Source organism: Gordonia insulae (genome assembly GCF_003855095.1).
Taxonomy (GTDB): domain Bacteria; phylum Actinomycetota; class Actinomycetes; order Mycobacteriales; family Mycobacteriaceae; genus Gordonia; species Gordonia insulae.
Window position 1 is genome coordinate 1,953,672 of sequence record NZ_CP033972.1, and the last position, 57,671, is coordinate 2,011,342.

The 57,671-nt window shown below is 67.3% G+C and carries 50 protein-coding genes and 1 pseudogene (2 of these 51 cut by a window edge); 14 read left to right on the forward strand and 37 right to left on the reverse strand.

The window, feature by feature from the left end; translation table 11 throughout:
• The 3 genes from D7316_RS08840 to D7316_RS08850 all read right to left on the reverse strand — a co-directional run.
• Nucleotides 1-264, reverse strand: partial view of a GNAT family N-acetyltransferase gene (locus tag D7316_RS08840; protein ID WP_124707955.1) — the start only. It extends 393 nt beyond the left edge of the window; 264 of the gene's 657 nt are visible here — the first part of the coding sequence; its start codon is at nucleotides 262-264; its stop codon lies off the left edge, out of view.
• A gap of 36 nt (nucleotides 265-300) precedes the next feature.
• Nucleotides 301-1,605, reverse strand: a complete 1,305-nt coding sequence (gene glp, locus D7316_RS08845; RefSeq protein WP_124707956.1) for a molybdotransferase-like divisome protein Glp — start codon at nucleotides 1,603-1,605, stop codon at nucleotides 301-303.
• 91 nt (nucleotides 1,606-1,696) lie between these two features.
• Nucleotides 1,697-2,653 carry a UTP--glucose-1-phosphate uridylyltransferase gene (locus D7316_RS08850; protein ID WP_124707957.1) on the reverse strand — a complete coding sequence of 319 codons (957 nt, stop codon included), beginning with the start codon at nucleotides 2,651-2,653 and terminating at the stop codon, nucleotides 1,697-1,699.
• A gap of 113 nt (nucleotides 2,654-2,766) precedes the next feature.
• Between D7316_RS08850 and D7316_RS08855 the strand changes: the two genes are divergently transcribed.
• Entirely contained in the window at nucleotides 2,767-3,336 is a 570-nt protein-coding gene (locus tag D7316_RS08855; RefSeq protein ID WP_197718204.1) for a 5-formyltetrahydrofolate cyclo-ligase, read from the forward strand.
• 48 nt (nucleotides 3,337-3,384) lie between these two features.
• Here the strand turns inward: D7316_RS08855 and D7316_RS08860 are convergent, their stop codons facing one another.
• Nucleotides 3,385-3,699 carry an FmdB family zinc ribbon protein gene (locus tag D7316_RS08860; RefSeq protein ID WP_197718205.1) on the reverse strand — a complete coding sequence of 105 codons (315 nt, stop codon included), beginning with the start codon at nucleotides 3,697-3,699 and terminating at the stop codon, nucleotides 3,385-3,387.
• A 185-nt stretch (nucleotides 3,700-3,884) separates the two neighbouring features.
• On the opposite strand from D7316_RS08860, the gene D7316_RS08865 reads away from it, so the two are divergent.
• Complete coding sequence (locus D7316_RS08865) at nucleotides 3,885-5,429, forward strand: alanine/glycine:cation symporter family protein (protein WP_124707959.1); 1,545 nt, start codon at nucleotides 3,885-3,887, stop codon at nucleotides 5,427-5,429.
• A 26-nt stretch (nucleotides 5,430-5,455) separates the two neighbouring features.
• On the opposite strand, the gene nhaA is transcribed toward D7316_RS08865, so the two are convergent.
• Nucleotides 5,456-6,715: a Na+/H+ antiporter NhaA gene (gene nhaA / locus D7316_RS08870; RefSeq protein WP_124707960.1), complete on the reverse strand. Its 1,260-nt coding sequence runs from the start codon at nucleotides 6,713-6,715 to the stop codon at nucleotides 5,456-5,458.
• Nucleotides 6,716-6,958: 243 nt separating this feature from the next.
• Here nhaA and D7316_RS08875 point away from each other — a divergent pair, with 243 nt between their 5' ends.
• From D7316_RS08875 to D7316_RS27630, 3 genes are all read left to right on the forward strand, one after another.
• Complete coding sequence (locus tag D7316_RS08875) at nucleotides 6,959-7,636, forward strand: SAF domain-containing protein (RefSeq protein ID WP_124707961.1); 678 nt, start codon at nucleotides 6,959-6,961, stop codon at nucleotides 7,634-7,636.
• Nucleotides 7,637-7,856: 220 nt separating this feature from the next.
• Nucleotides 7,857-8,582, forward strand: coding sequence for a large conductance mechanosensitive channel protein MscL (gene mscL / locus D7316_RS08880; RefSeq protein WP_124707962.1), 726 nt, complete (start codon nucleotides 7,857-7,859; stop codon nucleotides 8,580-8,582).
• A gap of 248 nt (nucleotides 8,583-8,830) precedes the next feature.
• On the forward strand, nucleotides 8,831-8,956 hold the full coding sequence (locus D7316_RS27630) for a hypothetical protein (RefSeq protein ID WP_269462494.1): 126 nt from the start codon (nucleotides 8,831-8,833) through the stop codon (nucleotides 8,954-8,956).
• A gap of 99 nt (nucleotides 8,957-9,055) precedes the next feature.
• Here the strand turns inward: D7316_RS27630 and D7316_RS08885 are convergent, their stop codons facing one another.
• From D7316_RS08885 to D7316_RS08910, 6 genes are all read right to left on the reverse strand, one after another.
• Nucleotides 9,056-9,724 carry an MspA family porin gene (locus tag D7316_RS08885; protein WP_124707963.1) on the reverse strand — a complete coding sequence of 223 codons (669 nt, stop codon included), beginning with the start codon at nucleotides 9,722-9,724 and terminating at the stop codon, nucleotides 9,056-9,058.
• 73 nt (nucleotides 9,725-9,797) lie between these two features.
• Nucleotides 9,798-10,442 (reverse strand): MspA family porin, encoded by a 645-nt coding sequence (locus D7316_RS08890; protein ID WP_124707964.1) that lies wholly within the window; start codon nucleotides 10,440-10,442, stop codon nucleotides 9,798-9,800.
• A 637-nt stretch (nucleotides 10,443-11,079) separates the two neighbouring features.
• Nucleotides 11,080-11,673, reverse strand: coding sequence for a MogA/MoaB family molybdenum cofactor biosynthesis protein (locus D7316_RS08895; protein WP_124707965.1), 594 nt, complete (start codon nucleotides 11,671-11,673; stop codon nucleotides 11,080-11,082).
• A gap of 39 nt (nucleotides 11,674-11,712) precedes the next feature.
• Nucleotides 11,713-13,140 (reverse strand): trypsin-like peptidase domain-containing protein, encoded by a 1,428-nt coding sequence (locus D7316_RS08900; RefSeq protein WP_124707966.1) that lies wholly within the window; start codon nucleotides 13,138-13,140, stop codon nucleotides 11,713-11,715.
• A 149-nt stretch (nucleotides 13,141-13,289) separates the two neighbouring features.
• Entirely contained in the window at nucleotides 13,290-14,708 is a 1,419-nt protein-coding gene (locus tag D7316_RS08905; RefSeq protein WP_124711214.1) for a HAMP domain-containing sensor histidine kinase, read from the reverse strand.
• Between the two features lie 80 nt (nucleotides 14,709-14,788).
• On the reverse strand, nucleotides 14,789-15,475 hold the full coding sequence (locus D7316_RS08910; protein ID WP_124707967.1) for a response regulator transcription factor: 687 nt from the start codon (nucleotides 15,473-15,475) through the stop codon (nucleotides 14,789-14,791).
• A 131-nt stretch (nucleotides 15,476-15,606) separates the two neighbouring features.
• On the opposite strand from D7316_RS08910, the gene D7316_RS08915 reads away from it, so the two are divergent.
• The 3 genes from D7316_RS08915 to D7316_RS08925 all read left to right on the forward strand — a co-directional run bounded on the left by D7316_RS08915 (nucleotide 15,607) and on the right by D7316_RS08925 (nucleotide 21,237).
• Nucleotides 15,607-16,098 (forward strand): hypothetical protein, encoded by a 492-nt coding sequence (locus D7316_RS08915; RefSeq protein WP_124707968.1) that lies wholly within the window; start codon nucleotides 15,607-15,609, stop codon nucleotides 16,096-16,098.
• A gap of 165 nt (nucleotides 16,099-16,263) precedes the next feature.
• Nucleotides 16,264-20,379 (forward strand): molybdopterin-dependent oxidoreductase, encoded by a 4,116-nt coding sequence (locus D7316_RS08920; protein WP_232017156.1) that lies wholly within the window; start codon nucleotides 16,264-16,266, stop codon nucleotides 20,377-20,379.
• 144 nt (nucleotides 20,380-20,523) lie between these two features.
• The gene (locus D7316_RS08925; RefSeq protein ID WP_197718206.1) at nucleotides 20,524-21,237 is read left to right on the forward strand and encodes a hypothetical protein; all 714 of its coding nucleotides are present in this window, start codon (nucleotides 20,524-20,526) and stop codon (nucleotides 21,235-21,237) included.
• A gap of 10 nt (nucleotides 21,238-21,247) precedes the next feature.
• Here D7316_RS08925 and D7316_RS08930 read toward each other — a convergent pair.
• The 5 genes and pseudogenes from D7316_RS08930 to D7316_RS08950 all read right to left on the reverse strand — a co-directional run bounded on the left by D7316_RS08930 (nucleotide 21,248) and on the right by D7316_RS08950 (nucleotide 27,326).
• Nucleotides 21,248-21,570: pseudogene (locus tag D7316_RS08930) on the reverse strand (Rieske (2Fe-2S) protein).
• On the reverse strand, nucleotides 21,567-24,053 hold the full coding sequence (gene nirB / locus D7316_RS08935; RefSeq protein WP_124707970.1) for a nitrite reductase large subunit NirB: 2,487 nt from the start codon (nucleotides 24,051-24,053) through the stop codon (nucleotides 21,567-21,569). The pseudogene D7316_RS08930 and the gene nirB overlap by 4 nt, the downstream one beginning before the upstream one ends.
• Nucleotides 24,053-24,400, reverse strand: a complete 348-nt coding sequence (locus D7316_RS08940; protein WP_124707971.1) for a molybdopterin oxidoreductase — start codon at nucleotides 24,398-24,400, stop codon at nucleotides 24,053-24,055. Before D7316_RS08940 ends, nirB begins: the two co-directional genes overlap by 1 nt.
• A gap of 383 nt (nucleotides 24,401-24,783) precedes the next feature.
• Nucleotides 24,784-26,367 (reverse strand): FAD-dependent oxidoreductase, encoded by a 1,584-nt coding sequence (locus tag D7316_RS08945; RefSeq protein WP_124707972.1) that lies wholly within the window; start codon nucleotides 26,365-26,367, stop codon nucleotides 24,784-24,786.
• Complete coding sequence (locus D7316_RS08950) at nucleotides 26,367-27,326, reverse strand: AurF N-oxygenase family protein (protein WP_124707973.1); 960 nt, start codon at nucleotides 27,324-27,326, stop codon at nucleotides 26,367-26,369. Before D7316_RS08950 ends, D7316_RS08945 begins: the two co-directional genes overlap by 1 nt.
• A gap of 182 nt (nucleotides 27,327-27,508) precedes the next feature.
• Here D7316_RS08950 and D7316_RS08955 point away from each other — a divergent pair, with 182 nt between their 5' ends.
• The gene (locus D7316_RS08955) at nucleotides 27,509-28,279 is read left to right on the forward strand and encodes an SDR family oxidoreductase (protein ID WP_124707974.1); all 771 of its coding nucleotides are present in this window, start codon (nucleotides 27,509-27,511) and stop codon (nucleotides 28,277-28,279) included.
• A gap of 64 nt (nucleotides 28,280-28,343) precedes the next feature.
• Here the strand turns inward: D7316_RS08955 and D7316_RS08960 are convergent, their stop codons facing one another.
• From D7316_RS08960 to D7316_RS08970, 3 genes are read right to left on the reverse strand one after another with little or no spacing between them, the layout of a single operon-like run.
• Nucleotides 28,344-29,675 (reverse strand): glycosyltransferase, encoded by a 1,332-nt coding sequence (locus D7316_RS08960; protein ID WP_232016834.1) that lies wholly within the window; start codon nucleotides 29,673-29,675, stop codon nucleotides 28,344-28,346.
• Nucleotides 29,676-29,679: 4 nt separating this feature from the next.
• Nucleotides 29,680-31,026: a hypothetical protein gene (locus tag D7316_RS08965; RefSeq protein ID WP_124707975.1), complete on the reverse strand. Its 1,347-nt coding sequence runs from the start codon at nucleotides 31,024-31,026 to the stop codon at nucleotides 29,680-29,682.
• A 7-nt stretch (nucleotides 31,027-31,033) separates the two neighbouring features.
• Entirely contained in the window at nucleotides 31,034-32,461 is a 1,428-nt protein-coding gene (locus D7316_RS08970; RefSeq protein WP_232016835.1) for a hypothetical protein, read from the reverse strand.
• 140 nt (nucleotides 32,462-32,601) lie between these two features.
• On the opposite strand from D7316_RS08970, the gene D7316_RS08975 reads away from it, so the two are divergent.
• Entirely contained in the window at nucleotides 32,602-33,879 is a 1,278-nt protein-coding gene (locus D7316_RS08975; RefSeq protein ID WP_124707976.1) for a glycosyltransferase, read from the forward strand.
• A gap of 4 nt (nucleotides 33,880-33,883) precedes the next feature.
• On the opposite strand, the gene D7316_RS08980 is transcribed toward D7316_RS08975, so the two are convergent.
• Genes D7316_RS08980 through D7316_RS08990 form a run of 3 tightly spaced genes read right to left on the reverse strand, consistent with a single transcriptional unit; the run spans nucleotide 33,884 to nucleotide 36,544 of the window.
• Nucleotides 33,884-34,786, reverse strand: coding sequence for a glycosyltransferase family 2 protein (locus D7316_RS08980; protein ID WP_232016836.1), 903 nt, complete (start codon nucleotides 34,784-34,786; stop codon nucleotides 33,884-33,886).
• A gap of 1 nt (nucleotide 34,787) precedes the next feature.
• Nucleotides 34,788-35,588: an ABC transporter permease gene (locus D7316_RS08985; protein ID WP_124707977.1), complete on the reverse strand. Its 801-nt coding sequence runs from the start codon at nucleotides 35,586-35,588 to the stop codon at nucleotides 34,788-34,790.
• Entirely contained in the window at nucleotides 35,585-36,544 is a 960-nt protein-coding gene (locus D7316_RS08990) for an ATP-binding cassette domain-containing protein (protein ID WP_124707978.1), read from the reverse strand. The genes D7316_RS08985 and D7316_RS08990 overlap by 4 nt, the downstream gene beginning before the upstream one ends.
• 679 nt (nucleotides 36,545-37,223) lie before the next feature.
• On the opposite strand from D7316_RS08990, the gene D7316_RS08995 reads away from it, so the two are divergent.
• The 3 genes from D7316_RS08995 (at nucleotide 37,224) to D7316_RS09005 (ending at nucleotide 41,652) form a co-directional block, all read left to right on the forward strand.
• Nucleotides 37,224-38,714 (forward strand): condensation domain-containing protein, encoded by a 1,491-nt coding sequence (locus tag D7316_RS08995; RefSeq protein ID WP_124707979.1) that lies wholly within the window; start codon nucleotides 37,224-37,226, stop codon nucleotides 38,712-38,714.
• Nucleotides 38,715-38,807: 93 nt separating this feature from the next.
• A complete protein-coding gene (locus tag D7316_RS09000) occupies nucleotides 38,808-40,256 on the forward strand; it encodes a condensation domain-containing protein (RefSeq protein WP_232016837.1) in 1,449 nt (482 codons plus the stop codon).
• Complete coding sequence (locus D7316_RS09005; RefSeq protein WP_124707981.1) at nucleotides 40,237-41,652, forward strand: condensation domain-containing protein; 1,416 nt, start codon at nucleotides 40,237-40,239, stop codon at nucleotides 41,650-41,652. The genes D7316_RS09000 and D7316_RS09005 overlap by 20 nt, the downstream gene beginning before the upstream one ends.
• On the opposite strand, the gene D7316_RS09010 is transcribed toward D7316_RS09005, so the two are convergent.
• The 5 genes from D7316_RS09010 to D7316_RS09030 all read right to left on the reverse strand — a co-directional run bounded on the left by D7316_RS09010 (nucleotide 41,625) and on the right by D7316_RS09030 (nucleotide 46,433).
• Nucleotides 41,625-43,898, reverse strand: coding sequence for a CocE/NonD family hydrolase (locus D7316_RS09010; RefSeq protein WP_124711219.1), 2,274 nt, complete (start codon nucleotides 43,896-43,898; stop codon nucleotides 41,625-41,627). The genes D7316_RS09005 and D7316_RS09010 overlap by 28 nt on opposite strands.
• Before the next feature lie 91 nt (nucleotides 43,899-43,989).
• On the reverse strand, nucleotides 43,990-44,625 hold the full coding sequence (locus D7316_RS09015; RefSeq protein WP_124711220.1) for a trimeric intracellular cation channel family protein: 636 nt from the start codon (nucleotides 44,623-44,625) through the stop codon (nucleotides 43,990-43,992).
• A 122-nt stretch (nucleotides 44,626-44,747) separates the two neighbouring features.
• Nucleotides 44,748-44,921: a 50S ribosomal protein L32 gene (gene rpmF / locus D7316_RS09020; protein ID WP_124707982.1), complete on the reverse strand. Its 174-nt coding sequence runs from the start codon at nucleotides 44,919-44,921 to the stop codon at nucleotides 44,748-44,750.
• A 177-nt stretch (nucleotides 44,922-45,098) separates the two neighbouring features.
• A complete protein-coding gene (locus tag D7316_RS27635) occupies nucleotides 45,099-45,773 on the reverse strand; it encodes a DUF4190 domain-containing protein (RefSeq protein ID WP_124707983.1) in 675 nt (224 codons plus the stop codon).
• 66 nt (nucleotides 45,774-45,839) lie between these two features.
• The gene (locus D7316_RS09030; protein ID WP_232016838.1) at nucleotides 45,840-46,433 is read right to left on the reverse strand and encodes a DUF4190 domain-containing protein; all 594 of its coding nucleotides are present in this window, start codon (nucleotides 46,431-46,433) and stop codon (nucleotides 45,840-45,842) included.
• Nucleotides 46,434-46,560: 127 nt separating this feature from the next.
• Between D7316_RS09030 and D7316_RS09035 the strand changes: the two genes are divergently transcribed.
• Nucleotides 46,561-47,508: an AEC family transporter gene (locus tag D7316_RS09035; protein ID WP_124707984.1), complete on the forward strand. Its 948-nt coding sequence runs from the start codon at nucleotides 46,561-46,563 to the stop codon at nucleotides 47,506-47,508.
• 48 nt (nucleotides 47,509-47,556) lie between these two features.
• Here D7316_RS09035 and D7316_RS09040 read toward each other — a convergent pair whose 3' ends face one another.
• The 10 genes from D7316_RS09040 to D7316_RS09085 all read right to left on the reverse strand — a co-directional run.
• Complete coding sequence (locus D7316_RS09040; protein ID WP_124707985.1) at nucleotides 47,557-48,198, reverse strand: DUF1707 SHOCT-like domain-containing protein; 642 nt, start codon at nucleotides 48,196-48,198, stop codon at nucleotides 47,557-47,559.
• Between the two features lie 106 nt (nucleotides 48,199-48,304).
• Nucleotides 48,305-50,302: a vWA domain-containing protein gene (locus D7316_RS09045; RefSeq protein ID WP_124707986.1), complete on the reverse strand. Its 1,998-nt coding sequence runs from the start codon at nucleotides 50,300-50,302 to the stop codon at nucleotides 48,305-48,307.
• Between the two features lie 36 nt (nucleotides 50,303-50,338).
• A complete protein-coding gene (locus tag D7316_RS09050) occupies nucleotides 50,339-51,784 on the reverse strand; it encodes a magnesium chelatase (RefSeq protein WP_124707987.1) in 1,446 nt (481 codons plus the stop codon).
• Between the two features lie 25 nt (nucleotides 51,785-51,809).
• Complete coding sequence (locus D7316_RS09055) at nucleotides 51,810-52,394, reverse strand: DinB family protein (RefSeq protein WP_124707988.1); 585 nt, start codon at nucleotides 52,392-52,394, stop codon at nucleotides 51,810-51,812.
• A 5-nt stretch (nucleotides 52,395-52,399) separates the two neighbouring features.
• Complete coding sequence (locus D7316_RS09060) at nucleotides 52,400-52,894, reverse strand: SRPBCC family protein (RefSeq protein WP_124707989.1); 495 nt, start codon at nucleotides 52,892-52,894, stop codon at nucleotides 52,400-52,402.
• Nucleotides 52,891-53,268 carry an ArsR/SmtB family transcription factor gene (locus D7316_RS09065; protein WP_124707990.1) on the reverse strand — a complete coding sequence of 126 codons (378 nt, stop codon included), beginning with the start codon at nucleotides 53,266-53,268 and terminating at the stop codon, nucleotides 52,891-52,893. Before D7316_RS09065 ends, D7316_RS09060 begins: the two co-directional genes overlap by 4 nt.
• 399 nt (nucleotides 53,269-53,667) lie before the next feature.
• Nucleotides 53,668-54,585, reverse strand: coding sequence for a TauD/TfdA dioxygenase family protein (locus D7316_RS09070; RefSeq protein WP_124707991.1), 918 nt, complete (start codon nucleotides 54,583-54,585; stop codon nucleotides 53,668-53,670).
• A gap of 372 nt (nucleotides 54,586-54,957) precedes the next feature.
• Nucleotides 54,958-55,791: an ABC transporter ATP-binding protein gene (locus D7316_RS09075; RefSeq protein WP_124707992.1), complete on the reverse strand. Its 834-nt coding sequence runs from the start codon at nucleotides 55,789-55,791 to the stop codon at nucleotides 54,958-54,960.
• Entirely contained in the window at nucleotides 55,772-56,827 is a 1,056-nt protein-coding gene (locus D7316_RS09080; protein WP_124707993.1) for a taurine ABC transporter substrate-binding protein, read from the reverse strand. The genes D7316_RS09075 and D7316_RS09080 overlap by 20 nt, the downstream gene beginning before the upstream one ends.
• A gap of 6 nt (nucleotides 56,828-56,833) precedes the next feature.
• On the reverse strand, nucleotides 56,834-57,671 hold the 3' portion of the coding sequence (locus D7316_RS09085) for an ABC transporter permease (protein ID WP_124707994.1). It continues 32 nt past the right edge of the window; the window shows 838 of its 870 coding nt (coding positions 33-870); its start codon lies off the right edge, out of view; it ends in the stop codon at nucleotides 56,834-56,836.

A 57,671-nucleotide genomic window follows, 5' to 3' on the forward strand; every position in this document is an offset into this window, starting at 1 on the left:
CACGGTCCCCCGCTTGGCCTCCGACCGCAGCACCGAATACAGGGGCGGCCATGCACTGGGATGGTGCCGCTCGGCCCACGACCCGATACCGGTCGGCTCCCACGGCAGCAGGGTGTTCTGATTCCGGATGCGCAGGTCGCTCCAGGACTTCGCATCGCGCAGCTTCACCGGCCGCAACGCCACCGCGCCGCCCTGGGTACGCAACGGACCCAGCGTCGCGGGCCAGCCGGGATTGATCTGCGCCCCGGTCAACCACCTCAACATCATTCAGAGTCTAGTGTCGGAGCCACCGTCGCTGCATCATCCTCGCTGGGCGAGGAAGGCCACCTCGACCTCGTCACCGGTGCCCAGTTCCTCGACGTCGGGCTCGACGATGATCAGACAGTTCGCCTCCGCGAGTTCGGCGAGCAGATGCGAGCTGCCGGTCGGTGACGCCCCGATGACCTGCACCAGGTACTCGCCGGATCGTTCGTCGCGCATCAACTGCCCACGCAGATAGCCCTTGCGGCCCTGCACCGAGGCGATCGGACCGATGGTGCGGGCCTTGATGACCCGGCGCATCGGCTGACGCTTTCCCAGTGCGATCCGGATGAGTGGCCGCACCATGACCTCGAAGGTCACCAGTGCGCTGACCGGGTTGGCCGGCAGCAGGAACGTCGGGACCTCGTCGCGGCCGAGGCGCCCGAACCCCTGCACCGACCCGGGGTGCATGGCGACCCGGACGATCTCGAGTTCACCGAGGTCACTGAGCGCATCGGCCACCGCCCGCGACGCGGTACCGCCGATGGCGCCGCAGATCACCACGATCTCCGACCGGATGAGTTGCGCCTCAACGACTTCCCGCATCCGAGAGGTTTCCCGTTCGGCGATGCCCACCCGATTGACGTCGGCGCCCGCATCGCGTGCCGCAGCGGCAAGCGCATAACTGTTGACGTCGTAGATCTGACCGGGGCCGGGCGACCGGTCGATGTCGACGAGTTCCGTGCCGACCGAGATGACCGACAGACGCGGCCGCGGGTGCACCATCACACGCGGCTGGCCGACCGCGGCCAGCAGTCCCACCTGTGCCGGTCCGATGATGGAGCCGGCCCGGACCGCCACATCGCCGGGTTGAACGTCGTCGCCGACCCGCCGCACGTAGGCTCCGCTGTCGACGGCGTGGCCGACCTTGACCTTCTGCTCACCGCCGTCGGTCCATCGCAGCGGGACGACCGCATCGGCGAGGGTCGGCATGGGCGCACCGGTCTCCACCCGGACCGCCTGGCGGGGCTGCAGACGGGTGGGTGTCCGCGCACCGGGGCCCACCTCGCCGACGACGGGCAGCTGCACGATCATCGCCTCACCGGGGGTGAGGTCGACGAGATCGGCACCAACGGAATCGAAGTCCTCGACGTCATCGGGCGCGATGACGCCGGCCAGGTCGACGTCGACGGCGCGGATCGCGTACCCGTCGATGGCGGCCTGGTCGAATCCGGGCATCGGCCGCTCGGTGACGACCTCCTCGGCGCACATCAGGCCCTGTGCCTCGGAGATCGCGACGCGGACCGGCCGCGGTGCGACCGCGGCAGCGGTCACCCGGGTCAGATGATCTTCGACCGAACGCATCTCACCTCTCGCCCCATCTCGGCTGACACACTTCCGCTAGACGTTAGCCGGAGGTCGTCGCCGGATGGTCAAGGCGCGCTGACGGCGGGCGTCAGCCTTCCGCGAGTCGCTTCTCGAGCCATTCCCGGAGATCGGGGCCGTAGTCGTCGCGGTCCAGGGCGAAGTCGACCGCGGCCTTGAGATATCCGCCGGGATTGCCCAGGTCGTGGCGCGTGCCGCGGTGCACGACGACGTGGACGGGCTCCCCCTCCTCGATGAGCAGCGCGATCGCGTCGGTCAGCTGCAGTTCGCCGCCGGCGCCGGGCTTGATCCGCCGGAGTGCGTCGAAGATCTTGCGGTCCAGGATGTATCGACCGGCTGCGGCGAAGTTCGACGGGGCGTCCTCCGGTTCGGGCTTCTCGACCATGCCCTTCAGTCGCATCACGTTGGGATTGTTCGCATCGGGCAGTTCCTCGACGTCGAAGACGCCGTAGGCGCTGATCCGGTCCTGCGGGACCTCGATGGCGCACAGCACCGACCCTCCGCGGCGCTGACGGGTGCGTGCCATCACCTCGAGGACACCACCGGGCAGTACCAGGTCGTCGGGAAGCAGGACGGCGATGGCGTCCTCGTCGTCGCCGAGGTACTGCTCGACGCAACCGACCGCGTGGCCCAGTCCGAGCGGCTTCTCCTGGACCACGGACGCCACCTCGAGCAGGGACGGCGCTTTGCGGACCTTGGCCAGCATCGCCGCCTTCCCACGCTTGGCGAGGGTGTTCTCCAGGACCAGATCCTCGACGAAGTGGGCGACGACTCCGTCCTTGCCGGGCGAGGTGATGATGAGGAGTCGTTCCGCCCCGGCGGCTTTCGCCTCCTCGGCGACGAGCTCGATGCCGGGGGTGTCGACGACGGGCAGGAGTTCCTTCGGCACGGTCTTGGTGGCCGGGAGGAAGCGGGTTCCGAGACCTGCGGCGGGGACGACGGCGGTGAGCGGGATCGGCGGTGTGTTGGGCACGGCCTCGTACTCGGTGAACGCGTCGGTAGTCTGGCTCACGTCACTGGGGGTCATGGGAACACCCTAGTGGCGATTGCTGCGAGGATCCTGTCGAGAACATCGCAGAATTCGTGGTGCGATGGCTCACAGAGCTGGCGTGACGATGAAAAGGCGGTCGGGTGCGGACCATGAAGAGACGGCTTCGGGCCGAGTTCGAGGAGCGCAGGATCTCACGTCCGATCGCGGTGCGTCAGCGCGCAGCCGCCGATCTGGCCGAGTGGGTGTACTCGGCACCGTTTCGCCTCGAATACGACGTGACGGTGGCCGCCTACGTCCCGTTCGGCTCCGAGCCCGGGTCGCCGGCCATGCTCGACGCGCTGACCGATCGGGGTGTCACTGTCCTCGTCCCGGTGGTGCCGGGCGGCGAACCGACCGCCCTGGACTGGGTGCGTTACGACGGCGCCGACTCATTGGCCCGGGGGCGGTGGGGGCTGTTGGAACCGATCGGCGATCACCTCGGACCCGACGCGGTGCGCGCAGCGTCGGTGGTCTTCGTGCCGGCCTACGCGGTCGACAAATCGGGTACCCGGCTGGGTCGAGGGGCTGGATACTACGACCGCACGCTGACCGGTCTCAGCGCAGATGTGGTGGCCGTGGTCTACGACGACGAGGTGGTGGATTCACTACCCGCCGCTGCGCACGATGTCCGGGTGGGGTGGGCGTTCACGCCCGACGGCGGTTTCCGCAGGCTCGGTTGAGCGTTCCCACGACGACAGGGGCCGATCACCGCCGGGATGGCGTCTGGCTCAGGCCGGAGTGGCCGCGGGTGCGGCGGGCTTGCTCTCGGTCTTGGCCGGAGTGCTGCTGGACGAGGAGTCCGACGACGAGCTGCTCGACGAGTTCTCGGACGACCCGGAGGATGCGGCCTCGCTCGATGTCGAGCCGGACCGGGAGTCGGTGCGGTAGAAGCCACTGCCCTTGAACACGATGCCCACCGTGTTGAACAGCTTGCGCAGACGACCGGTGCACTGCGGGCACTCCGTGAGTGAGTCCTCGGAGAACGACTGCACGATGTCGAACTTGTTGTCACACTCCGTGCACGCGTACGAGTAGGTGGGCACCGATAACCTCCGGGAAGAGTAGTGAATCGCTGCTGAGTGTAACCGATCCTGGCACTCCGTCATTCCGAGTGCCAGCCGGGCTGGGATTCTGTACATCTGGCGGCCGCCCTGCGAACTCGTGAGGGTCATGCAAAGGTAAAGCGCAGGCAATCTCCGTACATACCACGAGCCCCCCTGGAGCCCGCATGTCCGACTTCCTGAGCACCGTCAACAGCTATGTCTGGAGCAACGCTCTCGTCTATCTGTGTCTGGCCGCCGGCGTCTATTTCTCGATCCGTACTCGCTTCGTGCAGGTCCGTCAGATCCCGGAGATGATCCGCCTGATGTTCCAGGGCGAGAAGTCGCCCTCGGGGGTCTCGTCCTTCCAGGCCCTGACCATGTCGCTCGCCGGTCGCGTCGGCACCGGCAACATCGCCGGAGTGGCCACCGCGATCGCTTTCGGCGGGCCCGGAGCGTTGTTCTGGATGTGGGCGGTCGCGTTCCTGGGCGCCTCGACGTCGTTCGTCGAGTGCACGCTCGGACAGATCTACAAGACGCGCGACCCCCTCACCGGCGAGTACCGGGGTGGGCCTGCGTATTACCTGAGCCGGGCGCTGGCACACACCAAGGCATCGAAGGCCTTCAAGGTCTACGGCCTGGTCTTCGCCGCGGTGACCGTCCTCGCCTGCGGATTGCTGCTGCCGAGCGTGCAGTCGAACTCGATGGCCATCGCGATGAACGAGGCGTGGGGCGTGTCCACCTGGGTCGTCGCGGTCGCCACGGTGATCGTTCTCGCCTTCGTCATCATCGGCGGGGTCAAGCGCATCGCGGCCTTCGCCTCGATCGTGGTGCCGTTCATGGCAGTCGTGTACATCGTGCTCGCCCTGATCATCGTGTTGATGAATGCATCAGAGGTGCCGGGGATCATCGGGACGATCTTCGCCAGCGCGTTCGGTCTCGACTCCGCGTTCGGGGCCATCGTCGGCTCCGCGATCATGTGGGGCGTCAAGCGCGGCATCTACTCCAACGAGGCCGGACAGGGCACCGGACCGCACGCAGCGGCCGCGGCGGAGGTCTCCCATCCCGCCAAGCAGGGTCTGGTGCAGGCGTTCGCGGTCTATGTGGACACCTTGTTCGTCTGTACGGCCACGGGATTCCTCATCCTCTCGACGGGCGCCTACCGCGTCTTCGAAGGAGAATCCGAGGACGGCTCGGTGCTCGCCGAGGGCGGCAACCTGCCCGCCGACGTCGCGGTCGGTCCCACCTTTGTCCAGACCGGTTTCGACACCTTGTGGAGCGGGGCGGGCTCGACGTTCGTGGCGATCTCCCTGGCGTTCTTCTGCCTGACCACCATCATCGCCTACTACTACATGGCCGAGACCAACCTGCGGTTCCTGCTCGGCAAGGCATCCACGCTCTACATCCGTCCGTTGCGCAGCACCCTCGGATCGAACCTGACGCTTATCCTGCAGGCGCTGATCCTCGTGTCGGTGGTGATGGGTGCCGTCTCGACGGCCACCGAGGCATGGACGCTCGGCGACATCGGCGTCGGACTGATGGCCTGGCTCAACATCGTGGGGATCATCATCCTGCAGCAGCCGGCGTTCAAGGCGCTCCGCGACTTCGAACGTCAGAAGAAGGCCGGCGTCGATCCCACCTTCGACCCCCACGCCCTCGACATCACCGGCGCCACGTTCTGGGAGAACTACGATCCGCTCGAGGTGAAGCGTGAGGCGGCGGCCCGCACGTGAGAGTTCGCGCCGCTACTCGATGACTGCTACTCGATGACTGCGATGTCGCGATCATCGATGCCGTCGCGGTTCATGTCCGGCTCCCGCTGACGACGCGCATCCAAGCGCAGCAACGCCGCGGCACCCAGTGCGGCCACCAGGCTGGCCACCAGGATCGCCGCCTTGGCGGCGGACGCGTGATCGTCGGAGCCGTGTTCGAAGGAGAGCTCGGCGATCAGCAGGGCGACCGTGAATCCGACGCCCGTCAGCATCCCGATCGGTAGCAGGTCGCGGACGCCGATCGAATCCGGCAGACGCAGTGGCGTCAGCCTGGTCATGATCGCCGTCGCCCCCATGACACCGACGACCTTGCCCACCACGAGGCCCACGAAGATCCCGATCGACACGGGTTGCACGATGCCGGATTCTCCGACGATCGTGACCCCGGCCGAGAGAAATGCGAAGACGGGCAATGCCACCGCCGACGATGTCGGACGGACCGCCACATCGAATTGGTGTGTGCGTGAGCTCTTCTCGCCGAACACGGCCAGTGCGGGAACGGTGAAGCCCAGCAGCACACCGGCGACGGTGGCATGCACGCCCGACGCGTGCATCAGCGCCCAGGCCACCACGGCGACCGGGATGAGCACGATCGGGATCAGGCCCCGCCACCGCGGGCGCCGGCGACGCACCAGGAATCCGAAGACGGCGATCACCGCGAGCGCGGCACCGAACATGACGAAATCGATCGTCTCCGTGTAGAACGTGGCGATGACGGTGATGCCGAGCAGGTCGTCGACGACGGCGAGCGTCAGCAGAAAGGTCCGGAGGGCAAGCGGCAGACCGCGTCCGAAGATCGCCAGCACCGCCAACGCGAAGGCGATGTCGGTGGCCGTCGGAATCGCCCAGCCGCGCAGCGCTTCCGGGTCGCCGATGGCGACGACCGCCGCGTAAAACAGTGCGGGAACGACCATCCCGCCGATGGCCGCGACGATCGGCACACCGGCCAGTTTCAGGTCGCGCAGGCTCCCGGCGACGAACTCCTGCTTCAGCTCGACACCGACGATGAAGAAGAAGATGGCGAGCAGACCGTCCGCAGCCCATTCGGCCAGCGACAGATGCAGGTGCAGCGACTCCGGGCCGAACTCGGTGGAGATCAACGAATCATAGGCGTCGCGCCAGGGCGAGTTCGCCCACACGACCGCTGCCACCGCAGCGACCATCAGCAGGGCGCCGCTGGTGACGTCGAGCGACACCCATCGGCGGAATCGTTGGCGGGTGGACGGTTGGTCGGCAGAGGTCGACATCGAGGCTCCTGGTCATGAGGGGTGGGCACGCGATCCCTCGCGTGAACATCTCCACCCGAGGGGCAGAGGCCGACCAGACTTCCCGGCACACCGTCCCCCATTCTTCCCGATGACGTCGGCGGGATCCAATCGAGCGGCGCACACCGACCCGATCTGTGCACAAAGCGAGTACGCGTTCGGCGGTTGTCCCCAGATCAGCGATCCGCGGAATCGGACGCGCGGCACGCGGATACGGTCCCGACCATGCAGCCGTTCCCGCGCGACCGCCTCGCTCCTCGCACAGTCGACCGTGTCCGGCACGTGTTGCGGCCCGGATGGGCGAGATCGGTGCTGGTCCGGCGTACCGCGTCGGTGATGTTGGTGTTCGTGGCGGTCGCGGTCACCGTCGCCGGCCACCGCAGCGAACAGTCGCGGGCCATCGTCGTCGCCGCCCATGATCTGATGCCCGGTCGCGCGGTGGTGGCCACCGATCTGGCGATTCGCGAGATCCCGGGTGGTCTGATCCCCGCCGGTGCACTCCGGCTGACTGCCGACGGCGTGGGACGGACCGTGGCGGGCCGTGTTCGCGCCGGTGAGGTCATCACCGACACGCGCCTCCTGTCCGCCCGTCTGCCCGCACAGCTGACCGGGCGCCCGGACGCGCGGCTCGTCCCCGTTCGGTTGTCCGACGAGACGGTGACGTCGCTGCTGCGGGAAGGCGACGTGGTCGACGTACTGACCGCCGGCGACGAGCAGCCTGGGTCGACGTCGGTGCTGGCCCGCGGTGCGGTTGTGGCGTTGTCGTCGGTGTCGCCCGACAACGGGGTACTCGCGTCCGGGCGTTCGGGCGCTCGGCCGGTGCTGCTCGCGATGGCGGAGTCCGCGGCGCATCGAGTCGCCGCCGCGGGTCTCGACGCGTCGCTCGCGGTCGTCGTGCACTGAGCACTCGGGGCGTCAGACCGAGTGCTCAGTGCACGACGACCGGCAGTTCGGCGGGCCGACGATGGGCGCGGTTTCAGCGAAAGAGCACAACGGTCGTTTACGATCCTGGATAGGGTTTACGAGTCCGGTCGCGACCTGGCCGCACTCACGGGTGATGAACTGAGCCCACGTGAATACCTGGACAAGAGCGGTAAAACCGAAGAGGAGAGGACCGCACACCGTGCTCAAGGGATTCAAAGAATTCATACTCAAGGGCAATGTCGTAGAGCTGGCCACGGCGGTCATCATCGGTGCGGCGTTCACCGCGATCGTCACGGCCTTCACCGACCAGATCATCCAACCACTGATCAATGCGATCCCGATCGGCACCGATGCGGCCGAGGGACTCGGTTTCCAGATCACCGACAATCCGTCGACCTTCGTCGGCATCGGCGCCCTCATCACGGCCGTGATCAACTTCCTGATCGTCGCCGCGGTGGTCTACTTCCTGATCATCATGCCGTACAACAAGCTGGCCGAGCTCGGTGGTTATGGGAAGAAGTCGGAGGTGAGCGAGGTGTCGCTGCTCACCGAGATCCGCGATCTCCTCGACCCCGAGGGCACCTCAAAGGCCAAAGAGGCTGCCGAGGAAGAACTTCCGAATCACCTGACCGATCCGGGTGGTACGCCGCGGGTCGGCGCCGATGCCGGTGTCACGCAGCGCTTCGGCGCTCCGCCGCCCGCCGACTCCGGTCCGGCACCCCAGGCCCAACCGACGCAGCCCGCGCCCTCGGGCCCGCCGCCCGGAAACCCGCCGTACCCGACTCCGCAGCCCGCCCCGGGCTCCTATCCCCCGCCCGGCGCCTACCCGCCTGCGAACTATCCGCCGCCGGGACAGCAGTTCCCGCCGCCCGGGCAGTATCCCGGCGAATACCCGCCGGACGGTCCGGGACGTCATTCCCGCTGACCCTCAGCGTCATTCGGGCCGCGCCTTGTCAAGAGGCGCGGCCCGTTTCGTCGCATGCGTCCGGATTGCGCGGTGAAGTCGTTCGCACGGAGAAGATTTCAGGCCACAGGCGCGGGAAGGTGTGGACTCCCAGGTGGTTGCCAGGCGTCCTGGCAGGTAACCGCCAGGTTGCCTCCCTACCGTCGGTGACGTCGGCGGGGATTCGCCGCCGACGTGTAGTGAACCGACAACACGGAGGATGCAGCCGAATGCCGCAGAAGCCCGGCCCGCAGGGCCACAACAACCATCGTCAGGGCCCCGCCCCGCGTCCGCAGCGCCCGCAGGCGCGGCGTCCGCGACCCCGGCACTTCCCGTTCCCGTTCTTCGGGAGCTGACACCGCTCGAACCACGGACAACAACAGGGCGGGATCGGATATCCGATCCCGCCCTGTTGCGGTCGTGCTGGGTGTCCGCCCGAGGACGAACGGGCTCGATCAGCCCAGGCTGAACGGCTTGCCGTACAGCGTGATGACGCCCTTCACCGAATCGGTGCTGACGGTCACCTTGATCTTGGCCTTGGCCGAGGCGTAGCCGGCGCAACCGTCGAGACCGAACTTCTCCTGGCTGTAGGCCACGCCACCGTTCGACCCCTTGAAGGAGTAGTCGTTGACGGTGTAGTCCTTGTAGGCCGTGCTGTCACCGGAGGTGGTGTCGATGATCGGCACATACGACGCCTGGCCGGGGCCGAGGGTGAAGCCCGCACCGGCATTGCCCGACGGGGTGGCAGTAGCGCCGCCGCTGTCGCTCGGGGCCACGGTGACGCCCGCGCCGCCGTCGGCGCCTGCACCGAAGTTGACCTGGCAACCGACCAGGTAGCCACCGGCGATGGATCCGCCTTCGGCCTTGCCGCCGACGGTGACCTTGACCTTGCCCGACATCCAGACCTCACGGCTGGTCGCGACATTGGTGACGGCCTTCTGCACGTTCACGTACTCGTCGAACAGGCGGACGGTGACCGGGGTGCCGTCGACCAGCGTCTTGGTCACGTACCCGCCGGGCAGCGGACCGGCCACGGCGCCACCGGCACCCAGGCTGGTCAGGCCCATCACCGCGGCACCGGCGAGGCCGAAGCCTGCGGCCACGCGAGTGTTGATCTTCTTCATGATTCCCCTTCGTGGAATATCAATCTGCTCGGGGCAGATAAATCAGAGTTGTGCTGAATTGTCTGCTCGCCGCTCAGTTGAGGCTGAAGGGCTTGCCGTACAGGGTCGACTGGATGTAGGTGCCTTCACCGTTGACGGTGCCGTCATCGGTGTTGTAACCCTTGGCGCCGACGGTCTTGACGATGGTGCGCGCCGAGGCGTAGCCGCCGCAGCTCTCCACGTTGATCCCGAACTGATCGAGCTGGATCGCCGCGACACCGCCCTCGCTGATGTCCTTGTCGGTCACGTCGGCAACGACGACCTGGCCCGGGTTGAGCGGAATGGTCAGCGAACCCGACAGCGACGGGCTCAGGGCCTCGGTGATGCTGCCCGACAGGCCGCCCTCGAGGCCGGTGATGTCCACCTGGCAACCGATGAGCACCTTGACCGCGATGTTGCCGTTCACACCCGCACTGGCCTTGGCCCGGTAGGTACCCGAGACAACCGCGGCGCGACCCGCACCGTTGTTGGCCACCGACGGAGCCGGCAGCGCCGACTCACCGGTACGCCAGGTCTGAATGGACTCGCCATCGACACCCGCCGCGTTCTTGTAGCCGTTGGGCAACGGAGCTGCCGCTGCGCCTCCCGCCCCCATGCTGGCCATGCCGACCGCCGCGACGGCGGCGAGCGCGCCGGCACCGACAATGCGGCGCAGCCCGAGCTTGCTGAACTTGCTCATTCGTTCCCTCTCACAGGATTCGGTTGTTATCCCCCGTGCGCACAACCATGTGCCCACAGGAGTCGACCCTCGTGGGCTGCGGACCCCCGCCCCGCAACCGAACCCGGTTGGCTTCGGTTCCATGGAAGTCGCCTTCCGCACACCCCTGGTCACTGCTGCGTCGTCACTCGCGACAGATCGCAGGACTCCCCGTCGGTACCCGTCGCCGGGTATCGAGTTTCGTCGTTGCGAACGTTATCGGAGCGATATCGAGCCCGGCAACAGATGCGATCGGCCGTGTCCTACCGCCGACTCTCATGATCCTAAACATCACATTCACGATTCGTAGAAGTGCGAATGTTAACGGAAGGAAAACACGCTGCGTCAGCCATGTCAGAGCACTCCGAGCTACTCATAGTGCGGCGGCCGATTGGCCTCGTACCAATCCTTAGACGCACCTGTGTGACCTTGATCACACTCATCGGATGTTACCTCAGGGAGGTCGTCACCGAACACGTCATCGATTTTCCGCTTGACCCGCCAGCCCGCCGCCGGACCTGCTTCATCGCCGGAATCGCTGGTCATCGCAGATTCCGAGGAGTGGTCGGGATCACAGTGCGACCCGGTCGCGGGCTCGTCAGCGGGGGACGTCACGGGCTCAGAACTCGCTGATCGCCTCGATCACATGCTTGGCCAACGGCGCGACGGTCGCCATGCCGTCACGCACCGCCGCGCGCGAGTTCGCGAGGTTCACCACGAGGGTCTGGCCGGAGATCCCGGCCAGACCACGGGACAGGCCACCGTCGGTCGCGCCCGCGGCGAGGCCGGAGCTGCGGACCGCCTCCTCGATGCCACGCAGTCGCCGATCCAGGAGCGCCTCGGTCGCCTCCGGGGCGACATCACGTGCCCCCACGCCGACACCACCCACGGACACGACGAGGTCGACACCGCCGATCACCGCGGTGTTCAGCGCATTGCGGATCTCCACCTCGTCCCCGGACACGGCGACCGTGGCGTCGACATGGAAACCTGCCTCGCCGAGGAGTTCCCCCACGAGTGGGCCGAGCAGGCTCTGATCCTCACCGTGGGCGGCACGATCGTCGACGACGACGACCAGGGCCCGGCCGATCTCGTCGCCGGTTGCGGACACACGTCCGTCGTCGTCGCTGTGACGTGCGACGAACTCACGTGCGGCCGCATCTGCGGCCACCACGTCGTCGGGGTCGATGGCGGTGGATCCGGAGTCGCTCATTCTCAACCTCTCTGCTCCATGACGGAGATCGTGCGGGAACTAACCGGTGCGCAGGGTCTCCAATGTGACCTGCGCGGTTCGGGTCTGGCCGTTGACGACATAGGTGATGGTGACGTTGTCGCCCGGTGCGTGTGAGCGAACGGCAGCCACCAGGGCATCACCGCTCGCGATGTTGCGGTCGTCGACCTTGGTGACCACCGCACCCTGCGGGATACCCGCCTTGTCCGCCGGGCCGCCCGCCGTCACATCGGAGATGTAGGCGCCCGGTTGCTCGACCTCGGTGTTCGCCCGCACCGACACACCGAGCCCGGCCTGCGTGGCCTTACCGGTGTCACGCAGTTCGTAGGCCACCCGGATCGCCTGGTCGATCGGGATCGCGAAACCCAGACCGATGCTGCCGCCCTGCTGTTCCGCGGAGGCCCCCAGGGTCGCGATCGCGGTGTTGATCCCGATCAACGCCCCTTTGGCGTTCACCAGGGCGCCGCCGGAGTTACCGGGGTTGATCGCCGCGTCCGTCTGGATGGCGTCGATCACCGATGTCGTCCCGGATTCCCGGGAGGTCGACACCGGGCGGTTGAGCGCGCTGATGATGCCGGTCGTCACGGTGCCCTCGAGACCGAGTGGCGCACCGATCGCGATGACGTCCTGGCCCACCGCGAGATTGTTCGAGGTACCGATGTTGATCGGGGTGAGGCCGGACTTATCCACCTTGATGACCGCGATGTCGGAGATCGGGTCCGCGCCCAGCACCCGCGCAGGTGACCGCGAGCCGTCAGAGAAGATGACCAACACCTCGCTGGCGCGCGCGGCACCGGCCTCGGACACGACATGGTTGTTGGTCATGATGACGCCGTCCGCGGACAGGACGACCCCGGATCCACCGCCCTCGGCGTTGCCCGACCGCACGATGATCGAGACCACCGACGGCAGCACGCTGGCCGCGACCTCCTGGACCGACCCCGCTGGTGCCTCGACCTGACCGGCCGACCCGCTGTTGGGGTCGCCACCGAGGGGTCCGGTGTGCGCCGCCGACGAGGAATCGTCGGTCACGTTCGCACCGATCACACCGCCCGCGACACCGGCGACGAGTGCGAGCACCACGGCACCCACGGCCAGTGCGGCCTTCGCGCCACCCCCGGACTTCTTCTTCGGCGCCGGTTCGCCCTGGCCGTGGGCCGGGATCCCCGATGTCGGCGCACCGGGTCCGCTCTGGCCGGCGGCGTACTGAGGCTGGGTGGGGAACGGTGCCGACGGTGGTGACCCGTACGGATCGGCGTAGCGCTGGGTCGACGCGGCGTGGTGGCCGTAGGTATTCGCATCAGGTCCCTGCCCGGGCGCCTGGCCGGCCTGCGGATAGGGGTTGGACCCATAGCCGGGTGCACCGTACTGACCTGGCGAGCCATACGGATTCTGACCGGGCCCGTTGCCGGGGCCGTACGGATCGCCCTGCGAACCGCCACTCGTCATGTCGTCTTCCTTGCTCTCCGACAGCCGCCACACCCGGCGATTGTCCCGACTGCCTGCGGGCCGACTCGCGCCGATCCCGATCCCGATCCTCAACCCTAGGGGATCAGGTACGGCAGTCGGTGACCAACGGTCGTGGTCCGCCCACACAACTACTGACGAACGACCTGCGGTGAAGGTTCCTCGGGCGTCGGACTACCGGGCAGTGTCATTCGGATGAGCGCCCCGCCGAGATCGGACTGTTCGGCGCGAACCGTGCCGCCGTGCCGGGCGACGGCCTGTCGCACGATCGCCAGACCGAGTCCCGATCCCGGCATCGACCTCGACTGGGTGGACCGATAGAAGCGCTCGAACACCAACTCCCGGTCCTCCTCGGGTATGCCGGGTCCGGCATCGGCGACGGTCAGCTCCGCCGTCGCAGCGTCGATCTGACGCAACCGCACCTGTACCGGCCGACCGCGCGGACTCCATTTCGCCGCGTTGTCCAACACGTTCAGCACCGCCCGGTTGAGTCCGTGCTCCTCGCCGAAGACGAACCACGGTGTCAGATCTGTGTGGAAATCGACGTCGCTGCGCCGTCGTCGGATCCGTTCCAGAGTGCGGGTGATCACCTCCGTCAGATCGACCTCCTCGTGGACCACCTCGGGGGCGTCCTCACGCGCGAGATCCACCAGATCACCGACGAGCGTGGACAGTTCCTCGATCTGCGCCATGACGTCGGACCGCAACTCGACCATGTCCTGCGCGGGCATCAGCGGCGCGCCGGGCTCGCTCGCCGCGATGAGCAACTCGAGATTCGTCCGCAACGACGTCAACGGGGTGCGGAGCTCGTGACCGGCGTCGGCGACCAACCGCGACTGCCGGTCGCGCGACTCCGCGAGTGCGCGCAGCATCGTGTTGAAGCTCTCGGTCAACCGGGCCAGCTCGTCGTTGCCCGATACCGGCATCGGGGTCAGATCCTGTGTGCGCGCGACCCTTTCGGCGGCCCGGGTGAGGCGGCCGACGGGACGGAGGCCGGCACGGGCGACCGTGGTCCCGGCCAGCGCGGCCAGCGCGACCCCGCCCCCACCGACCACCAGCAGCACCCAGGCCAGGCGCTTGAGCACGCGGTCGGTGTGTAACAGACTCTGCGCCAACACGAGTGTGTTGCCGTCGTCGAGCTTGCGGGCCAGCACCCGCTGATTGCGGATCGTCCGCAGGCTCTGGATGTTGTTGCCCGGACTGTAATCCGACCGTGCGATCTTGCGTTCGACATCCTCGAACGGCACCTCGCCGATCAGGTAGCTCCGCCCGTCGGGCCGGACCAAGGCCAGGGAGATGTTGGTGGAGAACACCGTTCCGGTGACCAGCGATTCCGGCCGCTCGTTGAGCAACCCGGTCTTCGCGAGCGCCGTCATGCCGTCGGCGCGACTCTCCAGTTGTGAATCCACCTCGTTGTACATCGCGCGGTACACGACGAAGTAGGCAGCCGCCGCCATCAGACTGACCGAGACCAGTACGACGGTCGCCGACAGCAGCGTGACGCGCGTCTTCAGCGACACCGCACGTGTCAACGGCATCGGCGGCCGCATCTCCTTCAGCTCGTCGCGCCGGCGGCGCAAGAACCCGCGCCGCGTCGACGTCGGCGCGACGGCTGTGGTGTCGGCACGCACTAGGGTGGCGTCTCCCGCAGCACGTAGCCGACGCCCCGCACGGTGTGGATCAACCGTGATTCACCGTCGGCCTCGGTCTTGCGACGCAGATAGCCGACGTAGACCTCGAGCGCGTTGCCCGACGTCGGGAAGTCGTAGCCCCAGACCTCCTCGAGGATGCGGCTGCGCGACAGCACCCGACGCGGATTGGCCATCAACATCTCGAGCAGCGCGAACTCGGTGCGGGTCAGGCTGATGCTCCGCTCGCCGCGCGAGACGTCGCGGGTGACCGGGTCCAGCGTGAGGTCGGCGAACACGAGGGCCTCGGACTCGGCGTCGTCCTCGGGGGTCGCACGGCGCAGGAGCGCGCGCAGCCGTGCCAGCAACTCCTCGAGCGCGAAGGGTTTGGGCAGGTAGTCGTCGGCGCCCGCGTCGAGGCCCGACACCCGCTCGGACACCGAATCGCGGGCGGTCAGGACCAGGATCGGCAGGTCGTCGCCGGCCGAACGCAATCGCCGACAGACCTCGAGGCCGTCGAGGCGCGGCATCATCACGTCCAGGATCACCACGTCGGGGCGGTCGGCGACGATCTTCTCGAGGGCTTCGAGCCCGTCGGCCGCGGTTTCGACCGCATAGCCGTTGAAGGACAGCGACCGACGCAGCGATTCACGGACCGCCCGATCGTCGTCGACCACAAGGATGCGCATACCTACAGTCTTATCGTGAACTGCTGAGATGTGTCTGAGGACGGCACCTGTTGGTCGTCGTGTCGTTCGCGCAGGTGTGGCGGCGTGTCTGGCTGTTCTGCCGCCGCCACCGGTCGGCTAGCATTCGCGGCGTGAACCGATTCCGCCGTGGCGTCGTCGCCGGCCTCGTGAGTGTCTCCGCAGCCCTCGCCGCCGTGGCGGCGACCGGCGGCGCACCCGGCGCGGCGGGCGCGGCACCCGCGACCTGCACTCCGGACCGTCAACTCGCGGCGGCCGACGCCTACATCACCGCGCTCGGCGATCGCACCACGGCGGGCGCGGTGCCCTTCGCGCGCGACGCGGTCCGGTACGAGAACGGGCTGCAGACCGGGTTCTCCGGTGAGCAGATGCGGCGCGACCTCGACCTGCACATCCAATACTCCGTGATGACCGCGCCCCGGGTCCTCTCCCGGACGGTCGGCGCACACGGCGACCCCGACGTGCTCGCCTACCGGTTCGTCGTGCCGGTGGTGATCGGCGGCGCCCACATCGTCGACGCACCGACCGACGAGACCTTCCGCATCCCCCGCTCGACCTGCCTCATCCAGCGCATCGACGCGCGCATCACGCTCGCGCCGGTCTGACCTCCGACGCCTGCCGCACAGGTGCCCGCCCACCCTGTGAGGTCAAGTTGATAGGCGCGTAACTGGACGCTTTGAATCAGGAAACACGTCCGGACAACGCTGGTGAGCGTGAAGTCCGTCGACATCGTCCATTCGCTGTGCGCCTACTGCGGGGTGGGCTGTGGCATGGACCTTGCGGTCGACGAGAACGGCCAGGTGGCCAAGACCGTCGGACGCAAGGACCACCCGACCAATTTCGGCCGTCTCTGCACCAAGGGATCCACCACCGCCGACATGCTGGCGGCCGGCGGCCGGCTCGTCACGCCGATGGTCCGCCCGGAGCGGGGCGACTCCCCCACACCCGCGGACATGGACCAGGTGATCACCGACACCGCCCGCCGGCTGCGCGCCATCATCGACGAGGACGGCCCCGACGCCGTTGCCCTGTACGTCTCCGGCCAGATGTCGATGGAGGCACAGTATCTGTCCAACAAGCTGGCGAAGGGCTTCATCGGCACCAATCAGATCGAGTCGAACTCGCGGCTGTGCATGGCCAGCGCAGGTACCGGGTACAAGCAGTCACTGGGCTCCGACGGACCGCCCGGGTCGTATCAGGATTTCGATCACGCCGACGTCTTCTTCGTCATCGGATCGAATATGGCCGACTGCCACCCGATCCTGCACATGCGCATGATGGACCGCATCAAGGCCGGCGCGAAACTGATCGTCGTCGATCCCCGCCGCACCGCCACCGCCGACAAATGTGACCTGTTCCTGCAGGTGAAGCCGGGTACCGACCTCGCGCTGCTCAACGGCCTGCTCCACCTGTTGATCACCGGCGGACACGTCGACCAGGACTTCGTGGCGTCCTACACCGACGGTTTCGAGCAGATGCCGGACTTCGCCGGGCAGTACCCGCCGGACGTGGTCGCCGAGATCACCGGTATCCCCGTCGACGACCTGCACCGTGCCGCCGAGATGATCGGCACCGCCGACAACTGGATGAGTTGCTGGACGATGGGCCTCAATCAGTCGACGCACGGCACCTGGAACACCAACGCGCTGATCAACCTGCACCTGGCCACCGGCGCGATCTGCCGACTCGGCAGCGGCCCGTTCTCGCTGACCGGTCAGCCGAACGCGATGGGCGGACGCGAGATGGGCTACATGGGCCCGGGGCTGCCGGGCCAACGCGCGGTCATCTCCGCCGACGACCGCGAGTTCGTCGAGACCCGCTGGGGCGTGGAGCCGGGGACGCTGCGCACCGACGTCGGCGGCGGCACCATCGACATGTTCGAGCGGATGGCCGACGGGCAGATCCGGGCCTGCTGGATCATCTGCACCAACCCGGTGGCATCGGTGGCCAACCGGTCCACGGTCATCGCCGGGCTCGAGCGTGCCGAGTTGGTCATCACCCAGGACGCGTTCGCCGAGACCGAGACCAACGCATACGCCGATGTGGCACTGCCGGCAGCCCTGTGGTCGGAGTCGACCGGCACGATGGTCAACTCCGAGCGCAACATCACCCTCTTCGAACCTGCGCTGGGCGCACCCGGCCAGGCGCAGCCGGACTGGCAGATCATCGCGCGGATCGCCTGCGAGATGGGTTACGCCGACGCCTTCTCCTATTCGTGTGCCGAGGAGATCTTCGACGAGATCCGCGAGTTCGCCAATCCGCGTACCGGCTACGACCTGCGCGGCGTCACCTACGACGGGCTACGTCGCACCCCCATGCAGTGGCCGTCCCCGCCCGAGGACCTCATCGAGGGGTCCAACCCCGGAGGTCGCAACCCGATCCGCTATCTCAACGACGGTGTCAGCCAGACGCTGTACCGCGCCGCCGACGGCTCCACCCCGGCGCTGGCCTTCGCCACGCCGACGCGGCGCGCCCAGTTCTTCGCCCGCCCGCATGTGGATCCGGCCGAGATGCCCGACGACGACTTCCCGGTCCTGCTGAACACGGGCCGACTTCCCCACCAGTGGCACACGCTCACCAAGACCGGTCGGGTGGCCAAGCTGAACAAGTTGGCACCCGGCCCGTTCGTGGAGATCCATCCCGACGACGCCGCACGGCTCGGCATCGGCGCCAAGGACCAGGTGGAAGTGGCGTCCCGGCGCGGCCGCGCGGTCCTGCCGGCCTCGGTCTCCGACCGGGTACGACCGGGCAACTGCTTCGTGCCGTTCCACTGGAACGACATGTTCGGCGAGGATCTGGCCATCAACGCCGTCACCTCCGACGCGATCGACCCGCTCTCCCAGCAGCCCGAGTTCAAGGTCTGCGCGGTCACCCTGACCAGGGTCTCCGGACCACAGACCGAGGAGGACCCCGCGACCGATACACCGGGTGTCACCACGACCGGCGAGCACCGGGTCGTCGACAGCCCAGTCGATGCACTCGCATCTGCGTTGGGTCTCTCGGCGCTCGAGGTCATCCGGCCGTCGGATGCCGAACGCACCTATCTCGCGGGGATCATCGCCGGACTGCGGGCCCAGCCTCTCGTCGGCGAGCGCCCCTACCTGCCGGCGGGGGCGCCGTTGCGCGCCGAGGTCCACGCCTGGGCGGCCGGTCTGATCGACGGCATCTTCGCGCGGACCCCGCACCCCGGCGCAGCTGTGCCCGGCGACGTCGGGAACGACGCCGCGGCCCAGGCGGCACGCGACGTCATCACCGTGCTGTGGGCGTCCCAGATGGGCAACGCCGAGGAGTTCGCCACCGAGACCGCAGATCACATCCGTGCGAAGGGCTTCGACGTCACGGTCACCGAGATGGATGCGGCCGACGTCGAGGCGCTGACGGGCACGGCCCTGTTCGTCAGCTCGACGACCGGCGACGGCGAACCGCCGGACAACGGGTCGGCGTTCTGGGACGCGCTGAGCGGCGACTCGGCTCCGGACCTGTCCGGATTGCGTTACGCCGTACTGGCGTTCGGCGATTCGAGCTACGACAACTTCTGCGGGCACGGCCGCAATCTCGACGAGCGACTCGTCGAGCTCGGCGCCCAGCGGCTCCTCGAACGCGTCGACTGCGAACCCGACTTCGAGGAACCTGCGGGTCAGTGGCTGGACCGGGTGCACACCGTGATCGGCTCGGACAACGCGTCGGTTCCGACGTCGGCGGATCAGGTCACGGTGGTCAGTGAACCGGCCGACTCGCCGGCGCAGCCGTCGGTGCGGACCGCGCCCGCCTACTCGAAGAAGAGTCCGTTGGTGACCCATCTGTCGCGCAATGTGAAGTTGAGTGCCGACGGGTCGCAGAAGGACGTGCGCAACTTCGGTTTTCACCTGCCCGGCGACGCGATGAGTTACAAAGCCGGCGACGCTCTTGGTGTCTGGCCACTCAACAACGCGTCTCTCATCGACGAATGGCTCGACGTCACCGGACTCGACGGCGGCGAGATCGTCGATGCCCCCGGTGGTGACGAGATGCCGCTGCACCGTGCGCTGCGCGAGCGGCTGGAGTTCGCCAAGGTCACACCGGATTTCATGCGTTTCGTGGCCGACCGCAACGGGTCGGCACATCTGCATTCGTTGGCCGCCGCGGGCAACAAGAAGGACATGGAGTCGTGGACCTGGGGCCGCCAGACGGTCGACGTGCTGACCGAGTACCCGGTGAAGGCAGACGCGGATGAGTGGATCTCCGTACTGAAACCTCTTCAGCCACGGTCGTATTCGATCTCCTCGAGTCCGCTGCACAATCCGGAGGAGGTAGAACTCACGGTGTCGGCCGTGCGCTACAACCTGCACGGCAAACCGCGCGGCGGCGTGTGCTCGACGTTCCTGGCCGACCACTGCGACGCGCAGGAGATCGGTGTGTTCGTGACGTCGACGACCCATTTTCGGCCCCCGACCGATCCGGATACGCCGATGATCATGATCGGACCCGGCACCGGCGTCGCACCGTTCCGCGGCTTCCTGCGTGAGCGTCAGGCACAGGGCCACGAGGGCAAGAACTGGTTGTTCTTCGGCGAGCAGTACTCGGCCACCGACTTCTACTACCGTGACGAGCTCACGACGATGCTCTCCGACGGGTTGCTGACCCGGCTCGACGTCGCATTCTCGCGCGATCAGGAACGCAAGATCTATGTTCAGGATCGCATGCGCGAACACGGCGAGGAGATCTACCGCTGGCTGCACGACGGCGCGCACGTCTACGTCTGCGGGGACGCGACCCGGATGGCCAAGGACGTCGACGCGACCCTCAAGGAGATCGTCGCCCACCACGGCCGGCGCTCACCCGCCGGCGCGGAGTCGTACGTGAAGGCGCTGGCAGCGGACAAACGGTACGTGCGGGACGTGTACTGAGTTCCCGGAGCTCCCGAAAGCGGTCCACGCACCGGGGCGACTCGCCCACCAAAGACGGCGGACGACAGCAGTGACCGGCTAGTGCCAACTCGTCCGTGCGCCACAGGGTTCCCCCGGCGCACCCGAGTGCGCGAGGGTCCGATCATGAGAATCCGCTCCGCCTTCCTGCTCGTCGGGTTGACCGCCGCCGCCGTCTCCGGATGTGCCACCGACGACGGCCAATCGGCGTCGCCCGGTTCATCGAGCGTGTCGTCGTCGGTGGCGAGCAGCGTGGTCTCGAGCGCGGCGAGCACCACCGCCTCGACATCGGCGGGCGCAGCGTCCTCGGTTCCGGCATCGCTCACTTTCGGCGACCCCTATCCGAACGCCGAGTCACCCTGTCGGCGACTGGGCGAGAGCTCGACCACCTCCCAGTGGCTCGATGACAGCGCGATCCTGGTCGGCTGCCCGGCAGGCGTCGACCCCGCAGCCCTCGGGGGCAAGGTCGTCGGGCAGGTGGACGGGATCACCATCGTGTCGGTGCCGACCGGCGATGCGAATGCCGGCCTGCCATCGGCATCGGCACAGACGACCAAGGGCGTCGTCTGCTCGACGACCGGAACCCCTCCGACCGCTGACTGCGCAGCCAAGGTGACCCGCGACTGGGGCGACGACAAGAAGAGCACACTCGTCGAGGTCACCAAACCCGACGGATCATCTCGCGCGCTGTTCTTCCACGGCACCACGCCCTATGGCGCCGACAGTTCCCAGGCCGACGGGTCCGCCGCCTACGACTTCGTCGTCACGCGGCAGGGCGGCGCCAGCGTCATCACCTTCGGCCCCGAGCGTTACGTGGTGCCCGACTCCCTGGTCCGCTGACCGGGTCTGGTCACAGCCAGACCACGATCTCCCCGGCGCGATCCTCGATCCGATACACCCCGAGCGACCCGATCCCCTCGGCTGTGCAGCCACCGTCGGAGAAGCGAAAGGTGTACTGGTGCAGGGGGCACACGATGTGGCCCAGGTCGAACTGGCCGTCGGCGATCGGACCTCCCCGGTGCGGGCAGACGGCATCGGTGGCACGCAGCGTGCCATCGGTCATCCGGAACACGGCGAGCTGACGACCGTCGACCGCGTACGCGCGTCCCTCCCCGGCTGCAGGTCCTCCAGACGACCGATCGGGACGGCCGTCTCGTTGGACACCGCGGTCATCGGACCGGCACCTTCGGCAGCGGCAGCAGCGGCAACGACGAGGTGAACTGGGCAGGCGAGCGTGGCTGCGCACGATCGAGCCAGGGATCGACATAGTTGCCGACGGCCTCGTCGATCCGCTCCTGCAGTCCGTCGACGATCCCGTCGCGGTCGTCGACGAGGATCGCCCGCAGTTCCTCGATACCGATCCGCGGCACCCAGGCATAGGTGCGTTCGAGCCACTTCGCCTGTTCGCGGTAGTACTGGATGAAGATGCCGCACAACCGGATCACCTCCTCCGGGGAGTCAACCGTGGCGAGCACGTCGCCCTTGCGGATGTGGGCACCGGCGGCACCGCCGACGTAGATCTCCCATTTTCCGTCGCCGATGGCGACCACTCCGAAGTCCTTGCACAGGGCCTCGGCACAGTTGCGCGGACACCCGGTGACCGCCAACTTCAGCTTCGCCGGCGACTCCAGACCCTGGTAGCGACTCTCGATGTCGATACCCAGCTGTGTTGAGTCGCCCAGTCCGAAGCGGCAGTAATCGGTGCCCACACAGGTCTTCACCGTCCGGAACGATTTTCCGTACGCATACCCCGACGGCATGTCCAGGTCCTGCCAGACCTTCGGCAGGTCTTCCTTTTTCACACCGAGCAGGTCGATCCGCTGACCGCCGGTCGCCTTGATCATGGGGATGTCGTACTTCTCGGCGACGTCGGCGATCTTGCGCAGCTGCTCCGGCGACGTCACGCCGCCCTTCATCTGCGGTACCACCGAGAAGGTCCCGTCGCGCTGGATGTTCGCGTGCACCCGATCGTTGACGAACAGCGCGCCGGGCTCACGCTTCCAGTCCTGACCCCAGATCACCCGTAGCAGTGAGGACAGCGGCATCTTCGACGCCGCGTCCTCGCCGTCGGGGGCGAGCGCGGCGAACACCTCGGTGACCGACCGCAGATCCTGGCGCCGGATGGCGTCGATCAGTTCCGGTTTCGTCAGCGGGATCGCCGGCACGTACCACTCCGCCGACTTGTCGACGGTGAGCGTGTCACCGGCCGCGAACTCCACGATGTCGCCGACGAGCTGCTTGCACGAGCCGCAGCCCTTGCCGGCGCGCGTCTGGGCACACACCTCGCTCACGCTCGTGCACCCGCTCTGCACGCAGGAGACGATGTCGCCCTTGGTGACACCGTTGCAGTTGCAGACCTGTACGTCGTCGGCGAGCTCGGCCGCGCCGGTCGCCGCGGTGGGGGTACCCATGTCGAACAGCATCGAGATGCGTTCGTCGGGCAGCGGCACCTTGTCGTCGAATGCCTGCGTCAGGAAGTTCGCCTTGGAGATGTCGCCGAGCAGCATCGCGCCGATGAGCTTGTTGTCGCGCACGACGACGCTCTTGTAGGTCCCGCTGCGGGGTTCGTAGAACTGGACGAACTCGTCGTCCTCACGTTCGGGCCCTTTGACCCCCATCGCCGCGACGTCGACTCCGGCGACCTTGAGCTTGGTGGTGAGCCTCGACCCGTGGTACTCGGCGTCCGGGTTGTTACCGGTGAGGACGTCGGCGAGCACCACCGCCTGTTCCCACAATGGCGCGACCAAGCCGTACACCTCGCTGCGATGCTGCGCGCACTCACCGACGGCGTAGATGAAACCCTCATCCTCGCAACGCATCTGGTCGTCGACGACGATTCCTCGTTCGATCACCAGGCCGGCGCCACGGGCGAGTTCCACGTTCGGTCGGATACCGGCGGTCACGACGATCATGTCGGCGGGCAGCGAATCACCGTCGTTGAAGCCGACCCCCGACACCCGACCGGAGTCGTCGCGCAGCACCGCAGTGGTCCGTTTTCCGGTGTATACGCCCACACCCAGTTCCTCGATCTTGTTGCGCAGCACCTTTCCGCCGCGCTCGTCGAGTTGCTGGTTCATCAGATGCCCCGGTGAATGCACCACGTCGACGTCGAGGCCTTGGGTCTTGAGCCCGTAGGCCGCCTCCAGACCCAGCAACCCGCCGCCGATCACCACTGCGCGGATGTCGTCGCGTGAGGTCGCCATCTGCAGCATGCCGTTGGTGTCCTCGATGGTGCGGAAACCGAACACCCCACGCGCCAGGCGCCCGTCAGCTTCCCGGAGGCCGTCCATGTTGGGGAAGAACGTGTTCGAGCCGGTGGCGATGATCAGGGCGTCGAAGGGAATGACAGTGCCGCTGGCACACGTGACGGTCTTGGCGAAGCGGTCGATGGCCTCCGCGCTGTCGCCGGCGCGCAGCGTCACGCCGTTCTCCCGGTACCACGCCATCGGGTTGAGCATCAGATCGTCGTCGTCGATGGAGGTCTCGCCGGAGAGCACGTGGCTGAGCATGATGCGGTTGTAGTTGCCATAGGGTTCGTCGCCGATCATCGTGACGTCGAATTGGTCGCCACCGCCGCGGGCGAGGATCTCCTCGACGGTCCGGGCACCGGCCATGCCGTTGCCGACGACCACGAGCCTGCGCTTGGCGACCGGCATCAGAAGACGACCATGCCGAAGTCGATGACGACCTCGCCCGAGGTTCCCTCCGGTGCGGCCAACACCAGTTCCAGGGTGGAATCGGGATCCACGTCCTCCACCACGCGGAGCGGCACGTTGACCGACGAGCGCGCCCCCATCGGGAAGACGCGCATGGGCTGACCGTCGCGCATCAGGGTCACCGAGATCAGCTCGCCCGAACTGTTGCCGCCGCGGAAATACAGCGGTTGCGCGGTCATCCCCGATGGCACCACGAAGGACAGCGAAGGGTCGATCGGCGCGGGTTTGGTGAGCCCCGTCCCGGTGAACGCGTAGACGCCTTGCAGAAATCGCGGTGTACTGGACATACGAGTCACTATCGCCATCGCGCGTGAATCACTTCTTGCCTCGGTGTTACAAGGCGATTGTCAGGACCTCACTGCCCAGGTCGGCAGCTGTGATACCCGAGCCCCCACCGCCGGTTGAGTAGGCCAAGGCGCCAGCCGAACCCCCACCGCTGGTTGAGTAGGCCGAGGCGCCAGCCGAACCCCCACCGCTGGTTGAGTAGGCCGAGGCGCCAGCCGAGGCCGTATCGAAACCACGGAACCTGATCTCGATACGCTCCTCACTCCGTTCGTCGCACTCGATCAGCGGGGGCGGCGGGTTTCACTCCGTTCGACCACTCGATCAGTGTGCGGGGCGGCGGGTTCACTCCGTTCGCCGCACTCAGCGGCGGAGCGCACTTCGCAGATCAGCGCGACGCGCGGTTGAAACGCCCCGCCGCGCCGACCATCTCCGAGACCTCGGTGTACTTCACCCGGGGCCGCCCCTCGAGCAGCCCACGACGACGCTCACTGACGTCGATGGCACGCATCCCGCGGTAGCCGATGACATGCCTGCTCCGCTTGCGCAGCAGCGCGGTGAATGCCTTCGCATCGCGCGTCGAGCGATCGAGCCGGCCCTCGACGGCATCCCGGAGGAAATCCTCGACGGTCCCCTCGGCGCAGACCTTGTTGGCACCGATGCCGCCGCTCGGGCCACGCTTGGCCCAACCGAGGACATAGGAACCCGGGATGATCTCGCCGTTGTCGTCGACCATCCGGCCATCGAGGTTCGGGAAGACACCGCGCTCCTCGTCGAACGGGAGTCCGGCGATGGGAGTGGATCGGTAACCGATGGAGCGCACGACCAGGTCGGTGGCGATGTGGTGACGGTTCGATCCGGTCTGCACGGTCAGGCCGTCCACCCGATCGGCCCCGACGATCTCCTCGGGTGTGGTGTGGAAGACGAACACGATGCGGCGTCGGCTCGGATCCGGCGCCGAGGACAGATCCGGCAACTCGCTGTCCGGGTCGTCGTGCACGACGACCTCGACGCCCGGAATGGTCGACAGCGCACGGTATTCCGCCGACGTGTAGGCGGCCGACGCCTGGTCACGCCGGCCCAGCACGACGACCTCGTGGATGTTCTGCTGCTCGAGGATGCGCAGTGCGCGATCGGCGATGTCGGTGGTGGCCAGCAACTCCGGCGGCGACACCAGGATCCGGGCCACGTCCAGCGCGACGTTTCCGGTACCCACCACGACCGCGCGACCTGTGCCGTCGACCGGGATCGGCGGTGCCGACGAGCCCGGGACGGCGTTGTACCAGGCCACCAGATCGGTCGCCGACGTCGAGCCGGCCAGATCCTCGCCCGGGATACCCAGGCACCGCGACTCGCTCGCGCCGACCGCGTAGAACACCGCGTCGAAGTGCTCGGCGAGTTCGGCGGGCGTGACCTGACCGGGCTCGACACCCACCTCGACGTTGGTCGCCATCGTCACCCTCGGATCGCGATAGAGAAGGTCGAACCCGCGGAGCACGCCCTTGGTGCCGGGGTGGTCGGGCGCGACACCGGCTCGGACCAGGCCGCCCGGCGTCGGCAGTTTGTCGATCACCGTCACCTGCGCCTCGGTGCGGTCGAGGATGGTACGAAGCGCATAGCCCCCCGACGGACCCGTGCCGACCAACGCAACCCGCAGTCCCGCAGGGAGTTTCGGGATCTCCGGATACTCCACCTGCTTCCACCCGGAGGTGATGTCGCTGTTGGTCTTGTAGAAGTCCGCATTGATGTCGATGAAGACCTTGTCGCGCTCGCCGAGTTTGTCGGCCGGGTAGATGGCATCCACCGGGCACGCGTCCGCGCAGGCGCCGCAATCGATGCAGGCCTCCGGATCGATGTGCAGGATGTCGGAGCTACCGAAACCGCGCTCCTCCGGGGTCGGGTGGATGCAGTTGACCGGACACACGGACACGCACGCGGCGTCGCTGCAGCAGGATTGGGTGATGACGAACATCAGAGCATGTGCGCTTTCCGGTAGAACCGCATGGCCGGCTTGGTGAGCAGCCCGACGTCGTCGAGGAACTCCATGAGATGCGCGCAGCTGCTGCGGATCATCGACTGAAAGTGCGAGTTCGAGTTCATCTCCGCGACAGCGCGATCGGCGTCGAGACCGGCATCGGCGAAGGCCTTCTTCTGCACCAGGCTCGTGACGATGAAGTACGCGCCGAGAGCCACATAGAGCGCGCTGAACTGGCGGCGTGCCCAGCCGACACCCTCCATCGACTCGCGGACCTCCTCGCGCGCGAACTTCATGTGCCGCGATTCCTCGAGAACGTGGATCTCGTTGACGGTGCGGATGAACGGGAGCACGCGATCGTCACGCATGCAACCGCGCTGGAAGACGTCGAGCACCTCTTCGGCGACCAGGATTCCGGCGTAGGCGACCTCGTTCTTGGCGGTCCGCTTGAACAGTTTGCCCAGGCGACCGACCCTCTTGGTCGGCTTGTACGACGTGCCGACCATCTTCTGCGATGCCTTCGCGAACATGATCGAATGCCGGCATTCGTCGGCGACCTCGGTGAGGGCGAACTGGAACTCCGGATCGTGGTACGCGCCGAGATACTGGTCGCGGATGACCATCTCCTGCAGGATCATCTCGAACCAGATGCCGATGTTCATGATCGAGGCGAACTCGTGACGCGTCACCGAGATCCGCTGCTCCTCGGTCAGCTCGTTCCAATAGGCGGTGCCGTAGAGCGACGACCACTCGGGGCTACACCCGTACTTGGTCGGGTCCATCGGCTCCGACCACTCGATCTCGGTCATCGCGTTCCGGGACAGCCGGGCGGCCGAGGCGAGAAGACGCTCGGAGACCTCGCTCGGCCCCTGATCACGCATGCTGACGACGTTGTCCGGGCGAGCCGAGTCGGGTGTTGCCCCGTCGCTCTGCGTCCGTTCCATCGCTGCGGTCATCGGTTTCGACCTCCAGGTCCTCGGTGAACAACTGTTCTTTCATGACAATGAGCACTGTTATGACAATGCGTGTTGTCAAGATAGCATCGGGGTGTGAGGTAGTAAACAGGCGACGACCTATACTGGCCGGTAACTTACCGGCGAAACGGCCTCTCAGCTGGCCAAAGGCAGGAGAAACACACATGTCATCGATCTTCATCTCGGGCGGCGCCGCGGGTATCGGACTGGCGACCGCGGAGCGATTCTCCCGGGAAGGCTGGACGGTCGGCGTCTACGACGTATCGGCGGATGCGCTGTCGAAGGTGAAGGCGAATCACCCCGAGTGGATCGTCGGCGAACTCGACGTCCGCGACGACAAGCAGTGGGCCGATGCGCTCGCCGACTTCACCTCGCAGACCGGCGGTCACCTCGATGTGCTCGACAACAACGCCGGCATCCTCGTCGAGGGACCGTTGCACGAGATCTCGGCGGACGCCGTTCGACGACAGATCGAGATCGACGCCCTCGGCGTCGCGCTGGGCGCGCAGGCCGCCTACCCCTATCTGAAGGTGACCCCGGGCGCCCACCTCGTCAACATCGCGTCGGCGTCCGCGATCTACGGGCAACCCGGCATCGCGACCTACAGCGCGACCAAGTTCTTCGTCGGCGGCCTCACCGAAGCGCTCGAACTGGAGTGGGAGCACGACGACATCCGCGTCGTCGGCATCTGGCCGCTGTGGGCGAAGACGGCACTCGCCGACAACGACGCGAAGTCGACGAAGACGCTCGGCGTCCGCATCACCCCCGAGCAGGTCGCGGAGAAGGTGTGGGAGTCGGTCCATCCGACCCGGCAGGACAAATTGCTGCATCGCACGAGCTACTCGGTGGGCGCGCAGACCCTGTTCCTCGGGAATGCCGCGAAGTTCATCCCGAACTTCCTCAATCGGGCCGTCAACAAGTACATCGCCCAGTAGATCTCGGCCCAGTAGGTCTCGACGCAGTAGATCTCGACGCAATGGGTCTACTGCGCCGCAGGCCTCAGCGCGGCCGGGCGCGCGCCTCGACGATGTCGGCCGCCACGGCGACGGCCTTCTCCGGCTGCACCATTCGGGCGGCGAGTTGCTGAGCCGCGGCCCGGACCGGCGCCGCCAGAACCGCTTCCAGACCGGCCGTCGCGGACGCCGGGGTGAGGTTCGGCAAGCGTGTCGTGTCACCCACCCGTAGGGCGCGCACGGACTGCCCCCAGAACGGTTGGTCGGCGGTCACCGAGCAGACCAGAGTCGGCAGGCCCGCCCGCAGCGATGCGGCGGTGGTTCCCGCACCACCGTGGTGCACCGCAGCGGCACATCGGGGAAGTACCGTTGCGTGATCCACGGCGCCGACCGCGAAGACTCCGTCGTCATCGGGATCGACGCCGTGGGTGGTCTCGCCGGCGATCAGGCAACGCAGCCCCAACCCTCGGGCGACCTCACGGAACACGGCCACACCTCGGTCACGGGCGGCCGGTGACATGCTGCCGAAGGTGACGAACAGCGGGGGCTCACCTTCGACCAGCCAGTTCGCCAGATCTGTACTGTCGGTGGTCATCTCACCCAGTTTGGCACGATTCTCCGGCGGCAGGTCGAAGAATCCGGTGATCGGCTTGGTCTCGCCCCAGTCGTCGGCGAGCCCGGGAAACAGCTCGGCGTCGTACGCCTGGAGTTGCGGGACGCCGAGCGCTCCGAGCCGACGTGACAGCGGACCTCGTGCCCTCGGCACCCCGATGCTGCGCCGGAAGGCGTTGGCGTGCCATCCCGTGGCCACCCAGGTGAGCCGATCGGCGATCCGCCACGACCGCCGCTTCCACGCGACCGACCAATGAGCTGTCAGGCCCGGAATCGACCCCACCACTCCGTTTTCCGACATCGGACCATACCGCAGCACCACGAGTCCGACGTCGAGCCGCTCGGCGACGGCCAGCCCCCGCTCCTGGCAGAGGGGTGCCACGACGAGCAGATCGACGTCGGCGAGCGGTGCACGATCGGCGAGGAACTCGGCGATCAACGCATCGTCGAACGCCGCGAAACCGGCACGGACGGTGGACAGCGTGAAACGTAGACGTACCAGCGGGTTTCGATGTCGCTGTGCCGCGACGGCCGCATCCGACGACCACGCCTGGTGGGCGTCCAGTCCTACCGGACGCACCTGCCCGACCCCCGCCGATCGCGCCAGATCCACCAGTTCGGGCGGGGCGAGCACCGACACCCGGTGGCCACGGTGCTGGAGTTCGAGTGCCAGGCAGATACCGGGCTGGATGTCACCGCGGCTGCCGTACAACACGATTGCGATGTGCCTGCCCGCAGCGGCCTCGTCCGGTCTGTTCACGGTCACCCCGTCACCAGAGCCGGTGGTCGATGTCCCAGGAGGACAGTTCGTCGTCGATCAGTTTGCGCAGCAGATCGGTATCGCCGAAGTGGTCGGGGTGGACACCGAAGAAGGTGAGCGTGATGCGATCCCCGTACTCGACGGCCCAGGCGGCCGCGGCCGGTCCCTGCGATCGACGTCGATCCGCCGGCATGCCCTGCATGATTGCGCGGATGGCGAACGAGGCCGCGGTGGCTCCGCCGATCCGGAGCGACTCTGCCGGCGCCACACCGAGATTGGACACCGTGGTGTCGGGCCCGGGGATGGATGTCATCATCCGGGCGATCAATCGTCGCGGCAGGAGCCGGACCACCGGCGCCAGATTGTCGGCGATCTGCTCTGCCCCGGACTCCGCGTACTCGATGAACGCCCGCTTGCTGAGGGTTCGGATGCCGTCGAGTCCAGTGCCCGGCTCCACCGGATCGGCGAGGCGAATCCAGACACCGCCCGACGCGTTGGCACGGTCGTCCGGGTCGCCGGCACGGTTGTCCACCGCGACGCACACCCGCAGGTCACCCGGGATCGGATAACCCGATCGACGCACGATCCCGGCCAGCAGCGCCGTGAACAGGGTGTTCGCAGTTCCATTGCACTCCTTCGCGCGTGCATGCCACTCGTGACGGTCCACGTCGACGATGGCCAGCGTGGTGTCGGGACCACCGCTGGTCACCCGTTCCGGTGGACGAGGCGCAGGCACCGATCGCGCAGCGCCGTTGCCGCGGTTGCGGATCGCCGCCGTGAGCAGGATTCGCAGCGACCTCGCCGCCGCGGCCAGCTGACGGCCCCCGTCGAGTAGGTCCCCGGCGACGGCGTGAAGGCCGCGTGCAGTGTCGGGTTCGGGGAGTGGCATGCCGGTTCCCGCCTGCGCTGCGGCGAGGGCACGGTAGACGCCCTGCCCGTCGGCGATCATGTGCGACACGAGCAGGGCGACCACCCGACGCCCGTCACTCGTCGTGGCGGAATCCAGACGCCAGCCGTACCCGTCCGCCGGGCGCAGATCGGCCGATCGCAGGCAGTCGTCGGCCCACGCTCCGATGTCGTCGTCGATCTGGCCTGTCGCATCGATACGCGGCGGAACAGTGGATCGGACCCACCGGTGTCGTGCCATCGGGATCCGTGTCCTGCGCACGGCGCGCTGCAGTGACCCGCCGGCCAGAGCCGCGCGCAGGCCATCGACGGCATCCGCCCCCGGGTCCTCGTCGAACACCCAGAGGAACTGGATGGGCGCGCTCAGCCCGAGCAGATCCTCGGCCAGCAGATAGGACTCGTCGGCACCGGTCACCCGTGGCAGATCGTGGACACGGTCGAACATCGTCATGGTCTCCTCACCAGTACTCGTAGGGCAGGCCCCACGCGCTCAGTTCTGCGCCCAGGAGCTCTCGGATGTGCTCGTCGGATCGGAAGGCCGTCTCGTCGCAGCCGAATACGGAGAGAGTGATCGTCTCCTCGGTGCGGACACACCACGACTGCACGCCGTCACCGAATCGGTAGGGCAACGCGGGGTCCACACCTTGTGCCATGCCGCGGAACGCGAACCGCTGTGCATCGAATCCGTCCAGGCGCAATGCCTGCGACGGGACGTCGCCGATGTTCGAGACCATCGCATCAGGCATCCCCGTTCCCGCTGTCGCGGCGGTGATCAACCATGCCGGTGGCACCATCCAGACCATCGGTTGCAGGTGCGCGACCGCGGGGCGACGTCCGGCGGTGAGCCGCGCGTATGCGTCCTTGCATGCCCGGCGGATCATCGCGAGATCGCCGCCCGGCGTGGGATCGTCGGTCATCATCACCGCGACGCCCGCGGTGGCATTGGCCCGAGGATCATCGTCGCCCGATCGCTGATCCACCGGGATGCCCACCTTGATCGTCTCGCCGAGCGGCGCGTAGCCACTCGAGCGCAACAGTCCGGCGACGACTCCGACGAACAGGCTGTTGGACGTGCCCTCCGCAGCGGACGCCACCCGGTCCCAGACGTCGGACGGTACGGCCGCCGTCGCCCGTACCCACTCCGCTCTCGGCGCCCGCTCCGCCATCGGGGCGCGAAGCGGACGCGCCGGCGCCGCGTCGACCGCCGCCAGGTCACGAGACGTCACCGAACGCACGGCGCGCACCGCGCCGCGCCCCGTCGCAAAGACCTGGCCACCGGCGTCGACCAGGTCGGCCATCAGCCCACGGTGGCCGGTGCGCCACCGGCGCATGCCTTCCCCGGCCGGTTGCCGCACCGGGTTGGCGGGTTGTGCCGGCAGCGGACCCATCGCCGCGGCGGCCGCCTGGACGAGCGTTCGGCCGTCGACGACGAGGTGCAGAGCACAGAGTGACACGGCCGTCTTCCCGGATCCGCTGCGGACCGCACGCAATCGCCAGCACCGACCGGACTCGGGATCGAGTGCGACGGTGGCCATGTCGTCAGCCGCCCACGCGTCGATGCTGTCGTCGTCGATTACCTCGTCGTCGTAGCGCAGTTCGGGACACCCGGTGGCATCCACCCATCGCGGTCGCGCCGCGGGTACCCGCGATGCGATCAGCCTCCGGTGCAGACGTCCGTGCGTGAGGCCGCGGTTCATCTCGGCCAGGGCCTCCCGCGAGACCGGACCGTCGAAGGTCCAGACCAGTTGCAGTACGACGCTCCAGCCCAACGCGCGATGAAGGAACCAGTAGGTCGCGTCCGCATCGCCGAGCCGCACCGACTCACGCGCCGGATCGCCCACCGCCGATGCCCTCGATCCGATCGTGGCGGACGTGGTCGACGTCACGCGATCACCTTCCTCTCATCCGAATTCCGTTCACTGCGAGCATGATCCCGAGAGACTGTAGCGGGCGCCCCACTTATGCACAGCGAGACCGTCTGCGTGCCAACGCATATACTGGCCCGCAACCGAACAAGGGGGAAGTCATGAAGTTCGTGGTGGCCGCCAACGGCAGTCGTGGCGACGTGCAGCCCGCCGTCGCCCTCGCGACCGAACTGACCGAGCGAGGTCATGAGATCACCATGCTGGTTCGACCGAATCTGACGGAATTCAGTGCGGGCGCGGGGCTTCCGACGCAAGCATACGGAGACAGCACCCGTGCCGTACTGGACTCCGAGCTGGTGCGGGAACGGATGAAGTCGCGCAACCCGGTCACCCGCCTGCGCGCCGTCACCGAGCTCACGCTCCGCGGCGGTCGTGCGATGCAGCACCAACTGCTCGATGCGACCGACGGCGCCGACGCGATCATCTCGGGCAGCGCCGGCCAGGAGCGGGCGCACAACGTGTCGAGAGCGCGCGGGATCCCGCACGTCCCGGTACATCTGTGCCCCATGCGGCGCAACCGGTCGACGTCCCTTCTGGCACATGTCGGGATCGATGCTTCGCCCGCGGTGGCGCATCTCAGTTGGCGCCTCGTCGAATGGACCCTCTGGTGGGCCGGCCGGTCCGCCGAGGACACCTTGTGTGCCGACCTGGGGCTGGAACCCGTACGCGCGCCATTCGCGACGCAGATCGAGGCCACCGGCATTCCGGAGATCCAGGCCTACGATCCGGCGCTGTTCCCCGCATTGACCGCGGAGTGGGGATCTCGCCGGCCATTGGTCGGGTTCTTCGCACTGCCCGGCGGCCTCCGCTCCGGGGTCGGCGACGAGGCGGCCGACGATCTCCTCGAGTGGATCGAGGCCGACACGCCACCTGTCTACGTGGGATTCGGCAGCATGTTGCCGTCGGATCCGCAACGAGTGGCCAATGCGTTCCGCTCGGCCGCAGGCGAACTCGATCTGCGTCTCCTGGTGTCCGGCGGGTGGAGTGACTTCATGTCGGGAGTCACCGACGAGCGCATCCGCGTGGTCGGACACATCGACCACGACACCATCCTCCCGCGCTGCGCGGCGGCCGTCCACCACGGCGGTGCGGGATCGGTGGCCGCCGGTCTGCGCGCCGGGATTCCCACGGTGGTCACCTGGGTCGGTGCGGATCAGCCGATCTGGGGTCGCGCGATCACGGCATCGCATGCGGGGACCTCTCTTCCGATGTCACGGGTGGACGACATGCGCATCGTCGACGCCCTCGGTGCGGCGCTCGAGGACCGGACCCGACACACCGCCGCGGAGATGAGCCGGCACCTGATCCCTGCGGCACAGGCGGTCTCGACGGCCGCCGACGTCGTCGAGCAGGCCGTCCGCGCGTCGCGGACGGGCTGATCCCTCACGGCAACACACGATCCGATTCCGGTGATCGCCACTTGCGTGGAGACCATCGCCCGGTGTCGCTGTCGTAGACCCGGATGGCCATGAGCCGACAGGCGTGCAGGATCGTGAGCGCCGGAACGTAGACGAGAGCGGTTCCCGCGGTGAAGGCGAAACGGCGGTGCAGCGCGAAAGTTCTCGGCAGGAAACTCATGTAGGTCACGAATGCGGGTAGACCGGAGTGCATCCGCCGGGCCGAGACGCCCACGGTGAGAGATGCGAGGAAGGCGTTGCGACCCCCGCCCTCGGTGATGCAGAGCCCCATGTCGACATCCTCGAAGATGTCGCGGCGCATGCTGACCCGGGTGCGTATGCGATTCCAGACATCACGGCGGACCACCATGTTCGACCCGTACAGAACGGGGATCTCGGTGACGGTGCGATGTGCTTGTCGTCGCCCCAACGGATGGATCTTGATCTTCCAGCGATCGAATCGCCCGGCGAGCGGCACTCCATAAGCCTCTCCCCGACCGCACAACGCGTCCCACCGGCCCGATGGGTCGGCGACGAAGAAGTCGACGATCGTGGCCGCCCAGTCCGATCCGACGCGCGTGTCCGCATCGATGCGCGCGATGAGGTCGCCGCAGGCGACGTCCATGCCGGCGTTGCGGGCGAACACCAAGCCCTGCTGCGACTCTCGGACCGTCCGCACCTCGGGATGACGAGCCGCGAAGGCCTCGACGATGCCCATTCCCGAGTCCGTCGAGTTGTTGTCGACCACGATGATCTCGGCGATGTCGTCGAGCTGATCGACCAACCTGGACAAGCAGTCGCCGATCGTGTCTTCTTCGTTGTACACCGGTACCACCACGGACAGGGTCGGTCGGGGTGCGATGTCGGTGGTCGGGAGCGGCACGTTCACGTCAGGTCCTCCGCATGTAGGTTCTCAGGGTCACGGGCACGAAGATGGCGAGCACGGCGGCCGCGCCGAGCAGGGTGTAGCCGATCTGGGCTCCTGCGGCGCCGTCGGCGGCGAGCGCGCGCGCCGCGGATACGAGATGCGACACCGGGTTCACCGCCGCGCAGGTCTGCATCCACCCCGGCATCGTGTCGATCGGGACCAGCGCGTTGGAGACGAAGGTCAGCGGCATGAGGATCAGCATGGAAACGCCCTGAACGGTCGACGCCTTGTCCAGCAGGACCCCCATCAGGGCGAAGATCCAGCTCAGCGTGAACGCGACGACCACGATGAGTCCGCAGGCGGCGACGAGACCCCCTACGCTGCCCGGTCGGTAGCCCATTGCGACGCCGACCGCGACGGTGATGACCGTGGCGACCACGTAGCGGACGCCGTTGGCGAGCAGGGCGCCGGCCAGTGGTGCGACGCGCGCGATCGGCAGCGACTTGAAGCGATCGAACACACCGCGATCGAGGTCCTCGCGCAACTGCACGCCGGTGGTGACCGAGGCGGCAACGGCCACCTGGACCAGCACACCCGGGATGAGCAGCGGCAGGTAGGCGTCGACGTCCCCGACGATGGCCCCGCCGAAGAGCGTGGAGAACATGATCGTGAACACGATCGGGAGGACGATGACGTCGAACAGTTGCTGCGGGTTGTGTTTGATCTTGAGCAGGCCGCGCCGGGCCATGGTGAGGGACTGGGAGATCGTGGCTCCCACCGGGACCCGATTGCGGAGGACAAGATCTCCCGTGGCCGCCGTCATACCGCGACCTCGGACTCGGTGCCCCCGGTGAGCGCGAAGAAGACCTCGTCGAGGCTGGGGCGTTCGACATTCACCGCACGTAGCCGCAGCCCGCGCGCGCGCAGTTCCATCAGCAGATCGGGCAGAAGATCGAGATCGTCCATGGGCACGGACAGTTGTCGATCGCCGCGCCCGACGACGACTTCGGCATGCGCGAACCGTGCCGCGACGGCCGCGGCCTCCGCGACCGACTCGGGGTCGGCGAGGTCGAGCCGGACACTGTTGTCCCCCACCCGGGCCTTGAGCTCGTCGGCGGTACCGTCGGCGACCACCCGGCCACGATCCATGACCGCGACGTGATCGGCCAGCTGGTCGGCCTCCTCGAGGTATTGCGTGGTCAGCAGGACGGTCGATCCCTCGAGCACCATCGCACGGATCGTCGTCCACATCTGTGCTCGCGTACGGGGATCGAGCCCCGTGGTCGGCTCGTCGAGGAACAGCAACCGGGGCGTGGTGATCATCGACGCTGCGAGGTCGAGTCGGCGGCGCATCCCGCCGGAGAACTGACCCACCGCCCGATCGGCCACCGGTGTGAGGCCGAACTGATCCAACAGGGCATCGGCTCGCATCCTGGCCTTCCTGCTCGTCGCGCCCACCAGTCGGCCGAAGATGGTCAGATTCTCCATGGCGGTCAGATCTTCGTCGACGGAGGCGTACTGCCCGGTCACACCGATCAGCGAGCGAACCGCTCCGGCCTGCCGGACCACGTCGAGTCCGAAGACCCGCGCGGTGCCCGAATCGGGACGCGACAATGTCGCGAGCATGCGCACCGTGGTCGTCTTGCCCGCACCATTCGTACCCAGCAGGGCGAACACGCCACCCTCGGGTATCTGCAGATCCACGCGGTCGACCGCACACGAACGACCGTAACTCTTGGTCAACCCGTGCGCATCGATCGCCAAGGCAGCACCGGACATCAGCACGCTCCAGAGTCTTTTCATCAAACATCGAGAATTGCTACAGCTCAGTGATATTCGTCGTGGAGATATCGGCAGGAGCCCTCGTCGGGCACCGTCGCCCACACGTCGATCGGTGACAGGATGCGGACCACTCCCCGGTTCCCCCCGGCCCCGACAGCCGCTGAGATCAGGTTATAGGCGCCGTCCGCGGCGGTGCAAGAGCTCGACATCGCCACCGACTCCCGACATCCAGCCGATCCGCATGCTCATTGCGGGTGGAGTTTACCTGGAGCCGACGTGTCAAAAGTGCTTCTGACATCGGATTCTGCTGCAGCAAAGCGCTTTTCGAGACGACACGACGTCGCATCGTTGTAACGAGAGCGAAACACGGCTCACCGAGCGACTCACAATCCGTTTCACGATGCCCAGATCGTCTGCGCGACACAGACATTCATATGTTCGACGTAGTGCATCAGATTGTTAGTGTGACGAAGCACACCCATTTCCGACGCTGTGCAGCCGCCGGAGATCGACTTATGATCACGGTGGACCCGGCGCAATTGTCGCGCCGCCTCTCCCCTCGTCCTGACAGCGCAGCGGTGCGCATTGCGGACCACGCAGTGATTCACGCGGCCGCTCGAGCAGATCACCATCAGGCGAGCAGCACCTACCGCAGTAGGAAAACGGATACACATCAATGAAATTCACCGAACTGTCGGCCTATGAACTACCGGGTGGCACGGTCACGCGATGGACGCCGGTCACCGATGCCGAGCCCACGGGATGGGATACCGACGCGAGGCCGCTCACCTACGAGCACGAGGACCACATCACTCGCGCCGGCGTGAACTGCACGGCGGAGATGCACGAAAGCTCATGGTTGGGTGCGGTATTCGAGATCGACAGAGCGTTCGACCCGGACGCGATGCGACGCGCCCTCCTCGCCTGGACCCGCCGTCATGAAGCGTTCCGAACAACAGTGACGCTGTCCGCCGACACCTGTGGAGGCGTCCGGCAGGTTCGACGCACCCGATCGGCCGACGCCGTGTCGATATGTTCGGAATCGGCCGGCCGGATCGAATCGGACGCCGTCCGCGACGTGCTGATCTCGATGTTCGACCGGGCGCTGTCGCCGCTCGACTGGCCGCACTGCATGGCGGCGACGATCTCCGACACCGACCAGTCCGGCTCGGGGTCCGAATCGTTCTACATGGTGTTCGCGGCGGATCACTCGGTGATGGATGCGTACTCGATGTTCCTGTCCATCAACGAGTTGCGTCAGTTCTATGACGCCGAACTCGAGAACCGCGCACCGACCCCGTCGCCCATCGGAAGTCATGTCGACTTCAGTGCGAGCAGTCGGGCGGCCGGCGAGACGCTGACGGTCGATCATCCCGGGATCCAGCGATGGCGGCGATTCCTCGACGCATCGGGCGGCCGCTTCCCCGATCTCGGCCTGCCACTCAGCGAGCCGCTGGCCGCGGTCGACGGGCCACGCGACACCGACGACCGGCAACGTGGTTGGGCGGGCTTCGTCGCGACCGCCGATCAAGTGGCCACGCTGACCGCATTGAGTCGTGCAGCGGGTCACAGCACCCAGACGGCCGTGATAGCGGCACTCGCACTGGCCCACCAGGAGCTGACCGGTGACCCCCTCCTCCGCGCGGCGATGCCAATGCACACCCGGCACGAGACACAGTTCGTGGAATCGGTCGGGTGGTACGTCGGCATAGGACCGCTGGAAGTGGATCTCGCACAGGCGGAGACGATCGCCGACGTACTGGCCGCATCCGCAGCCGGGATAGGTGAGGCCAAGCGTCTGTCGCGACTGCCTTATCCACGCGTCGCGCAACTGTTGGGCACCCATGCCGAGCCCGAGTTCGTCGTCTCCTATCTCGACCTCCGGTTTGTCCCGGGCGCCACGGACTGGCCCGGGTGGCGCGCGCAGACCCTGCGCGGCGCCACCCGCTCCGAGTCGGAGGTCTACCTCTGGGTGGCGCGGACGCCGACGGGTATGACCGTGTCCACCCGATACCCCGGAAACGAGGTCGCCGCCGCCAACGTCCGCCGCCTCATCACCACGGCGTGCACCATCGTCGACGCCGTGATCGATGCCGGCGCACCCATGCGCGATCGGTCTGCGCCGCTGCCCGCCACATCCGGACACGACGAACGTCAACCCGCCTGACGACGAGAGGAATCCGTGAAGATCACCGCGATGGGATGGTGGCAACCGCAACCGGGGCGAGCGCTCAGCTGGCACCCGAGTCCGGGATGCCGAATGGCCGCAGCCGCGGCCGGGGTCGACCGACAGCCGATCACCTTTCTCGCCGAGAACCACATCCGCAGCAGCCGTCTCGCACGATCGGCGGGTGCGCCACACCGCGCATACCTTGGCTCGGGTACCGAACTCGACGGCGACCTCGACGTGGATGCGATGACCCGCGCACTCGAGACCTTCGTGCGCCGCCACCCGATCCTGCGCAGTTGGTTCGACTGTGACGGACACGAGGTCAGGCGACATCTCGTCGATGCCGAGGACATCGAGTTCGGTGTCGTCGACGCCGGCACGGTGGACACCGCCGACGATCTGCACCGCCACCTCGCGGATCGATTCGAGCACGAGGCGATCAGCGATTCCTTCCCCGGATTCGCGTTCGGCGCCATCGCACGGCCGGGTGGCTTCTCGATCTTCCTGGCCTGCGATCACGCACTGAGTGACGGTGCATCGCAGGCTCTTGCGCTCTCCGAACTGACCGAGCTCTACGCCGCTCTATGCGACGGGGCACCGGCGGATGCCGCGGCCGGGCGGGCGGACACGAACACAGTGCCCCGCAGCTTCTTCGACTACGCCGAGATCGAGGCCGACCTGGCACGACAGCACGCCGGAGAGACACCGGAGACCCGCTGGTGGAAGGACACATTCACGCGGCATTCCCTCCGCATGCCCGGGTTCCCGCTCGACCTCGGGCTCGGTCCCGGTGAGTCCGCTCCGGTCCGACCGGTGGAGATGACCATGCTGGACGGCGACGAGGTGGAGGCGTTCGAGAGGGTGTGCGTGCACGCGGGTGGTCGTGTCCTGTCGGGAATCTACGCGGCACTGGCCATCACCGGGTACGAGCTCACCGGGGAGACAGACTATTACGGCATGAGTGTGGTGAACACGCGCGCCGCGTTACCCGATTTCGCCGCGACGCAGGGATGGTGTTGTTCGTTCTCGCCGATCGAACTCGATGTCGGAGGCGTCACGAGCCTCACCGGACTCATACCCACCGCGTACTCGGCGCAGCAACGGACCAAACGGCTGGCGACGGTCCCCGTCCAGGCCGCCCTCGCCGCCATGGTGTCTGCCGGAGCACCACCGGAGTCGGTCGTGTCCGCTCCCAATCTGTTGTCCTACATCGACTTCCGCAGGTTTCCCGGCGACGGGACACCGGCCTACGACCGCGGGGTGATCTTCACCGGAGAAGGTCGTACCGCCAACGCGTCGCTGTGGATCAATCGCGATCATGATCGTCTCTATCTCGGCAGCCAGACCCCGGATACACCATTCGCGCAACGTCAGGTACACCGATACTTCGAACATCTCTGCACCGTGGTCACCGACGTCGCCCGGCACGGCGATCATCAGATCACGCGGCCTGGTCTGACCGCATCGAGTCTGCCCGTCGCCACCGCACCCCACCCGGTCCGCCACCAGGAGCGCAGCCTTGCACGTCACCACCATTGACCGGTACCTGCCGGAGCCCGGCGAGTTCCTCTCCTGGTCGGTCGATACGACCGGGAGCGTCCCGCAGACCTCGGTGGTACCCCCGTCGTTCAACCAGAGCGTGCACCTGGCCGGCGCGAACGACCACAGCACCTGGCTCGCGGTCAGCTTCAGCGCCCGCGGCCGTATCGACCGGGGTGCACTGGCGCGGGCATACCACGCCCTGATCGCCCGTCACGGCACCCTGCACAGTTCGTTCACCAAGCGCGACAACACATTCGTTCGTGAAGAGATCGACCCGAGCGCGTTGCGGCTCGACGAGAACCCCGGTGTCCGGGCCACCAGCCGTCGCGCCCTGCGACAAGCCGTGTGGGCGACGCTGGATGCCGCCTGTCACCCATTCGGATTCCCCGCCTACCTGCTCGGCGCCATCGACCGTCGCGACGTGTCCACGATCATCTGCGGCTTCGATCATTCGCACGTCGATGCCTACTCGATGTCGATCATCGTCGATGACCTCCACCACCTGTATCACGGCTATCGCCGTGGGCGGGATGCATTTGTGCCCGAGAATCTGCCGGTGAGCGGGAATTTCGTCGACTATTGCGCAGCGGAGTCGGAGATGACCCAGGTGGGCGCGTCAGATCCCCGGATGCTGTCCTGGCTGCGCTTCTTCGATGAACATGACGGCCATCCACCGACGTTCCCGCTCGATCTCGGTGTCGCCCCCGGCGACCGTGCACCGCAGGGCGCCGACGTCAGGTGCCTGCTCGACGGTCCCGCCACCGAACGGTTCGCGACGATCTGCCGAGCCAACGGATCGAGCCTCTTCGGCGGAGTGCTGTCGGCGATGGCGCACACCGTCCGCCACCTCGGCGGCGGCCCCGAACTCGCGCTGCTGTTCCCGATGCACACCCGCCGCAGTGAGCCGTGGCGCAACGCCGTCGGATGGTTCACCACCAACGCACCGCTGCGCGTCGTCAGCACCGATGACCTACTCGAGACGATCCGGCGGACCGGCCCGGCGCTGCGGCGTGCGGTGCGGCTGGGTGGTGTGCCCATCCCACAGGTCATCGCCGCGCTCGGCGGGCTGGACCAGGTCCGCGACGACATCTTCATGACGTCGTTCGTCGACTACCGCTCGCTGCCCGGCGCCACCCTGCACGACGAGATCGATGCCCACCACATCTCGAACGTCACCACCGCCGACGACGCCCAGTTCTGGATCTCCCGGACGGGGCGTGGTCTGTCGATCCGGAGCCGCTATCCGGCCAACGCGCTCGGCACGGAGACGATCCATGCGTTCCTCGACGACGTCGGGAGTCGGGTCGCTGCCGCTGTCGACGCCCCGCACGAGAACATGCTCATCGAGGGTTCCGACGCCGACGATCAGCCGCCGTTGAACGCCCTCGCGTAACTCCGGCACGGCTGGCCGCGCAGTCCGTCGCACACACCCAGCGGGGTGCCGGCACGCAACCCGGGCACGATCGGCAGGACGAGCGTCGACCCGCCCGAACCGAGGGCGATGGTGTCGACCACGCGCCCACCGGTGGGCGGTGTCGCGAATCGCCACGAGGTCCGGTCACCGCCCGGAGCGGTGATGGTCACCCGGATGCGTGAACCGCTCCGGAACGCGTGGGCGATCGGATTCAGGGCAATCCGCACAGTCTGGAACCCCGCGGCCAGCGGCTGCGAGGAGGTCCAGTCGCGCGTCGGGTTCAGCGCTGTCGCAGCCGAATTCACTTTCCGCAGGGAGGCCCGGAGGTACCCCGACGTCACGTACGTCTCGCGTCCGTCGGGCCGGACCTCGGAGATGGTGGCCTGCAGGTCGGTGTCCGGCGCCGACGACGCCAGCCGAAGATCGAGACTCGCGGGTCCCACCGCCACGGCGTCGGACTGCCGCGGCGCGGTGACGAAGCCGACGCCCGACCTCCCAGGCACGGACGTCCAGTGATAGGGCGGCAGCGCCTTCCACGGCAGCTGCGACGGTCCGACCACATCGAGTGTGCCGCCCGGTCGAGCTGCCGGGTCGGGCCGGAATGCGATGGACGAGGGCCGCGCCGGCGCGGATGTCAGTCGCCCGCCGACGTCGAGGGACAGTCGTGTTCCCGATGCGACCGAGGCGGGTGGCCACGCGCCGAATCCCGCGGACCACGGCGCGGAGAGGTTTCCCGGGCCGGCGATCGACGACGTGTCGGTGCCCGACCCGAAGAAGACCTGCACCCGCGGGTCCCGGGCGAATGCGGCACGTGCTGCCGCCACCGACGGCGCCGCGGGGAACCGGGACGTCACCAGCGGTCGGCCCGGAGTGCCCGTCGTGGCCTCGTAGAGCACCGGAGCCAGAGCAACAAGCGCCGGATTGTCCCGTGGTACCCGTTGGGCGACAAAGATGTTGAGGAACTCGTTCCACGGCCCGAGGATCTGCGGATCGGCCGAGTCGAAGTGCGCGCCGTTGACCGCCTTCACCCACACATTGCGGTTGCCGCGGAGTTCGTCGATCACCGACGTCCACTGCGGCCCGGTCTGCTCGTCTTGGAGCGCACCGGAGAGGAAGACCGGCACGGTGATCTTCGATGCCCAGTGCGCGGGCGAACGGTGGTCGAACAGTGCCGGGGTGCGCGTCGGGTTCTGCGCGATCAGGTCCTCGATGTTCTGTGTCTGGAGTCGGAGTCGTTGGTTTGCGGCGCACGCACGATCGCCGCGGCGGATCAGTTCGCGGGCGTAGGGTTGCCCACCGTCGGGGGCCGGCCGCGCATGTTCCTGGCGCTCGACGAGCCAGGAGTTGGCGAACCCGGTGTTGAAGATGCCGCCCGGGAATCCTGTCGAGTAGAGATCGTCGGTGATGCTCATCGGTGCGATGGCCGCCAGCCCCGGTGGGCGTGTGGCCGCGACCGAGATCTGGGAGATCCCCGAGAACGAGATCCCGACCATGCCCACCTTGTGGTGCGCCACCCAAGGCTGACGCGCGACGGTCTCCACGACGTCATAGCCGTCGTAGGTGGTCGGATAATCGAAGAGGTCGAAGGCGCCGCCCGAGCACCCGCTTCCCCGCATCTGGACATTGACCGTCGCGAATCCCGCCGTCGGCGCAACGATCCCGCCGAACATGGTGCTGATGGCCGGAGCCAGCGGGTCCGGCCGCTTGACCAGTGACCCGAGCGCGCCGAGCAGGAAGTCATTCGGAGCAGCGGTCTGATAGCCGGAGTACTCGATCACGGTCGGGAACGGGCCGTCGGCCATCGTCTTACCCGGCGGCAGCCGCACGACGGCGGCCAGGGAGATCCCGTCCCGCACCCGGATGTAGTTCAGCCCGGGCCGCAGCGACTGCCGAAAGAGCGACGACGACGGCGGGGTCACCCCGTCGAGCACCGCAAAGCTGTTGCCCGACAATCCGTTCACTCGAAATCGGTAGCCCGAGCCCGGCGTCAGGTCGCGGACCAGGAAGGAACCGAACTCATCGACCCGCCCCGCACCGGCGACGTGGCCCGCGGCGTCATCAAGCGTGACCGCGGCACCCGGGGTCGCCCCGAGGAGGTAGGCCTGCGTGACACTCCCGGCGCCTCGACCGACGTCGGGTGCGGCATCCGCCGGACCCGCAGCCCATGACGTGCACAACGCCACAACCGCCGCGCACAGACCGATTACCCGGTACCACCCCCGCATCCCCACCACGCGACGATATGCGACTGACCGCTCCGCGACCCGCTGATCGCCGGGTTTCGATCTGTCGGGTGTCAACCTCTTGCCGGCGAACTCACGTGCCCGCGTCGCGGCGACGCCACCCCGGGCCGGCGGTCGGCAGCCGCCACCCGAACGCGAGTCCCGCCACCCGCAGACCCGTCGCCACCGCCGTCCCGATGATCAGCCACACCCAGATCGGCACCGACGACAAGGTGCCGCCGACCGCGACGACCCCGGCGCCGAGCAACGCCGGAACCGCGTAGAGATCGGCCGGCTGCAACAGCAGTGGGATCTCGTTGGCCAGGACGTCACGGAGGATGCCGCCCCCGACCGCGGTGAGCAGTCCCACCAGGGTGGCCGCGAAGGCACTGACGTGTTGATCGATCGCGACGGCGGCGCCGCTGGACGCGAAGAGACCCATACCGATCGCGTCGAGGATCAGCACGCTGCGGCGTAGCTGCGTGAACGTCGGGTGGAAGAAGAAGATGGCCAGGCTCGCGACCGCGGCGACGATGATCGGCGGCCAGTTCTGCACCGAGGTGGGCGGTGTGATGCCGAGCAGGAGATCGCGCAGGATGCCGCCCCCGACCCCGGTCAGTACGCCGACCGTGACGATGCCCCACAGATCGAAGTCCTTACGGACGCCGAGCAGGGCACCGGACGCGGCGAACACCGCGATCCCGAGGTCGTTGAGGATCTCCTGCAGCACACGCACATCGTGTCAGTCTGCGGAGTGCACAACAACGACCGCCCCGGGATACCCGAGGCGGTCGTTGTGATGAAGCCGGGAGAACGCGCTCCGACCACTAGGCCGGAATCAGCGCGATGCGCTCAGCGACGATCCAGGTCGATGATGCCGGCCTTGGCGGCCTTGACGAGGCGACGCGGGATGCGCTGTGCGACCCCGTTGACCTTCACTTCCTGCAAAGCCGGGTTGTCCGCTTTCCACTGCGAACGACGGCTGCGGGTGTTCGCCCGCGACATCCGGCGCTTCGGTACAGCCATGGTTGAGCCCTTCTCCTACGTGTAAGTCTTGTGGGGCCCGTCCGCACTCGGTGAGGAAGGTCCCGCTGATGGGTGCGCCGGCGTCTGTCACGAGCTGGCGAGCCGGTCAGGCGCGGCACACAACCACACCAGACTACCGGTCCGTGGCGTCAGCTCCAAAACGCCCGTCGAGCCGACTCATGCCGACGAGGCGAACGCCCCGAAGATCAGCGCGATCAGCATGATGACCAGGAAGATCACCACGAGTGCGATCGAGATCCACCCCAGGATGAGTCCCGCCTTGGCCATCCCCTCGCCCTCCTGGGTGCCTGCGGATGCGGTGATCTCGTCCCGGGCCGAATTGCCGAGGATCACCGCGACCACACCGAGCACACCGGGACAGACCGCGAACGATCCGATACCGCAGATGAGCGACGCGATCGCCTTCCCGTTGGTCTGCCGGACCACCGGATAGCCGCCCATGCCATACGGGGATCCGTACTGGGGTGCGCCCCCGTACTGAGGTGCCCCATACTGCGGTGCGCCGCCGTACTGCGTTGCCTCATACTGCGGTGCCTCATACGGCGGTGCGCCGTACTGGGGTGGGCCTCCGTACTGCGGTGCCCCGTACTGCGGTGCCCCGTACTGGGGTGCTCCGTACTGGGGTGACCCATACGGCGGCGTCCCGGGTTCGGGTGCTTCCTGGCGCGGCGCGGAGTGATGAGAAGCCCCGAACTGCTGGGCATCGGGCTCTGCGTCGCCCTGCGGTGCGGACGCGTACCGCGGACTACCCGGCTGCGGGTCACCCTCAGTGGTTCCGCCCTGCGGCTCGGGCGTGCCGTCGGCGGGCGTGCGATCGGAAGGTTCGGTCATCGGATACGTCCTTTCTGGGCGCGCGGCCGGCGGTCGCGTCGGTGATCTGGGCCAGGCACCAGTGAATCAGGCCGCGGCGAAATCGTCAGCGATGCTGACACCTAGCACGGTCAACATCAGCAGCATCAGGACGATCCCGACCGCCCCGGTGATGATGCCGGCGAGCGCCATCCCCGATCCCGTCTTCAGACCGCCGGAGTTCTCGATATCACGCCGGGCGAGGAATCCGAGGACCACCGCCACGATGGGCAGAGGCAGGCCCAGCCCGCTGCACATGAATGCCAGAGGCAGGGAGAGCACACCACAGATCAGCGACGCGATGGCACGACCGTCGGTCTCCGGCCGCATCGTGGCGCCATATCCGTACGGATTCTGGTAGCCCGCGTACTGCCCATACGCCTGCGGATACTGGTTCTGCGGATACTGGTTCTGCCCGTAAGGATTCTGCCCGTAAGGATTCTGCGGATACTGGCTCTGCGCGTAAGGATTCTGGCCGTACTGATCGGACGGGTACGGGTCGGACGCCGCCCCGAACGGGCTCTGCCCGTAGACCTGGCCGTGACCTCCCTCGGGCCCGCCGGGCGGATCCGTGGGCGGCATCGGAGTCCATTCGTCGTGCGGCGGCCGCCGCTCCCAACCCGGTTCGGGCGGATACGTCACGAACGCCCCCTTTCGACGTGTCCCGGCGTCGACGGTCCCGGCGCCGCTGGACTCGATTTCACCGAACCGGCTACACCGGACCGACTCCACTGAATACCCGCTCCAGCGTAGTGAATACGCTGAACTGGTGTCAGGAGTGGTCTCGGGCTTCACCGTCATCTTCATCATGGTGGGGATCGGCTATCTCCTCGGGCGCACCCGCGTACTCGGCGAGAGTGCTCACGAGGTGCTGTCGCGTCTCGTGTTCTTCGTCTGCACACCCGCACTGCTGTTCCATTCGCTGGTCACCTCAGATCTCTCCGTCATCTTCTCGAAGACCCTGGTCATCGCCGGCGGGAGCGCCCTGACCATCGGGCTCGCCTACGTCGTCGTCGCACGTCTCTGGCTACGCCGGGCGATCCCCGAACTCGCGATCGGCGGGCTGTCGTCGTCGTATGTGAACAGCGTCAATCTCGGGCTGCCGATCGCGATCTTCGTGCTCGACGATGCGTCGTTCATCGCGCCGCTGCTGCTGTTCCAGATTCTGATCTACTCGCCGATGGCCCTGATCACCCTCGATCTGACGGTGACCGACCCGGCGCTGGGACACGCTTCACGAAAGACGACGCTGCGTGACGCCGTCATCGCGCCGCTGACGAATCCGATCGTCCTCGGTGGTGTGACGGGACTGATCGTGTCCGCCGTCGGCCGGCTCCCACCGACGGCAGTGCTGGAACCGATGAAGATGCTCGGCAACGCGTCGGTGCCATGCGCGCTGCTGGCATTCGGGCTCTCGCTGACCGGGGCCGCGATCTTCAAGAAGGGCGAGAGCCCACGCCGCGACATAGCGCTCGCGAGCGCGCTGAAGATCGTCGCCATGCCGGCCCTGGTGTACGTGGTGGCGCGGTTCGGGTTCGGCGAGACGGGCCACGACCTCTTCGCTCAGGTCGTGATCGCCGCACTGCCGACCGCACAGAACGTGATGGTCTATGCCACTCGCTATCGGCGGGCTCAGATCATGGCCCGCGACACCGCGCTGATCACCACGCTCGGCTCGATACCGGCGATCGCGATCATCGCAGTGCTGCTGACCTGACGTATCCGACCAAGCGGGGTTCCGTTCGACGGCTCAGTTCGACCCTGTTCAGCCCGACGGGGTCGGCTTGCGGTCCTTGCGCTTGACGTCCACGCCGCCCATCAGTGCGAACCCGACGACGCGAACGGTCGGTGCGCCCGCGATGCCGACTCCCGATGCACGCCCGCCGAATCCGCCCATGACGGCCCAGCCACCGATCTCCACCGTGACGTCGGGCGGAACAGTGATGTCGATTCCGCCCATCACCGCGGTGCACCGGATGGTGAGCACGGGGGCGGTGAACTCGGCCTGCCGCAGGTCGATCTCGACGCCACCCATGATCGCCGTCGCGGACAGGCTGTCCGCGACGACGACATCGCCACGCACCTCGGCCCCCGACATCAACGCCAGGCGATGCTGAACGGGAGGTCGCCCGGACCCCGGGGTCACCCGACTGACCGTGGTCTCGCCGACGAACGGCATCGGCACCCCGAGCTGGCCGACCGGCAGGTCGTCGGTCAACTCATCGAGCTCACCGAACGTCTTCGCCACGACCGCTTTTCCGGCACGCTCCTCGAACTCGGCAGGCGACAGGCTGCCGCGGGCCATCGCCGCCGACAAGATCTGGTGCACGAGCTCACGATCGGTGTCGGCCGCGCGCAATCGGGCTCGGTGGTCGTCGGGCACGGGGAGATCGCCGGGAGTCGTCACAGTGTCCGAGCCTAGTGGCGGCACACCCGCCAGACCACCCTGAATTCACTCCCCAACAGGCTCCGCCGCACCCCGAAAACCCTGACGCGGCACCCTGAGACACCGGTCAGCGTCGACGCCCCTTGCGCGAGCGCAGATAATCGCCGACGACTGCCGCACCGAGTCCATCGACGTCCGGCGCCACCACGCGACCACCGATCCGGCGGGCGATCTGATCCATGAAGTGCGCGAGTCCGGGGTCCTCGCCGAGCCGGAAGAACGTGACCTGGGCACCGAACCGCGCCACATGATCGAGTTCGCGGACCGTGAGCGCGATGGTCTGCGGATGCGGTGGATAGAAGAAGAACGGCTCGCCGCTCGGATCGAGGTGGGCGGTCGGTTCTCCGTCGGTCACCACCAGCACGACCGGCTGTGCGTTCGGGAACCGGCGCAGATGACGTTGGGCCAGCAACAGCGCGTGATGCAGGTTGGTGCCCTGCTCCATGCGGGGCTGCAGCCCGGTCAATTCGGCGATGTCGATCGATCGGGCGTACCGACCGAAAGCGATGAGATGCAGCTCGTCACTGCGGAATCGTGTGGAGATCAGGTGGTTCAACGCGATCGCGGTGCGCTTCATCGGCGTCCATCGGCCCTCCATCTCCATCGAGAAGGACGTGTCGACGAGCAGCACGACGGCCGCCTGCGTACGCGCCTCGGTCTCTGCGACCTCGACGTCACGGACGTCGATCCGGACGCCGTCACGTGCCATCGCGCCGGAGGCCAGCGACGGCTCCTCGCTTTCCGAGATGGTGCGCAACACCGCATTCGACACGGTCCGCGTCACGTCCCACGGGTCGGTGTCGCCGAACTCCCATTCCCGGGACGCCCCTGTCGGTTCACCCAGCAGACCGCTGCGTCTGGTCTGTCGATCACCGCGCCCGGAGAGTTGCTCGGCGATGTCGCGGAAGATCGACTGCCCCAGCTGGCGCATCGCCTTGGGACTCAACCGCAACTGGCCGTCGGAGGTGCGGTCGAAGAACCCCTCCTCCGACAACGCGCGCTCGAGTTCGGCGAGCCGGCGTGCGTCCACCGCGGCCTCGTCGCCCAGTTGCCGGGCCAGCGCATCGAGATCGATGTCGTCCATCTGGGCGCCCGCGTACTGCTGGGACAGCTGCTCGGAGAGTGCCTCGAGCTCGGAGATGTCCCGCAGGGCCGCAGCGCCCTCACCCAAACCCATCGGCTGGTCGCCCGAGAACGACTGTGCGTGATCCCAGTCCAGCCCGGGACGGGCCTGCCGCAGCGCGGAATCCATCTGCGCGAGCTGACTCATCAACTCCGGCGAGCCGAAGGCCTGCTGTGCCAGTTGGTCGAGTTCGGCACGCTGCTCCGGGGTCAGCGAGTTGTAGAACTGCTGTGCGGCGGCGGCCCGTTGTGCCAGCGAATCGATGAGTTCCTCGGTGTTGCGCGGATTCTCCGGGAAGTAGTCGCCGTGCTTGTCCATGAACTCGTCGAACTGCTCGGAGGTGTCCTCGCCCCGATTGTGCGCGTCCAGCAGCTCGTTGAGGTCGGACAACATCTCCGAGACCTGCTGGCGGTCCTGCTCATTCGCGCCCTCGAGGGCTTCCTTCATACCCGCGAAACGTTGGTCGAGCAGTTCCCGGCCCAGCAGGTCCTTGATCTTGTCGTAGTCCTCGCGCGCCTGCGGACTGCGCCAGTTGTACTCGGAGAGTTCCTCGACGGCCTGTGCGGTCGAGGGGGGCAGGCTGCCGATCTGCATCTCGGCGAAGCGCGCATCATCGTCGAGGTCGCGGGCGAGCTGCTTGCGCTCCTCGAGAACCGCCCGGTCGAGCAGCTCACGGATCTCGGCGAAGGTCCCGTCGAGGTTGCGCTTCTTCAGCATCTCCTGCCGCCGGCGGTTGATCTGCTCCCGGAGTTTGTCCAGTCCACGCATGTCCTGGGTGCCGCGACGCAGGAACTCACGCAACGCCCGCTGCGGCGATGCGCCGGCCATCACATCGTCGCCGATGTCCCGCAGCGCCTCCCGCAGGTCGACCGGTGGCGCGAGCGGATCGGGTCCGCCAGCGTAGCGCTGGTACCGGGAACGGTGAAAACTCTTGTGCACCATAATGATCGGGTCCAGTCTGGTGGGGAGCGATCGGCCTCAGCCGTAGATGGTCTGGCCGCTCTCGTCGGCTTCCTTGCCGATCCGTCGCGCCAGGAACAGTCCTTCCAGCGCGAGTTCCACCGCGCTGGCCCGCTCGCCGTCGAGTTCCGCGTCGAGCCGCTCGGCGATCTGATCGAGGACCTCGGACGTACTGTCGGGATCGGGAATCGAGCCGAGGAGATCGACTGCGGTGACGCGGTCACCGGTGACCACGGGTTCGCCGCTCTCCAAGGCGTCCACCAGTGCGGCCATGTCGATACCACCGAGGTGCGCCCGCACCGTGTCGGCCACCGACTTGCGCATCAGATGTTCGAGGATCTCGAGCTCGCGGCCCTCTTCGCCCGACTCGAACTCGATCTTGCCGCGCAGCACCTCGATCACGGATTCGAGATCGACGACCCGGGCCACCGGCACGTCCTCACCGGTCACCGTCGCGCGGTGCAGCGCGGCGGCGGCGACCGTCTCCGCTCCGGCGATGGAGAACCGCGCGGAGACCCCGGACCGTTGATCGATGGACGGATGGTCACGCGCATACCGGGTGAAGCGCGCCAGGATCTCGGTGATGAAGGTCGGCACCGTCGCCATCAGATCCGCCTCCTGCTCGATGACTGCGACCTCGTCGTCGAGTTCGAGCGGATAGTGCGTGCGGATCTCGGCGCCGAACCGGTCCTTCAGCGGCGTGATGATGCGGCCGCGGTTGGTGTAGTCCTCCGGGTTGGCGCTGCCCATCACGAGAACGTCGAGGGGCAGGCGCAGGGTGTACCCGCGGACCTGGATGTCGCGCTCTTCCATCACGTTCAGCATCGACACCTGGATACGCTCGGCGAGGTCGGGTAGCTCGTTGATGGCGACGATGCCGCGATGCGACCGCGGGATCAGCCCGAAGTGGATGGTCTCCGGATCGCCCAAACTTCGCCCCTCGGCCACCTTCATCGGGTCGATGTCACCGACCAGGTCGGCCACCGAGGTGTCCGGGGTGGCGAGCTTCTCACTGTAACGCTGACTGCGGTGCCGCCACTCGATCGGCAGGTCGTCGAGGAGATTCGCGGCCTTGCGGATCGAGCCCGGGGTGATCGGCTCGTAGGGGTGCTCCCCCAGCTCGGAACCCGCGATCACCGGTGTCCACTCGTCGAGCAGCAGAACCAGTGTGCGCAGGATGCGCGTCTTGCCCTGGCCCCGCTCACCCAGCATCACGACATCGTGTCCGGCGATCAGCGCCCGCTCGAGTTGCGGGATCACCGTCGCCTCGAATCCGACGATGCCCGGCCACGGGTCACGACCCTCTCGCAGCGCGCTCAACAGGTTGTTGCGGATCTCGTCGCGCACGGTCCGCTGGATGTGGCCGCTCGCGCGCAGCTCACCCAGGGTCCGGGCGGACGGGTGGCGGGTTTCGGTGGTCTGGGAGTTGTGTGTGGTGAAGTTCTCCTCTGGCACCCTGTCCACGGTACTCCGCACTTCGTGGCGGCGGTCACCCGTGATCGTCGGGGCGCCATTCCGGATCGCGGCCGATGAAGCCCATCAGCCGACTCAGCGGGTCCGCGTCCGCCGCCACCGCGACGGGCCGTCCGTACTGTCCCGATGCCCGCAACATCTCCTCGATCCCGACCATCCCGGCACGTAGTTGCTCGGCGAACTCCGGATCGAGGTCGGGGGTGACACCGCCCGACGCCGCGAGATCCCAGGTGTGCATGAACACGTCGGCGGTGTAGAACCGATCGATCGCATCGGCCAGCCGATGTTCGCCGGCCATCGGGTGGGTGAAGGTGTCGTCGGCGTCCGGGCCGTCGAGCAGCGCCTGCACGGCCATCGAGTGCGCGGCCCATGCTGCGACCGGGTCGTCGGCGACCGTCGGCCCCGCCGGCAGCGTCACGCCGCCGCCGGCCAGGAAGCCGGGGAACCATTCGACGAGGTGGGCGACGACATCGCGTGCCACCCACCCGTCGACCGGCGCAGCGGCATCCCAATCTGACACGGCAGCAACCTGTTCGGCGAAACCCGCAGCCACCACACGGTGACGCTCGGCCGGCGAGAGCGTCGTGATCGACTCACTCATCGCGGTCAGAACCCGCCCGAGGCGAGCAGCTTCTCGAGGGCGTCGTAGCCCTCGTTGACGCCGACCTCCATACCGGACGCGAGCCACCCGTCACGCGCTTCGAAGCTGTCGCACAACGATTGGGCATGGAGTCGGGTCGTGCCGTCGCCGAGGTCCTCGAACCAGAGGGTCTCGAGCGCCACCTGGTCCGGCATGCCCTCGAAGGTGAAGGTCTGCACGACCTTGTCGTCGGAGACCGTGTGGAAGCATCCACGGAAACCGAACTCCTGAACGTCGTGCTCGGAGACGTACCGCCAACTACCACCGTCGCGGACGTCCCAGTCGATGATCCGGCTGGTGATCGCGTTCGGCCCCACCCATCGGATGAACAGTTCCGGGTCGGTGTGCGCCTTCATCAGCTGCGCCGGGGTACCCCGGAAGTCGCGGGTGATGCGAATGATGGGCACGTCCTTGTCGGCCTCGATCGCGGCCTCGGGATAGCGGGTCTGCACTGCACTCATGACGCCTTTCCTTTCCTTCGCGGTTTGTCGTCCTCGCGGCGTCGGACCGCGGGGCCGTCGTTCATCTCCGCGAGCAAGACGTCGAGGCGCTGGTAACGCTCCTCTGCCTGCCTGCGGTACCGCTCGATCCATTTGGTCATGAGGTCGAACACCTCCGCTTCCAGATGGACCGGGCGGGTCTGCGCCTCCCGGGTTCGGGTGACCAGTCCGGCATCCTCGAGCACCTTGAGGTGCTTTGACACCGCCTGGAGACTGACCTCATACGGCTCGGCGAGCTGGCCCACCGTCGCGTCAGAGACCGCCAGCCGGGCAACCATGTCGCGCCGGGTGGGGTCCGCGAGAGCGGCGAACACCTTCGAGAGCTCGTCGGTCACCTTTCCTCCTCAACCGTTCGGTTGAATAAGAGTGTGCGCGGGACCACGGTCATTGTCAACCCTTTGGTTGAATACGCGCCCTCATGACGGTGCCGACCGTGATCGCTTGACCGCTGGTGACCGCTGGCCAGTAAGGCCGAGCGCGACCCTGTCTGCTTGACCGCTGGTCGAGTGAGGCCGAGCGCGACCCTGTCCGCTTGACCGCTGGTCGAGTAGGGCGGAGCGCCAGCGGAGCCCGTATCGAGACCACGATGAGTGATCTCGATACACGCCCTCGGCTGGCGCCTCGGCCGCTACTCGATCAGTGGGAAACCTAGCCGGCGCCTCGGCCCTACTCGATCAGCGGGAAACCGGCTGCTACTCGATCAGCGAAAGCACACAAACACCAAGCAGCGAGGGTCAGGCCGGCCCGATGGGCTCGTCTCCGCGCAGCGTGATGCGGTGCATCACGCGGCGGGTGTCGCCGTAATCCCGGTTCGCGTAATGCAGTGTGTTCCGGTTGTCCCACAACACCAGATCGCCCAGACGCCAACGATGTCGGACGATGTGCTCCGGCTTGGTCAGGTGCGCGTACAGGAGATCGAGGATACCGCGGCTCTCGGCCTCCGAGACGCCCTCGATGTGGGAGGTGAAGCCGGGGTTGACGAAGAGCGACTTTCGTCCGGTCTCCGGATGAATGCGCACGACGGGATGACTGACCGGCACCAGTTCGGTGACTTCCTCACCATCCCAGGTGTTTCCGCGACCGCCTCGACGTTGTTTCAGGTAGTAGCCGAAGGCCCGGTTCCCGTCGTGCACCGCGGTCAGGCCGTCGATCATCCGGCGAACCGGCTCGGAGAGTGAGCGATAGGCAAGTTCGGCGTCGGCCCAATTGGTGTCGCCGCCGTTGCGCGGCAACACGACCGGCCGCAGGATCGATCCCATCGGAGGGCGTGGCATGAACGTGACGTCGGTGTGCCACACGTCGGCGAACCCGTCGTCTGCGCTGTCGAGCGAGTACACCTCGCCGGGCACATCGCCACTGTTCCATACCGGGTGGCCGAAGGTGAGGTCACCCAGCCGGCGCCCGAAGTCGATGTGACCGGCGTCGTCGATCTGCTGGTCGCGCAGCACGATCACCTTGTAGTCGATCAATGCCTGCCGGACGGCACGCACCTCGTCATCCGATGCCGCCGCGACGTCGATGCCGCGGATCTCGGCACCGAAGTTCGGACCGAACTCGTCGACGTCGAGTTCGACACCGGAGGAGACGATGCCGCCACCCGCGGCGGCGGGTGCACGTTCAGGGGTGGAGACGGAATGGGTCGAGATTGTCATGACGGGTCCTTCTCGGATGGTGTCGAACAGGGCGGGGTCCACGCGCCGCGGGTGGCGAACCGTGGTGAGATCCCTCCGACCAGTTCATCGAGTGAGCCCAGTTCATCGAGTGAGCCCAGTTCATCGAGTGAGCCCGGTTCATCGAGTAAGCCGCCATCACCGGATTCGGGCCGTGCCCGCTCCCGGTCGCTTCCCCACACACCGGCCGGGCCGAGCTCGGCGAGTTGCCATGGCGCCGGACGGGCGATGCGAAGAAGGTCACCCGTACTGTTTAGCCGCCCCCGACCCTTTCGGACAGGATTAATCCCACGCTGAGGAAAAGCCGCGTGCCGCCCTGGTGGCGTGGATCACTCCGAGTCGGCACGGGACCCGTCACGCAGCTGCTGCCTCCTTCACCGCCGCGCCGATCTCCGCACGCAGTGCGGCGTACTCGGGCGATCCGCGGAGGTCGTCGGCACCCACTCCGACGCGCGGAAGAGTCGAGGGGATGTCGAGCGCGACGCGGCCGGGCCGGCTGGTCAGCACGACGATGCGACTGCCGAGGAACGCGGCTTCATCGGCGCTGTGGGTCACGAAGACGTTGGTGCGGCCGAGATCCGAACTGACCGTACGCAGATCCTCCTGCAGCCGCTCACGTGTGAGCGCATCGAGCGCGGCGAACGGCTCATCGAGCAGCAGCAGGGAGGTCTGGCCGGCCAGCGCCCGGGCGATGGCGACGCGTTGTTGCTGTCCTCCCGAGATCTCCCAGATACGGCGGTCCGCGGTGTCGTCGAGACCTACCCGGGTCAGCAGTTCATCGCGGCGCCGCGCGCGCTCCCCCTTTGGCACCCGCGCATATTTGAGCGCCAGATCGATGTTGCCGCCCACCGTCTTCCACGGGAACAGCCGCGGCTGCTGGAAGACCACTCCCGAGGTGATGCCCGGGACGGGCTGTCCCCCGGAGACCTCGACGTCGCCCTGGGTGGCCGGTTCGAACCCGGCGATCAGCCGCAGCAGGGTCGACTTGCCGCAACCAGAGGCTCCGACCAAGACGAGGAATTCTCCCGGCGGGATGTCGAGGTCCACCGGTCCGACCGCGGTCACGGCAGCGTCACCGGACCCATAGGACTGGGAGACGTTGCGCAGGGATATCGCACCCCGACCGCCGCCGACCGCGTCGACCCGACCGGCGAGTTCGGCGACAGGACTATTGCTGTGTGACGACACCCGGCAAACCCTTTGTGTAGATGGCCTTCTGGAAGGTCTCCAGCGGAGGCGCCGACGGGATCTGCTGTTGCTCGGCGAGGAACACCGCTGCACTGTGCAGATTCTCGGCCACGTTCCCCGGATTTCCCTCGGTCCCCAGCCAGGTGGGCGAGGTCAGTTCCGCGACCGTGAGATACGTGCCCTGCTTCAGCTGATTGGCGGCATCATCCGGCGTGGTGCCGAGCTGTGCGGCGACCGCGTCGGCCGCCGCGGCGGGATCGTCCTTGATCTGGGTCAGCGCACGGGCCTGGGCTGCGCGCCATTTGTCGACGACCTCCGGGTGTTCGGTGGCGAACGACGACGACACCACGCCGAGGTCCAGCGTCGGCTTGCCCGCGGTGGCGAGTTCGCGGCTCGCGATGATCGTCTTGCCGGTCTTGCGCAGTTCGTCGAGGGTCGGAAGCCAGGTGTAGACGGCGTCGACGTCGCCGCGCTGCCACGCGGCGAGCGAGGCCTGCGGCTGCAGATCGATCAGGTCGACGTCCTTGGGATCGACCCCGGCCTGATTCAGCGCGGCGAGCAGGCTGTAGTGCGCGGTCGAGGCGAAGGCCGTCGCCACGCGCTTGCCCTTGAGGTCGGCGACCGTGTTGATCCCGGTTCCGTTGCGCGCGACGAGCGCTTCGTTGTCACCGGCGACGTCGAGCACGAAGGCCACCTGATATGGGATGTTCAGCGGAGCAGACAGACCTCGCGCAACCGGGCTGGAGCCGATCGCCGCGAAGTCGACCTCTTTCGCGACGAACGCGGTGTTGATGTCGGCGCCGGAGTCGAACTTGGTCCACTTGATGTTGTAGTCCGGTAACGCGTCCTCGAGCCACCGGTTGTTCTTCACGATCAGGTCACCGCTCGGGAAGGATTGGTAGGCGAGGCGAATCGTCGGCTTGCTGCTGTCGGAGCCGGAATTGTCCACCGAGCAGCCGGCGAGAACCAGCACCACAGCAGCCAGGGCACCGAGGAGCGCGCTCAGCGATCGTGTCCTCGTACGATTATTTGTCATTGCGGTTCAGACCTTTCCGCGCCAGGGCACCACTCGGTGCTCGACTGTTCGAAGGATGCCGTCGATGATCAGGCCGGAGAGGCCGATGGCGATGATGCCGACCAGGACGACAGGTGTGTTGTTGTAGTTGCTGGCGTCCTTGACGACGCCACCTATTCCGGGAATGCCGTTGAAGAGTTCGGCCGCTACGACCGAGGAGTAGGCGATGCCGACGGAAAGCCTTATGCCGGTGAATGTCTCGGGAAGTGCCGACGGCACCACGACGTCACGGATCACCTCACGGCTGTTCGCGCCGAGTGCGCGGGCCGCCTCCACCAGGCCGATCGGCGCCGCGCTGACCGCTGTCGTCGTCGCGACCGCCGCGGGCGGCAGCGCGGCCAGAGCGAGGAGGGTGATCTTCGGCGCCTCGTCGATGCCGAGCCAGATCACCAGCAGGAAGAAGTAGGCCAACGGGGGCAGCGCCCGGAGAAAGGTGAGCCACGGCTCGAGCAGACGTCGCAGCCAGCCGATCGTGCCCATCGCCAGTCCGAGAGCGACGCCGAGGACCACCCCGATCACCACGCCCGCGAACACCCGGCGCAGGGTCATGTAGAGGTGTTCCCACCAGTAATAGCCCGCATATCCGCGCACGCCGCCATGTGTTGTGGACATGTCGACGAACGCCTGCCACACGGTGCCCAGCCGGGGTACGAAGGTCTCACTCCAGATCCCGCTGATCGCGATCAGCTGCCAGACGACGAGGAACACGACCACCGACAGGAGCGGTAGTCCCACGCGGGTCGCCAGCGAGCGCAGACGGGATTCGCCCGGGGCTCGCGGCGCGCCGGGTCGGCCGCCGCGAGCT

What these genes read in the sequence shown, in the direction of transcription:
- D7316_RS08875 (WP_124707961.1), top strand. Translation starts at nt 6,959, where the DNA reads ATGCAGCCGTTCCCGCGCGACCGCCTCGCTCCTCGCACAGTCGACCGT.
- nirB (WP_124707970.1), bottom strand. Translation starts at nt 24,053, where the DNA reads ATGCCGGTCGCCAAGCGCAGGCTCGTGGTCGTCGGCAACGGCATGGCC.
- D7316_RS08950 (WP_124707973.1), bottom strand. Translation starts at nt 27,326, where the DNA reads ATGACCGCAGCGATGGAACGGACGCAGAGCGACGGGGCAACACCCGAC.
- D7316_RS08910 (WP_124707967.1), bottom strand. Translation starts at nt 15,475, where the DNA reads ATGCGCATCCTTGTGGTCGACGACGATCGGGCGGTCCGTGAATCGCTG.
- D7316_RS08955 (WP_124707974.1), top strand. Translation starts at nt 27,509, where the DNA reads ATGTCATCGATCTTCATCTCGGGCGGCGCCGCGGGTATCGGACTGGCG.
- D7316_RS08925 (WP_197718206.1), top strand. Translation starts at nt 20,524, where the DNA reads ATGAGAATCCGCTCCGCCTTCCTGCTCGTCGGGTTGACCGCCGCCGCC.
- D7316_RS08975 (WP_124707976.1), top strand. Translation starts at nt 32,602, where the DNA reads ATGAAGTTCGTGGTGGCCGCCAACGGCAGTCGTGGCGACGTGCAGCCC.
- D7316_RS09000 (WP_232016837.1), top strand. Translation starts at nt 38,808, where the DNA reads ATGGCCGCAGCCGCGGCCGGGGTCGACCGACAGCCGATCACCTTTCTC.
- D7316_RS08855 (WP_197718204.1), top strand. Translation starts at nt 2,767, where the DNA reads ATGAAGAGACGGCTTCGGGCCGAGTTCGAGGAGCGCAGGATCTCACGT.
- D7316_RS27635 (WP_124707983.1), bottom strand. Translation starts at nt 45,773, where the DNA reads ATGACCGAACCTTCCGATCGCACGCCCGCCGACGGCACGCCCGAGCCG.
- D7316_RS08920 (WP_232017156.1), top strand. Translation starts at nt 16,264, where the DNA reads ATGGACCTTGCGGTCGACGAGAACGGCCAGGTGGCCAAGACCGTCGGA.
- D7316_RS08940 (WP_124707971.1), bottom strand. Translation starts at nt 24,400, where the DNA reads ATGTCCAGTACACCGCGATTTCTGCAAGGCGTCTACGCGTTCACCGGG.
- D7316_RS09055 (WP_124707988.1), bottom strand. Translation starts at nt 52,394, where the DNA reads ATGAGTGAGTCGATCACGACGCTCTCGCCGGCCGAGCGTCACCGTGTG.
- D7316_RS09080 (WP_124707993.1), bottom strand. Translation starts at nt 56,827, where the DNA reads ATGACAAATAATCGTACGAGGACACGATCGCTGAGCGCGCTCCTCGGT.
- D7316_RS08945 (WP_124707972.1), bottom strand. Translation starts at nt 26,367, where the DNA reads ATGTTCGTCATCACCCAATCCTGCTGCAGCGACGCCGCGTGCGTGTCC.
- D7316_RS09070 (WP_124707991.1), bottom strand. Translation starts at nt 54,585, where the DNA reads ATGACAATCTCGACCCATTCCGTCTCCACCCCTGAACGTGCACCCGCC.
- rpmF (WP_124707982.1), bottom strand. Translation starts at nt 44,921, where the DNA reads ATGGCTGTACCGAAGCGCCGGATGTCGCGGGCGAACACCCGCAGCCGT.
- D7316_RS27630 (WP_269462494.1), top strand. Translation starts at nt 8,831, where the DNA reads ATGCCGCAGAAGCCCGGCCCGCAGGGCCACAACAACCATCGTCAGGGC.
- D7316_RS08895 (WP_124707965.1), bottom strand. Translation starts at nt 11,673, where the DNA reads ATGAGCGACTCCGGATCCACCGCCATCGACCCCGACGACGTGGTGGCC.
- D7316_RS09060 (WP_124707989.1), bottom strand. Translation starts at nt 52,894, where the DNA reads ATGAGTGCAGTGCAGACCCGCTATCCCGAGGCCGCGATCGAGGCCGAC.
- D7316_RS09010 (WP_124711219.1), bottom strand. Translation starts at nt 43,898, where the DNA reads ATGCGGGGGTGGTACCGGGTAATCGGTCTGTGCGCGGCGGTTGTGGCG.
- D7316_RS08905 (WP_124711214.1), bottom strand. Translation starts at nt 14,708, where the DNA reads ATGCGGCCGCCGATGCCGTTGACACGTGCGGTGTCGCTGAAGACGCGC.
- D7316_RS08865 (WP_124707959.1), top strand. Translation starts at nt 3,885, where the DNA reads ATGTCCGACTTCCTGAGCACCGTCAACAGCTATGTCTGGAGCAACGCT.
- D7316_RS09045 (WP_124707986.1), bottom strand. Translation starts at nt 50,302, where the DNA reads ATGGTGCACAAGAGTTTTCACCGTTCCCGGTACCAGCGCTACGCTGGC.
- glp (WP_124707956.1), bottom strand. Translation starts at nt 1,605, where the DNA reads ATGCGTTCGGTCGAAGATCATCTGACCCGGGTGACCGCTGCCGCGGTC.
- D7316_RS08990 (WP_124707978.1), bottom strand. Translation starts at nt 36,544, where the DNA reads ATGTCCGGTGCTGCCTTGGCGATCGATGCGCACGGGTTGACCAAGAGT.
- D7316_RS08995 (WP_124707979.1), top strand. Translation starts at nt 37,224, where the DNA reads ATGAAATTCACCGAACTGTCGGCCTATGAACTACCGGGTGGCACGGTC.
- nhaA (WP_124707960.1), bottom strand. Translation starts at nt 6,715, where the DNA reads ATGTCGACCTCTGCCGACCAACCGTCCACCCGCCAACGATTCCGCCGA.
- D7316_RS08885 (WP_124707963.1), bottom strand. Translation starts at nt 9,724, where the DNA reads ATGAAGAAGATCAACACTCGCGTGGCCGCAGGCTTCGGCCTCGCCGGT.
- D7316_RS08890 (WP_124707964.1), bottom strand. Translation starts at nt 10,442, where the DNA reads ATGAGCAAGTTCAGCAAGCTCGGGCTGCGCCGCATTGTCGGTGCCGGC.
- D7316_RS08985 (WP_124707977.1), bottom strand. Translation starts at nt 35,588, where the DNA reads ATGACGGCGGCCACGGGAGATCTTGTCCTCCGCAATCGGGTCCCGGTG.
- D7316_RS08850 (WP_124707957.1), bottom strand. Translation starts at nt 2,653, where the DNA reads ATGACCCCCAGTGACGTGAGCCAGACTACCGACGCGTTCACCGAGTAC.
- D7316_RS08900 (WP_124707966.1), bottom strand. Translation starts at nt 13,140, where the DNA reads ATGACGAGTGGCGGTTCGCAGGGCGATCCGTACGGCCCCGGCAACGGG.
- D7316_RS08965 (WP_124707975.1), bottom strand. Translation starts at nt 31,026, where the DNA reads ATGACGATGTTCGACCGTGTCCACGATCTGCCACGGGTGACCGGTGCC.